Annotated in this window: 65 protein-coding genes and 1 tRNA gene (1 of these 66 cut by a window edge); 10 read left to right on the top strand and 56 right to left on the bottom strand. The window is 60.4% G+C overall.

Annotation, left to right across the window (positions count from 1 at the left end; all coding sequences use genetic code 11):
• The 4 genes from V0U79_RS02175 to V0U79_RS02190 all read right to left on the bottom strand — a co-directional run.
• A protein-coding gene (locus V0U79_RS02175; RefSeq protein WP_330197819.1) for a DUF817 domain-containing protein crosses the window boundary here: on the bottom strand, positions 1-2 show a 2-nt sliver of it. The gene continues 793 nt to the left of window position 1, outside the view; only 2 of the gene's 795 nt are visible here; its start codon straddles the left edge of the window (only 2 of its three bases are visible, at positions 1-2); its stop codon lies off the left edge, out of view.
• Between the two features lie 71 nt (positions 3-73).
• Positions 74-871 carry an enoyl-CoA hydratase-related protein gene (locus V0U79_RS02180; RefSeq protein WP_330197820.1) on the bottom strand — a complete coding sequence of 266 codons (798 nt, stop codon included), beginning with the start codon at positions 869-871 and terminating at the stop codon, positions 74-76.
• Between the two features lie 112 nt (positions 872-983).
• Complete coding sequence (locus tag V0U79_RS02185) at positions 984-1,373, bottom strand: hypothetical protein (RefSeq protein ID WP_330197821.1); 390 nt, start codon at positions 1,371-1,373, stop codon at positions 984-986.
• A 345-nt stretch (positions 1,374-1,718) separates the two neighbouring features.
• Positions 1,719-3,326 carry a carboxyl transferase domain-containing protein gene (locus V0U79_RS02190; protein ID WP_330197822.1) on the bottom strand — a complete coding sequence of 536 codons (1,608 nt, stop codon included), beginning with the start codon at positions 3,324-3,326 and terminating at the stop codon, positions 1,719-1,721.
• A gap of 127 nt (positions 3,327-3,453) precedes the next feature.
• On the opposite strand from V0U79_RS02190, the gene V0U79_RS02195 reads away from it, so the two are divergent.
• From V0U79_RS02195 to V0U79_RS02210, 4 genes are all read left to right on the top strand, one after another.
• A complete protein-coding gene (locus V0U79_RS02195) occupies positions 3,454-4,257 on the top strand; it encodes a DUF5694 domain-containing protein (RefSeq protein ID WP_330197823.1) in 804 nt (267 codons plus the stop codon).
• 69 nt (positions 4,258-4,326) lie between these two features.
• On the top strand, positions 4,327-5,166 hold the full coding sequence (locus tag V0U79_RS02200; protein ID WP_330197824.1) for an enoyl-CoA hydratase-related protein: 840 nt from the start codon (positions 4,327-4,329) through the stop codon (positions 5,164-5,166).
• A complete protein-coding gene (locus V0U79_RS02205) occupies positions 5,163-5,519 on the top strand; it encodes a GFA family protein (RefSeq protein ID WP_444881629.1) in 357 nt (118 codons plus the stop codon). Before V0U79_RS02200 ends, V0U79_RS02205 begins: the two co-directional genes overlap by 4 nt.
• 10 nt (positions 5,520-5,529) lie before the next feature.
• Positions 5,530-7,260 carry a patatin-like phospholipase family protein gene (locus tag V0U79_RS02210; protein WP_330197826.1) on the top strand — a complete coding sequence of 577 codons (1,731 nt, stop codon included), beginning with the start codon at positions 5,530-5,532 and terminating at the stop codon, positions 7,258-7,260.
• Here the strand turns inward: V0U79_RS02210 and V0U79_RS02215 are convergent.
• From V0U79_RS02215 to V0U79_RS02245, 7 genes are all read right to left on the bottom strand, one after another.
• Positions 7,257-7,736, bottom strand: coding sequence for a lysozyme inhibitor LprI family protein (locus V0U79_RS02215; protein WP_330197827.1), 480 nt, complete (start codon positions 7,734-7,736; stop codon positions 7,257-7,259). The genes V0U79_RS02210 and V0U79_RS02215 overlap by 4 nt on opposite strands.
• 15 nt (positions 7,737-7,751) lie before the next feature.
• Positions 7,752-8,132: a VOC family protein gene (locus V0U79_RS02220; RefSeq protein WP_330197828.1), complete on the bottom strand. Its 381-nt coding sequence runs from the start codon at positions 8,130-8,132 to the stop codon at positions 7,752-7,754.
• A gap of 57 nt (positions 8,133-8,189) precedes the next feature.
• Entirely contained in the window at positions 8,190-9,362 is a 1,173-nt protein-coding gene (locus V0U79_RS02225) for an isovaleryl-CoA dehydrogenase (protein ID WP_330197829.1), read from the bottom strand.
• A gap of 49 nt (positions 9,363-9,411) precedes the next feature.
• Positions 9,412-10,704, bottom strand: coding sequence for a lysozyme (locus V0U79_RS02230; protein ID WP_330197830.1), 1,293 nt, complete (start codon positions 10,702-10,704; stop codon positions 9,412-9,414).
• 73 nt (positions 10,705-10,777) lie between these two features.
• Positions 10,778-11,773, bottom strand: coding sequence for a Kelch repeat-containing protein (locus tag V0U79_RS02235; RefSeq protein WP_330197831.1), 996 nt, complete (start codon positions 11,771-11,773; stop codon positions 10,778-10,780).
• 43 nt (positions 11,774-11,816) lie between these two features.
• Complete coding sequence (mgtE, locus tag V0U79_RS02240) at positions 11,817-13,205, bottom strand: magnesium transporter (RefSeq protein WP_330197832.1); 1,389 nt, start codon at positions 13,203-13,205, stop codon at positions 11,817-11,819.
• Positions 13,206-13,326: 121 nt separating this feature from the next.
• A complete protein-coding gene (locus V0U79_RS02245) occupies positions 13,327-14,196 on the bottom strand; it encodes a hypothetical protein (RefSeq protein WP_330197833.1) in 870 nt (289 codons plus the stop codon).
• 72 nt (positions 14,197-14,268) lie between these two features.
• Between V0U79_RS02245 and V0U79_RS02250 the strand changes: the two genes are divergently transcribed.
• Positions 14,269-14,925 carry a Fe2+-dependent dioxygenase gene (locus V0U79_RS02250; RefSeq protein ID WP_330197834.1) on the top strand — a complete coding sequence of 219 codons (657 nt, stop codon included), beginning with the start codon at positions 14,269-14,271 and terminating at the stop codon, positions 14,923-14,925.
• A gap of 16 nt (positions 14,926-14,941) precedes the next feature.
• On the opposite strand, the gene V0U79_RS02255 is transcribed toward V0U79_RS02250, so the two are convergent.
• A tRNA-Leu gene (locus V0U79_RS02255) sits at positions 14,942-15,028 on the bottom strand.
• Between the two features lie 65 nt (positions 15,029-15,093).
• Positions 15,094-15,345, bottom strand: a complete 252-nt coding sequence (locus tag V0U79_RS02260) for a FliM/FliN family flagellar motor switch protein (protein ID WP_330197835.1) — start codon at positions 15,343-15,345, stop codon at positions 15,094-15,096.
• Between the two features lie 89 nt (positions 15,346-15,434).
• On the opposite strand from V0U79_RS02260, the gene lipB reads away from it, so the two are divergent.
• Positions 15,435-16,115: a lipoyl(octanoyl) transferase LipB gene (gene lipB / locus V0U79_RS02265; protein WP_330197836.1), complete on the top strand. Its 681-nt coding sequence runs from the start codon at positions 15,435-15,437 to the stop codon at positions 16,113-16,115.
• 2 nt (positions 16,116-16,117) lie between these two features.
• On the opposite strand, the gene V0U79_RS02270 is transcribed toward lipB, so the two are convergent.
• The 3 genes from V0U79_RS02270 to V0U79_RS02280 all read right to left on the bottom strand — a co-directional run bounded on the left by V0U79_RS02270 (position 16,118) and on the right by V0U79_RS02280 (position 19,255).
• A complete protein-coding gene (locus V0U79_RS02270; protein WP_330197837.1) occupies positions 16,118-16,579 on the bottom strand; it encodes a DUF805 domain-containing protein in 462 nt (153 codons plus the stop codon).
• 117 nt (positions 16,580-16,696) lie between these two features.
• Positions 16,697-18,721, bottom strand: coding sequence for an acetyl-CoA carboxylase biotin carboxylase subunit (locus tag V0U79_RS02275; protein WP_330197838.1), 2,025 nt, complete (start codon positions 18,719-18,721; stop codon positions 16,697-16,699).
• A 78-nt stretch (positions 18,722-18,799) separates the two neighbouring features.
• On the bottom strand, positions 18,800-19,255 hold the full coding sequence (locus V0U79_RS02280; protein WP_330197839.1) for an ion channel: 456 nt from the start codon (positions 19,253-19,255) through the stop codon (positions 18,800-18,802).
• A gap of 70 nt (positions 19,256-19,325) precedes the next feature.
• Between V0U79_RS02280 and V0U79_RS02285 the strand changes: the two genes are divergently transcribed.
• Positions 19,326-20,177 carry a hypothetical protein gene (locus V0U79_RS02285; RefSeq protein WP_330197840.1) on the top strand — a complete coding sequence of 284 codons (852 nt, stop codon included), beginning with the start codon at positions 19,326-19,328 and terminating at the stop codon, positions 20,175-20,177.
• Here V0U79_RS02285 and V0U79_RS02290 read toward each other — a convergent pair.
• Positions 20,174-21,133, bottom strand: a complete 960-nt coding sequence (locus tag V0U79_RS02290; protein ID WP_330197841.1) for a beta-propeller fold lactonase family protein — start codon at positions 21,131-21,133, stop codon at positions 20,174-20,176. The genes V0U79_RS02285 and V0U79_RS02290 overlap by 4 nt on opposite strands.
• A 113-nt stretch (positions 21,134-21,246) precedes the next feature.
• Between V0U79_RS02290 and V0U79_RS02295 the strand changes: the two genes are divergently transcribed.
• The gene (locus V0U79_RS02295; protein WP_330197842.1) at positions 21,247-22,128 is read left to right on the top strand and encodes a fatty acid desaturase family protein; all 882 of its coding nucleotides are present in this window, start codon (positions 21,247-21,249) and stop codon (positions 22,126-22,128) included.
• Here V0U79_RS02295 and V0U79_RS02300 read toward each other — a convergent pair.
• The 9 genes from V0U79_RS02300 to V0U79_RS02340 form a co-directional block, all read right to left on the bottom strand.
• A complete protein-coding gene (locus V0U79_RS02300; RefSeq protein WP_330197843.1) occupies positions 22,125-23,657 on the bottom strand; it encodes an acyl-CoA carboxylase subunit beta in 1,533 nt (510 codons plus the stop codon). The two genes, V0U79_RS02295 and V0U79_RS02300, sit on opposite strands and share 4 nt — an antisense overlap.
• Before the next feature lie 74 nt (positions 23,658-23,731).
• Positions 23,732-24,376, bottom strand: a complete 645-nt coding sequence (locus V0U79_RS02305; protein ID WP_330197844.1) for a 2OG-Fe(II) oxygenase — start codon at positions 24,374-24,376, stop codon at positions 23,732-23,734.
• 51 nt (positions 24,377-24,427) lie between these two features.
• Positions 24,428-25,168 (bottom strand): ATP12 family chaperone protein, encoded by a 741-nt coding sequence (locus V0U79_RS02310; RefSeq protein ID WP_330197845.1) that lies wholly within the window; start codon positions 25,166-25,168, stop codon positions 24,428-24,430.
• Positions 25,165-25,845, bottom strand: a complete 681-nt coding sequence (locus V0U79_RS02315) for an HAD-IA family hydrolase (RefSeq protein WP_330197846.1) — start codon at positions 25,843-25,845, stop codon at positions 25,165-25,167. Before V0U79_RS02315 ends, V0U79_RS02310 begins: the two co-directional genes overlap by 4 nt.
• Positions 25,842-26,825, bottom strand: a complete 984-nt coding sequence (locus V0U79_RS02320) for an RluA family pseudouridine synthase (protein WP_330197847.1) — start codon at positions 26,823-26,825, stop codon at positions 25,842-25,844. The genes V0U79_RS02315 and V0U79_RS02320 overlap by 4 nt, the downstream gene beginning before the upstream one ends.
• On the bottom strand, positions 26,822-27,205 hold the full coding sequence (gene crcB, locus V0U79_RS02325; protein WP_330197848.1) for a fluoride efflux transporter CrcB: 384 nt from the start codon (positions 27,203-27,205) through the stop codon (positions 26,822-26,824). Before crcB ends, V0U79_RS02320 begins: the two co-directional genes overlap by 4 nt.
• 310 nt (positions 27,206-27,515) lie before the next feature.
• Positions 27,516-27,893, bottom strand: a complete 378-nt coding sequence (locus tag V0U79_RS02330) for a hypothetical protein (protein ID WP_330197849.1) — start codon at positions 27,891-27,893, stop codon at positions 27,516-27,518.
• Between the two features lie 61 nt (positions 27,894-27,954).
• Positions 27,955-28,782 carry a PIG-L deacetylase family protein gene (locus tag V0U79_RS02335; protein WP_330197850.1) on the bottom strand — a complete coding sequence of 276 codons (828 nt, stop codon included), beginning with the start codon at positions 28,780-28,782 and terminating at the stop codon, positions 27,955-27,957.
• Positions 28,779-30,089, bottom strand: coding sequence for a replication-associated recombination protein A (locus V0U79_RS02340; protein ID WP_330197851.1), 1,311 nt, complete (start codon positions 30,087-30,089; stop codon positions 28,779-28,781). The genes V0U79_RS02335 and V0U79_RS02340 overlap by 4 nt, the downstream gene beginning before the upstream one ends.
• A 36-nt stretch (positions 30,090-30,125) precedes the next feature.
• Between V0U79_RS02340 and V0U79_RS02345 the strand changes: the two genes are divergently transcribed.
• Entirely contained in the window at positions 30,126-30,533 is a 408-nt protein-coding gene (locus V0U79_RS02345) for a VOC family protein (RefSeq protein WP_330197852.1), read from the top strand.
• Here the strand turns inward: V0U79_RS02345 and V0U79_RS02350 are convergent.
• From V0U79_RS02350 to V0U79_RS02490, 29 genes are all read right to left on the bottom strand, one after another.
• A complete protein-coding gene (locus tag V0U79_RS02350) occupies positions 30,530-31,966 on the bottom strand; it encodes a DegQ family serine endoprotease (RefSeq protein ID WP_330197853.1) in 1,437 nt (478 codons plus the stop codon). The two genes, V0U79_RS02345 and V0U79_RS02350, sit on opposite strands and share 4 nt — an antisense overlap.
• Positions 31,967-32,060: 94 nt before the next feature.
• On the bottom strand, positions 32,061-32,483 hold the full coding sequence (rplQ, locus tag V0U79_RS02355) for a 50S ribosomal protein L17 (RefSeq protein WP_330197854.1): 423 nt from the start codon (positions 32,481-32,483) through the stop codon (positions 32,061-32,063).
• A gap of 50 nt (positions 32,484-32,533) precedes the next feature.
• Positions 32,534-33,553 carry a DNA-directed RNA polymerase subunit alpha gene (locus tag V0U79_RS02360; RefSeq protein WP_330197855.1) on the bottom strand — a complete coding sequence of 340 codons (1,020 nt, stop codon included), beginning with the start codon at positions 33,551-33,553 and terminating at the stop codon, positions 32,534-32,536.
• Positions 33,554-33,643: 90 nt separating this feature from the next.
• Positions 33,644-34,033, bottom strand: coding sequence for a 30S ribosomal protein S11 (rpsK, locus tag V0U79_RS02365; protein ID WP_330197856.1), 390 nt, complete (start codon positions 34,031-34,033; stop codon positions 33,644-33,646).
• A 13-nt stretch (positions 34,034-34,046) separates the two neighbouring features.
• A complete protein-coding gene (rpsM, locus tag V0U79_RS02370) occupies positions 34,047-34,415 on the bottom strand; it encodes a 30S ribosomal protein S13 (RefSeq protein WP_330197857.1) in 369 nt (122 codons plus the stop codon).
• Between the two features lie 149 nt (positions 34,416-34,564).
• Positions 34,565-35,128: an adenylate kinase gene (locus tag V0U79_RS02375; protein WP_330197858.1), complete on the bottom strand. Its 564-nt coding sequence runs from the start codon at positions 35,126-35,128 to the stop codon at positions 34,565-34,567.
• Positions 35,125-36,477, bottom strand: a complete 1,353-nt coding sequence (secY, locus tag V0U79_RS02380; RefSeq protein ID WP_330197859.1) for a preprotein translocase subunit SecY — start codon at positions 36,475-36,477, stop codon at positions 35,125-35,127. The genes V0U79_RS02375 and secY overlap by 4 nt, the downstream gene beginning before the upstream one ends.
• Before the next feature lie 24 nt (positions 36,478-36,501).
• Positions 36,502-36,993: a 50S ribosomal protein L15 gene (rplO, locus tag V0U79_RS02385; RefSeq protein WP_330197860.1), complete on the bottom strand. Its 492-nt coding sequence runs from the start codon at positions 36,991-36,993 to the stop codon at positions 36,502-36,504.
• 33 nt (positions 36,994-37,026) lie between these two features.
• Positions 37,027-37,215: a 50S ribosomal protein L30 gene (gene rpmD, locus V0U79_RS02390; protein ID WP_330197861.1), complete on the bottom strand. Its 189-nt coding sequence runs from the start codon at positions 37,213-37,215 to the stop codon at positions 37,027-37,029.
• A 2-nt stretch (positions 37,216-37,217) separates the two neighbouring features.
• Positions 37,218-37,802 carry a 30S ribosomal protein S5 gene (gene rpsE / locus V0U79_RS02395; protein ID WP_330197862.1) on the bottom strand — a complete coding sequence of 195 codons (585 nt, stop codon included), beginning with the start codon at positions 37,800-37,802 and terminating at the stop codon, positions 37,218-37,220.
• 11 nt (positions 37,803-37,813) lie between these two features.
• Positions 37,814-38,170, bottom strand: a complete 357-nt coding sequence (rplR, locus tag V0U79_RS02400; protein ID WP_373696426.1) for a 50S ribosomal protein L18 — start codon at positions 38,168-38,170, stop codon at positions 37,814-37,816.
• An 8-nt stretch (positions 38,171-38,178) separates the two neighbouring features.
• Complete coding sequence (gene rplF / locus V0U79_RS02405) at positions 38,179-38,712, bottom strand: 50S ribosomal protein L6 (RefSeq protein WP_330197864.1); 534 nt, start codon at positions 38,710-38,712, stop codon at positions 38,179-38,181.
• A 12-nt stretch (positions 38,713-38,724) separates the two neighbouring features.
• Positions 38,725-39,123: a 30S ribosomal protein S8 gene (gene rpsH, locus V0U79_RS02410; protein WP_330197865.1), complete on the bottom strand. Its 399-nt coding sequence runs from the start codon at positions 39,121-39,123 to the stop codon at positions 38,725-38,727.
• 17 nt (positions 39,124-39,140) lie between these two features.
• A complete protein-coding gene (rpsN, locus tag V0U79_RS02415; protein ID WP_330197866.1) occupies positions 39,141-39,446 on the bottom strand; it encodes a 30S ribosomal protein S14 in 306 nt (101 codons plus the stop codon).
• Between the two features lie 49 nt (positions 39,447-39,495).
• Positions 39,496-40,056, bottom strand: a complete 561-nt coding sequence (gene rplE / locus V0U79_RS02420) for a 50S ribosomal protein L5 (protein WP_330197867.1) — start codon at positions 40,054-40,056, stop codon at positions 39,496-39,498.
• Positions 40,049-40,363: a 50S ribosomal protein L24 gene (gene rplX / locus V0U79_RS02425; RefSeq protein WP_330197868.1), complete on the bottom strand. Its 315-nt coding sequence runs from the start codon at positions 40,361-40,363 to the stop codon at positions 40,049-40,051. Before rplX ends, rplE begins: the two co-directional genes overlap by 8 nt.
• Positions 40,364-40,365: 2 nt before the next feature.
• Positions 40,366-40,734 (bottom strand): 50S ribosomal protein L14, encoded by a 369-nt coding sequence (gene rplN / locus V0U79_RS02430; RefSeq protein ID WP_330197869.1) that lies wholly within the window; start codon positions 40,732-40,734, stop codon positions 40,366-40,368.
• A 33-nt stretch (positions 40,735-40,767) separates the two neighbouring features.
• A complete protein-coding gene (gene rpsQ, locus V0U79_RS02435) occupies positions 40,768-41,004 on the bottom strand; it encodes a 30S ribosomal protein S17 (RefSeq protein WP_330197870.1) in 237 nt (78 codons plus the stop codon).
• 3 nt (positions 41,005-41,007) lie between these two features.
• Positions 41,008-41,214 (bottom strand): 50S ribosomal protein L29, encoded by a 207-nt coding sequence (gene rpmC / locus V0U79_RS02440; RefSeq protein ID WP_330197871.1) that lies wholly within the window; start codon positions 41,212-41,214, stop codon positions 41,008-41,010.
• Positions 41,215-41,225: 11 nt separating this feature from the next.
• Positions 41,226-41,639 (bottom strand): 50S ribosomal protein L16, encoded by a 414-nt coding sequence (rplP, locus tag V0U79_RS02445; RefSeq protein ID WP_187167625.1) that lies wholly within the window; start codon positions 41,637-41,639, stop codon positions 41,226-41,228.
• A gap of 27 nt (positions 41,640-41,666) precedes the next feature.
• Positions 41,667-42,377 (bottom strand): 30S ribosomal protein S3, encoded by a 711-nt coding sequence (gene rpsC / locus V0U79_RS02450; protein ID WP_330197872.1) that lies wholly within the window; start codon positions 42,375-42,377, stop codon positions 41,667-41,669.
• Entirely contained in the window at positions 42,377-42,778 is a 402-nt protein-coding gene (gene rplV / locus V0U79_RS02455) for a 50S ribosomal protein L22 (RefSeq protein ID WP_330197873.1), read from the bottom strand. The genes rpsC and rplV overlap by 1 nt, the downstream gene beginning before the upstream one ends.
• Before the next feature lie 2 nt (positions 42,779-42,780).
• Entirely contained in the window at positions 42,781-43,059 is a 279-nt protein-coding gene (gene rpsS, locus V0U79_RS02460) for a 30S ribosomal protein S19 (RefSeq protein WP_330197874.1), read from the bottom strand.
• 15 nt (positions 43,060-43,074) lie between these two features.
• Positions 43,075-43,914 carry a 50S ribosomal protein L2 gene (gene rplB, locus V0U79_RS02465; protein WP_330197875.1) on the bottom strand — a complete coding sequence of 280 codons (840 nt, stop codon included), beginning with the start codon at positions 43,912-43,914 and terminating at the stop codon, positions 43,075-43,077.
• 4 nt (positions 43,915-43,918) lie between these two features.
• Positions 43,919-44,224, bottom strand: coding sequence for a 50S ribosomal protein L23 (locus tag V0U79_RS02470; protein WP_330197876.1), 306 nt, complete (start codon positions 44,222-44,224; stop codon positions 43,919-43,921).
• Entirely contained in the window at positions 44,224-44,862 is a 639-nt protein-coding gene (rplD, locus tag V0U79_RS02475) for a 50S ribosomal protein L4 (protein ID WP_330197877.1), read from the bottom strand. The genes V0U79_RS02470 and rplD overlap by 1 nt, the downstream gene beginning before the upstream one ends.
• On the bottom strand, positions 44,859-45,659 hold the full coding sequence (gene rplC, locus V0U79_RS02480) for a 50S ribosomal protein L3 (RefSeq protein ID WP_373696420.1): 801 nt from the start codon (positions 45,657-45,659) through the stop codon (positions 44,859-44,861). Before rplC ends, rplD begins: the two co-directional genes overlap by 4 nt.
• Positions 45,660-45,662: 3 nt before the next feature.
• Positions 45,663-45,977 carry a 30S ribosomal protein S10 gene (gene rpsJ, locus V0U79_RS02485; RefSeq protein ID WP_109260630.1) on the bottom strand — a complete coding sequence of 105 codons (315 nt, stop codon included), beginning with the start codon at positions 45,975-45,977 and terminating at the stop codon, positions 45,663-45,665.
• Between the two features lie 265 nt (positions 45,978-46,242).
• The gene (locus tag V0U79_RS02490) at positions 46,243-46,848 is read right to left on the bottom strand and encodes a TetR/AcrR family transcriptional regulator (RefSeq protein WP_330197878.1); all 606 of its coding nucleotides are present in this window, start codon (positions 46,846-46,848) and stop codon (positions 46,243-46,245) included.
• Positions 46,849-46,941: 93 nt separating this feature from the next.
• Between V0U79_RS02490 and V0U79_RS02495 the strand changes: the two genes are divergently transcribed.
• Positions 46,942-47,580 (top strand): hypothetical protein, encoded by a 639-nt coding sequence (locus V0U79_RS02495; RefSeq protein WP_330197879.1) that lies wholly within the window; start codon positions 46,942-46,944, stop codon positions 47,578-47,580.
• A 76-nt stretch (positions 47,581-47,656) separates the two neighbouring features.
• Here V0U79_RS02495 and V0U79_RS02500 read toward each other — a convergent pair.
• Positions 47,657-47,752 (bottom strand): EF-Tu C-terminal domain-related protein (locus tag V0U79_RS02500; RefSeq protein WP_330197884.1); only part of this gene is annotated, 96 nt, incomplete at its 5' end.

A 47,752-nucleotide genomic window follows, 5' to 3' on the forward strand; every position in this document is an offset into this window, starting at 1 on the left:
ACATAGGCTGCCCGCCAGGCTTCGCGGCGGGCGTGCAGAAAGGCGCGTGGGTCGCGGAACAGCTCCAGTCCCGTTACTCCAGCCAGCTCGGCTTGCGTTTTTCGAGAAAGGCCGTCAGCCCCTCCTGCCCTTCCTCGCTGGCGCGGCGATTGGCGATCCGCTTGGCGAGGTCGCCCATCAGGCCATGATTGATGTCGTGCCCGGCAACGTCATCGACCAGCTTCTTGGCATCGGCGATCGCGCCGGGCGCCGCACCAAAGCCAAGACGGGCCACATGTTCAGCCATATCATCCAGCTCGTTGGCATCCCCGACCACGTACTGGACGAGGCCGATCATGTGCGCGAACTGGGCGTCAAACCCTTCCGCCGTGGCGAACAGCGCCCGGGCCCATTTCGGGCCGATGGCGCGGATCACGAAAGGCGAGATCGTCGCCGGCGTCAGGCCCAGCCGAACTTCGGAAAACCGGAACTGGGTGTCCTTCTGGGCAATCGCCACATCGCAGGCAGCGACGAGACCTGATCCCCCGCCCATGGCGGCGCCCTGCACCAGGGCAATGGTCAGTTGCGGGAGGTGGAAGAGCTTGTAGAGCATGCCGGCCAGCGCCTCTGCATCCTCGATATTCTGTTCACGGGTATAGCCGGCCGCATCCTTCATCCAGCTGATATCGCCGCCCGCACAGAAGATTTCACCGGTGCCACGCAGCATCACGACGCGCACCTCGTCGGTGTTTTTGGACAGGAGATCGAATGTCTCGCTGAGCCGGTTGATCGTGTCCCGGTCGAACGCGTTCTTCTTTTCAGGCCGGTTGATCGTCACCACGGCCATCTTGCCGGGCGATACATCAAGAAGAACGGGATTGTCATCGGACATGGCGGGCAACTCCTCCTGCTTTCCTCCGGGATACAAAAAGCCGGGCATGGCCGCAAAGAAAAAGGGCCGCTGGCGCACCGCCAACGGCCCTGATTTCCGGTCTACAGCGAAACTAGTCGCGGAAGATCATGCCCTTGATCATGCCAAGGACGAGAATACCCAGGAAATAGCCCACAGCCAGGGCACCCAGATATTTCAGATAGGTCACATCGGTGAAATTCCCGGCAAACGCGCCGAAATCGAATCCGTCCATTCCGCCCCCACGGATCATTGGCATCACGACATCCACAATCACGTGAATGATCACGCCAACGATGGTGAAGATCAGGATGGCACCGGCCGAACGCAGCAGCAGGGCCAGGACGAGAGCAATGACGCCGAACTGGATCGCCAGCGGCATCCAGTTCACCGCTTCACCATTGCCTGCATACATCAGCAGGCCCGGTTCGAAGAACGCATAAGCCTGGTCGAGCCAGCCCCGCGCTGTATCCAAAAATTCCATTACGAGTTACCCCTCAATTACGCCCACGCGCAAAAACACTACCCCGGAAAGCGCGTCTTGTTAAAACATTCTTAGCAAATCGAGCCGCTTGCAAGCCTACTCGCGTGACAGGGGAGAATTGTGACAGCCTGTTCATCTAACGCGTTCAGAGTCACATCAGAAAATGAGCAAATGCCTGCAATAGAGGGATTTCCGGCCGATAGCTCCGACCGCAGCAATGCGACTAAAAAGTGTGAAAGCATCGGCATTTAGCGCATATTGCCCGGCGCTAATGGTCCAAATGAGCATAAGACTGAAGGTTTTCCCTACCCGGTGTCAGGAAAATATCACACAGGGCGGGTCGGCCTACATCCTGAATACGCCGAACTTCGTATCCCCGAACGGCGCATTCATGGCGGCAGACAGGGACAACGCCAGCACCCGGCGCGTATCTGACGGCGCGATAATGCCATCATCCCAGAGCCGCGCCGTGGAATAATAGGGTGAGCCCTCTTTCTCATAGAGGTCGCGGATCGGTTGCTTGAAGCTTTCCTCGTCCTCGGCGGACCAGTCTTCGCCGCGGACCTCCATCCCGTCCCGCTTGACGGTGGCCAGCACGCTGGCAGCCTGCTCTCCGCCCATCACGGATATCCGCGAATTCGGCCACATGAACAGGAAACGCGGGGAATAGGCCCGGCCGCACATGCCGTAATTGCCGGCACCGTACGAGCCGCCGATGATCACCGTGATCTTCGGGCCTGCAAAGCAGGACACTGCCGTCACCAGCTTGGCACCATCCTTGGCAATGCCGCCGGCTTCGTATTTCGAACCGACCATGAAGCCGGTGATATTCTGCAGGAAGACCAGCGGAATTTTCCGCTGCGCGCACAGCTCGATGAAGTGCGCACCCTTCTGGGCACTTTCGGAAAACAGGATGCCATTATTGGCGATGATTCCGACCGGCATTCCATGCAGGCGGGCAAACCCGCAGACCAGGGTTTCCCCGAACAGTTTCTTGAATTCGTCGAACTCCGATCCGTCGACGATGCGGGCAATCACCTCGCGCACGTCATAGGGCGTGCGCAGATCCACCGGCACAATGCCATTCAACTCGTCCGGATCGTAGTCCGGCTCGCGCGGTTCAGCGATATCCAGACCATGCGACTTGGTCGTGTTCAGGGTTCCGACAATGCGCCGGGCAATGAACAGGGCGTGCTCGTCATTCGTTGCATAATGATCGGCAACGCCCGACTGGCGGGCATGAACATCCGCCCCGCCCAGATCTTCAGCGGAAATCACCTCTCCCGTTGCTGCTTTCACCAGAGGCGGACCGCCCAGGAAGATGGTGCCCTGCTTGCGCACAATGATGGTCTCATCCGACATCGCCGGCACATAAGCACCGCCCGCCGTACACGATCCCATGACCGAGGCGATCTGCGGAATACCCATCGAGGACATTTGCGCCTGATTGTAGAAGATCCGGCCGAAATGCTCGCGGTCCGGAAAGACCTCGGCCTGGTGAGGCAGATTGGCGCCGCCGCTATCGACCAGATACACACAGGGCAGACGGTTCTGCATGGCGATTTCCTGCGCCCGCAAATGCTTCTTCACCGTCATCGGATAGTAGGCACCGCCCTTGATGGTCGGGTCATTGCAGACCACCATCACTTCGCGGCCTGACACTCGGCCGATGCCGGCGATCATGCCTGCCCCGTGGACATTGCCCTCATACATGCCATTGGCGGCCAGGGCACCGATCTCCAGGAAGGGCGAGCCCGGATCCAGCAGGCGTTCGACCCGGTCGCGCGGCAACAGCTTTCCACGCGACAGATGGCGTTCGCGCGAGCTCTCCGAACCACCCAACGCAGCTTCGGCTGTCTTCGCCTGCAATTCGTCGATCAGGCCCAGCATGGCCTCTCGATTGGATTTGAAGCTCTCCGACTGCGTGTCGGCGGCTGACGTCAATCGGCTCATGTCCGGCATTTCCCTGCAAGCTTTGGCCGCCAATTAAGCCGTGTGGGCGCGCCGGCGCAATGCCCGGCTTGCATCCAATCAGCCCCCTGCCAGCATCCTTGAGGGGACAACACACAGGGGATCACTCATGAAAACGCTGTTTGCGGCCATTTTCCTCGCCGCCCTCCTCCCGTTTGCCGGCTTCGCTCAGGACAACCGCCCGCAGGTTATGGTGCTGGGGACATTCCACTTCACCGGTGGCGGTTCGGACTATGTGAATTCCGAGGTCGACAATTATTTTTCGGATCAGCGTCAGGCCGAAATCGCGGCGCTTGTCGACATGCTCGCCGAATTCCAGCCGACGCGAATCGTCGTCGAGTTGCGGCCAGAAGGCGAAGACCGTTTTAATGAGACCTACCGTCAGTATCTGGCCGGCGAGCATCAGCTGACCGTGAATGAGCGCCAGCAAATCGGCATGCGCCTGGCCGCGCAGCTCGGTCACCCACGCCTCTATGCGGCGGACTATGCCTCGGGGATGGACTTCGATGCCATGATGGCGGCGGCTGGCGAAAACGGTCAGACCCATCTGACCGATCGCCTGCCTGTTCTGATGGGCGAAATCCAGGCCATGGACGCCCGCCTGAATGCTCCCGACGTTTCTGTTGCCCAGCGTATCCGCGCCTACAACACGCCGGAATTACTGGCCGATCACAATGTCTATCTGACGCTGGCGCAGATGGGATCGGTGGACAATCCGGCCGGCGCCAACGAAATGACGAACTGGTGGGGCCGTAATCTGCATATCTTCGCTCAGATCGCCCAGATCACGCAGCCGGGCGACCGGGTTCTGGTGATCTATGGTTCAGGCCACAAATTCCTGCTCGACCAGTTCTTTCAGGACGCCGCCGAATTCGAATGGATCGACGCGCTGGACTATCTTCCGGAAGGCTGACCGCGATTTCGTCTTGCGTCTTCTTCAGGGACGCGGAAGGCTCTCCGCAACAGCCGGGGAGCCTTCTGTATGACCTATACCAGCTTCAACCTCACGAATGACGGCCCGATCGCACGCATCACGCTGAACCGGCCCGACAAGCGCAACACCATGACGCCCACCTTCTGGGCGGAGCTGCCCGGCGCGGTCGGACAGCTTTCCGATGATGGTGCCACGCGCGTCCTGATCCTTGAGGCAGAAGGGCCGGTTTTCACGGCCGGCATGGACATTTCGGTCTTTACCGACCCGAATGCGCTGGGCACAGCCGACGCAGCTCTGCGCGAAAGCTTCATGACTGCGGCAACAGCATTGCAGGACAGCTTCACGGCATTCGAGCGCGCCCGTTTCCCCGTCATTGCCTCCATTCAGGGACCGTGCGTCGGTGGCGGCGTCGACATGATTTGCGCCTGCGATATGCGGTTTGGAACGCGCGATGCCTGGTTGCGCATCGAGGAGACGAATATCGGCATGTTCGCCGATGTCGGCACACTGCAGCGCCTGCCGAAACTGGTCCCGGAAGGAATTGCCCGGGAGCTGGCCTATACCGGTGAAACCCTGTCGCCGGAGCGCGCGGAAACCATCGGACTGTACAATGGTGTGCTGGAAGACACCGAAGCGCTCAGAGCTCATGTTGGCCGCATAGCCGAACAAATCGCGTCCAAGGCCCCGCTGGCAATATCTGGCACCAAAAGGTCCTTCCTCTATGCCCGCGATCATGGCGTGGATGACAGCCTGTCTCATGCCATGACGCTACAGGCAGCGCTTTGGTCCACCGACGACATCATGGAGGCCATCACCGCCCGGGGCGAAAAACGCGAGGGCAATTTCAGACCGCTCGCTCCCGTTCGCCGGATGGGCCGCAATAAATGATCACAGGCCGCTGTCATTGCGGAAGTGTGCGTTGGGCCGTTCCGGATTGGCCGGATTGGGTAACACAATGCAATTGCAGTTTTTGCCGGAAAGCCGGCGCACTGTGGGGCGAAGTGGATCCACAAACCGCCGAGCTGACAGCCCTGGTACCACAGAAAACCTATATGCATGGCGACAGGACGTTGGTATTCCACCGCTGTTCGCAATGCGGAATCACGACCCACTGGTCAGGCGTGGATCCGGCCATACCGAACCGCATGAAAATCAACTTCACGACAGCCGACGAGGCATTCCCCGCAAATCTGCCTGTGCGCCATTTTGACGGCGCTGACAGCTGGGAATATCTGGATTAAGACAACGCGCATGGCGCTCAACCTTTCTTTTCTCAGCTTTTTTGACGATGTCGGCAAAGCCGCCCTGAAAGCCGTCGAGCATGAAGTCGAATGGTTCTGCCTGCCGGCCGGGCATCTGCTGTTTGCCGAGGGTGAGCCGAGCGACGCGCTATACCTGTTGCGGTCCGGCGCGCTGGCGGCGTTCCGCGACGGCGCCATGGGCCGCCCCAACCTTCTGGGATACATCCGCGCTGGCGAACCGGTTGGCGAAATGTCGATGCTTGAGGAGCGCGCGCACTCGGCCAGCGTTTATGCCATGCGCGACAGCGAGATCGTGCGTTTGCCAACGGCCTCCTTCGAAAGGCTGGCCGACAAGCATCCCTCCCTGATGCGGGAATTGTCCAAGATGATGCTGCGGCGGCTTCGCTCCGGACCGCAGCGCGATGGCTCCGAACCGAAGGTTTTTGCACTCGTATCATGCTCTCCGACCATTGATGTCGAATACCGCGCCCAGGAACTCCAAAGTGCGCTCGCGCGCATCGGTGTGACCTCGGCCATCATCGGAGAAGAAGCCGCTGACTGGCCCGGACCGAAGCTGGACGCCTATGAACAGGATCATCAGATCGTTCTGCTCATGGCCAGGCTGGGAGATACCAACTGGGCACGTCGCGCCATGGGTCGGGCTGACCGAGTCTGGCTTCTGGCGCGCGGTGACGCCAAGCCATCCACGCCTCTATTGCCCGAGGACCCGACGCCGGCTGCACGGCTGAAATTGCTGGATGTGCTTCTGGTCCATGATGGTGGCAGCCGTCCCGCCTCGCGCCCAAGGGAATGGGCGGAAGCAGCGGAAGCTGCGCGGGTCTTTCACTGGCGGCAGGAACGGCCGGATGATTTACGGCGCCTCGCCCGGACGCTGGCCGGCCAATCGGTCGGGCTGGTCCTGTCCGGTGGCGGCGCGCGCGCCTACGCGCACATCGGGGCCATCGACGCATTTCGCAAAGCCGGCATGGAGTTCGATTTCATCGGCGGCGCATCCATGGGCGCCATCATCGCCGCCGGCCTCGCGCTTGAATGGACCCAGGAAGAGCTTGTCGAGCGTGTCTATGAAGCCTTCGTTGCTTCCAATCCACTCGGCGACTGGCGCCTGCCAGTGATTTCACTCGCACGCGGTCATCGTGTGGATGAACGGCTGGAAAAGCATTTCGGCGATGTCGACATCTCCGACCTTGCGCGTCCCTATTTTTGTGTCTCGTCCAACCTGTCCAACGGCCGGCCTTTCATTCATCGAAGCGGGACGTTGCGGAATGCCCTGAGGGCTTCCATTGCCATTCCCGGCATTCTGCCGCCCGTTATCGAGGGTGAGAATGTTCTGGTGGATGGGGCTGTATTCACCAATTTTCCGTCCGAGCAGATGAAGGCGTTTCACCGTGGCTGCAGCGCAGGCTGCGATGTCACCCGTGCAAAGGGCGTCAATCCCGCGGATTTTCAGGACGCGCCAGGTTTCTTCGGCTGGGTTCGACAACACGGGCTGAACGAATTGCCGCCGATCGCCTCTCTGCTGATGCGTTCTGCAACCGCGGGGGTCATGGTCGGCAAGCACCAGGCCTATCGCGAAGCGGTCGACCTGCTTGTTCTGCCGGACACCGACACCGATCTCAGACAATGGAAACGGTTCGAGGAAACGATTGATGCAGGACGACGGGCAGCCGAGTTCGCCTTGTCAGAGCTCAGCCGCGACGAAGCCGCTGCATTCGGACTCTAGCCCTCGACGAACTGGTTTCCCAGCCAGATGGCGCGCTGCGCCGTGTGAGTTTTCAGGCAATCAATTGCAACCATGCGGGCAAGCGATCCGCCTTCAAACATGCCTTGCTCGAAAACACAGTCGGCATCTCTGGAAATGATCCAGGCCCGTTGAGCGTCCCGCAAGCGCTCACGCTGGGTGGCAAGATATTCGGTATCTTCATCCTGCCGGTACTGAGCCATCAGATCGCGATAGCGCTCGTTCAGCACTTCATCCCAAAGTTCATATTCCCGCGCAGCACAGTCCACCATTTCCAGAGTGGTGTAGGCGCCCTGATCCAGACAGGGCTGCATCACAACACCGCGGCATTGCTCATCCGGTCCGGATTCCAGACAATTCCGGAAGGTCTCACGTTCTTCGGCCGAATATGAGGGCGTATCCTGGGCTGCCGCCAATCCGGCGAACACGAAAAGGCTCATGACCAAGGGAAATTTCATAGCAGGCTCTCCTTTTCAACCGGCCTGATCCGGAGCAGCCACTTGCTGCCACAACTCCAGCTTCACACCGTCGCAATCGATAATCCAGGCAAACTTGCCATAGCCTTCATCGGAATAGCCAAGAATTTCGAGGCCCTTTGCCTTTAGCGTCTCGATAAACGCATCAAGATCATCGACCCGGAAATTGATCATGAAGGGCTTCTCGCTGGGTGCGAGATATTTGGCTTCAGTGAAATGACTGACCAGGCTGTAGGGTTGATCACCGGTCTCCTCCGACCAGCGCAGCATGGGACCGTATTCACCATCCAGTCCGAGATATTCCTTATACCAGGCGCGCGTTGCGGCCGGGTCCTTTACAACATGAAATATCCCGCCCAGCCCTGTGATTTTCGCCATCATGCTCTCCCGTGCTGTTGGAACGATAGCAGGGAAAGTGCAGGGAAAAAGGCCTGATCAGACGGTTTCTTCGAACAGTTCGCGGCCGATAAGCCAGCGGCGAATCTCGCTTGTGCCGGCGCCAATCTCGTAAAGTTTGGCATCGCGCAGCAGGCGTCCGGTCGGATATTCGTTGATATAGCCGTTCCCACCCAGCAGCTGGATGGCGTCCAGTGCGGTCTGCGTCGCTGCTTCAGCAGCAAAGAGGATCGCGCCTGCGGCATCCTTGCGCGCCTTCTCGCCCCGGTCGCAAATCTTCGCGACTTCATAGACATAGGCCCGCGCCGCATTCATCCGGACATACATGTCCGCCAGCTTGCCCTGAACCAGCTGGAAGGAACCGATTTCACGATCAAACTGCTTGCGCTCGTGGATGTAGGGCAGGACCGTATCCATGCAGGCCTGCATGATACCGATCGGACCCGCGGCCAGAACGGCGCGCTCATAATCAAGACCGCTCATCAGGACGGTCACACCCTCATTGAGCGGGCCCATGATATTTTCTTCGGGAACTTCGCAATCCTCGAAGACCAGCTCACCGGTTTCCGAGCCGCGCATGCCCAGCTTGTCCAGCTTCTGCGCGATCGAAAAACCCTTCATCCCCTTCTCGATCAGAAAGGCCGTGATGCCTCGCGAGCGGGCAGCCGGATCTGTCTTTGCATAGACGACAACGACATCAGCCGACGGCCCGTTGGTGATCCACATCTTCGATCCGTTGAGGATGTAGCGATCGCCCTTCTTTTCCGCCTTCAAACGCATGGAGACAACATCCGACCCGGCCCCCGGTTCGGACATGGCCAACGCGCCGACATGTTCGCCGGAGATCAGCTTGGGCAGATAGCGTGCCTTCTGCTCGTCATTGGCCCAGCGCCGCACCTGGTTCACACACAGATTGGAGTGCGCACCATAGGACAGGCCGACAGACCCTGAAGCCCGGGAGATTTCCTCCATGGCAATGCAGTGCTCGACATAGCCCAGCCCTGTGCCGCCCCACTCTTCCTCAACCGTGATGCCCAACAGGCCGAGATCGCCCATCTTCCGCCAGACATCCGCCGGGAAAGTATCGGTCGCATCGATTTCGGCGGCACGTGGCGCCAGCTCGTCAGAGGCAAAGCTGCGGACGGTATCGCGGATCATTTCGGCCGTGTCGCCAAGGTCGAAATTCATGGAAGGATATTGGTTCGGGATCATGCCCGGGATTTGGCGCAAACACCGGTTGAGGTCAAGCAGATCAGCGCCGCTACTTCCGGCGCCCGCCCAGCAACCAGATCGTCGCCCCGGCCGCCAGGATGAACCCTGCGACCAAAGCAGCCAGCCCAAAGAAGAGGCTCGGCTGTTCGGCTCCCGAATTGAACCGGGTAAACATGTCCCAGCCACCACCACCCAGCAGCGCCAATCCCAGAATCAGGACGATAACCTCGCCCAGATGGCCCCCATTCCGGCCCGGCGCCGGCTTGGAATCGCCGTTTGCCCAGCTGTCCTGCTCGGCATCTTCGGCGCTCTCGGCAAATTCAGCATCGATTTCAGACGGCTCTGGCAGATCATCATGAGCGTCCTGATCGTCGGCATCATCCGGATCAGCCGCGTCGCCGGCACCCGATACTTCGCCGGCAGCGCCGTCGGCGTTCACCGCACCCGCTCCGACAATCGGTGGCAGACCTTCGGGCTCCTCGCTGGTCTCAGGTTCTTCATCGTCAATGTCCGAGGACTGCGTGAAGGTGAAACCGAGCGAACTCATCGTGGTTTCCGGTGTCGATAAGGAATCCGGACCGGGTTGCGCCTCGGGTTCAACCGGTTCGGGTTCGGCGTAACCGGTCTGCCGGATCGGGCCAGACAGTTGTGCACGCATACGCATGATAACCTGCTCTGCCAGAGCAGAGCGTTGCGGCCCGGCCCTTGTGATTGCCGGCATTTCGGCAGGCTCGGCCTCAGGCTCAGGCTCAGGCTCGGGTTCAGGCTCGGCCTCAGGCTCGGGTTCAGGTTCAGATTCAGGTTCAGGCTCGGCGCCTGCAATTTCGGATTCGACGTCGACCGGCAGAATATCAGCTTCCGGTTCATCATCCGGATGATCGAACTCGATCACCAGCTCGACCGGGGACCGGTTGGCTTCTTCCGGCAGGTCTTTCAGGAACAAATTGCGCTCTGCCTGATGCCGCGCGGATTCTCCGCCATTCCAGGCAGCAATCGCATCGGCAGCCTCCAGCCAGCGTTTCTTCCGGATCAGACGAACGACGGCACTACTGCGGAAAGCCGGCAAACCGATACCCAGAGCAAACGAGACCAGCGCATCGCGTTGTGGACTTCCAAGGTCCCCGCCAAGAGATTCATCAATAGCCTGTTCCGCGCGCAGCACATCATAGACCAGAAGCAGCTCGGCTTCTTCCTGGCCGACCGTAACGCCGGACTTGGCGGCCGCACGGTGTCCATACCCAACCGTCCACCCGTCATTGTCCTGACGGGCAGTGGAAATGAAAGGCTCATGGGCCTTTATCAGCTCGCGCGCGGCGGGCGTGGACTTCAAACGCGGCTTCATCGCTGTTCCATTTCAAGACGGTCCGCTAGCTACTCAGCGACCCCCCTGCAAATGTGACGCCGGTCGGGTTGGCTTATTCCGGCGTAAAGACGTCAGTGGCGCCAATCGCTGTGAATGGCGCAAAGAAACCGCCACCGGCTCCACCACCGATCACCATCAGTTCGCCATTGATGCTGACAGCCGCAGCATCGGTGCGGGGCGCCTGAAGCGCGGTCTCATCCACCCAGTTTCCGGTCGCGGGATCCAGGCGCAAATGGCTGTCCAGCGTCGAGGTCAAGGCCTCGCTACGACCACCCAGGACGTGGATTTCACCGTCCAGCACGGCAGCGGCATGCCCGGCCCGGGGGGCGGGAAGCGCCGGACCGATCGTCCAGTTGCCATTTTCCGGATCGAAAATATCGACGCGGCCGGTCGCCGCGCCGTCGTCCACGCCACCGATCAGATAGATATGTCCATCAAGTGCCACGGCGGCCGCACCGCGCCGGGCGACCTCTCCCGGTGCCGGCAAAATATCCCAGCTGCGGCTTTCCGGATCAAACACGAAGACGCCCTCGACTCCGTCCTCTCCGCCGACCGCATAGAGCCGGCCATTCAACGCCACAAGCTGGAAGGATGCCTTCGGGCCCGGCATGGAAGATTCCCGTTGCCAAATGCCTTCGGCCGGATTCAGGGACCACATTTCATTACTGGGGCTGAGCGGCTCGAATTCAGGACGGCGATATTCTCCGAAATCGCTGTCGCCAATGCGGCCCTCGGATCTTCCCGCATATCCGCCAGCCGCATAGATACGGCCATTCAACGCAGCGAAGCCGAAACGCTCGAGCCCGCGCGGCAGGGCTGTGTGATCACGCCATTGAAGTGTCGAAGGATCATAGACCTCGACCGTATTGTTGGGTTCGGTCAGGCCCGAACCACCGGCCGCATAGACCCGGCCGTCGAGCTCGACTGCCGCCAGACCCGCGCGGGGGTCCGGCAGTTCACCGACCTGCCGCCAGTAACCATCGGCCAACGCAGCCGCCGAAACCATCAGACTCAGGGAAAGCCCGCTGAAGGCACGCAAAATCATCATATCACCCTTGCTCCTTCCCCCGCGAAACTCTTCTGCATCAGATTTATAGCAGGATGATGGCAGCCAATCCGAGAAACGCAAAGAAGCCGATCACATCGGTTACAGTCGTAACAAATACAGACGAGGACACGGCAGGGTCCGCTCCGAAGCGGCGGAGCGCCAGAGGGACCGCGATCCCCGCCAGGCCTGCAAAGGCCAGATTGATGACCATGGCAAGCCCGATCACTCCCGCCAGCGTCCAGTTCTGGAACCAGAGCGCCGCTACCAGCGCCATGACCACCGCGAAAATGACACCATTGACCAGTCCTGTCAGAATTTCGCGGATGATCACCCGGCGTGCATTGGCAGACGTCAAATCGCGGGAGGCGATGGCCCGCACCGCGACGGCCAGCGACTGGGTGCCTGCATTCCCGCCCATGGACGCAACGATCGGCATCAGGACGGCCAGCGCCACGACTGCTGCCAGTGCGTCCTCGAAAATCGCGATAACACCGGAAGCCAGGATCGCCGTCGCCAGGTTGACCAGCAGCCATGGCGCACGCGAGCGCACGGAATCGATCACCGAGTCCGACAGGCCCGCGTCGTTCACGCCGGCCAGCGCCAGCATGTCTTCCTTGTTCTCCTCCTGGATAACGTCGACCATGTCATCGATGGTCAGCATGCCGGTCAGCCGTCCCGCTTCGTCGATCACGGGCGCAGAGAACAAATGGTATTTCTCGAAAAGATAGGCGGCCTCTTCCTGGTCGACATCCGGCTCTATAGTGACCCGTAAATCACTCATCAGATCCGACAGCCGGGCATCCCGCTTTGACCGCATCAGCTGGCTGACAGCGACCGCCCCCATCGGCGCGAAAGCCGCATTGACGACATAGATATCGAAAAAGACGTCGGGCAAATCCTCGCCCGCGGCGCGCATGTGGTCGATCGTATCGCCCACAGTCCAGTGTTCAGGGGCTGCCACGAAGTCGCGCTGCATGAGGCGGCCCGCGGTCTCTTCCTCATGCTCGAAATGGGATTCGAGCAGGGTCCGGTCCTCATCGGACACTTCCGACAGAACCGCCTCGCGGACATCATCGTCCAGCTCTTCGAGAACCAGGGCCGCATCATCCGAATCCAGATCGCGGATGGCTTCCGCAATCTGCTGGGGCTCGAGCACTTCGGTGATGTCGTCGCGCAAATCCCATTGCAGCTCGGACAGTAATTCACCGGTAAAGGCCTCGGGGGCCAGCTTTGCGGCCTGAGAAACCTGTTCCTTCGAAAGCTGTTCGAGAATGTCAGCCGCATCCGCCGGGTGGCATTCATCCAGCAAGCCGCGGATCGCCAGCCCGTCGCGGTCGGCAATGGCTGCGGCCAACCGGCCGACAGCAGCAATATCGGTTTCCGCGGCGCTGGCGGTTTCCTCGATCTCGATTTCCGGAGCAATTTCGGACATGGCAGGCCTCGTGGACTGGGCCTGCGAGATTAATCACACCCGCGTCAGGATTTCACCTGCATGATCAGCGGTAAATCGAAATCTTTTGCAGGAAAACCGGACTATCTGTGGAGTGACAGGCCTATTTAACCGCGTCGGTCGCCGCCCTCGCCAGACTGATCAGGCGTTGGCTGTCAGCCGACATAGGCGACGGTGCCGTCACCGTCGCATAGGCCTCGGACTGAGCCAGCAGCGCCGCTCCCAGCGCCTCGGCAACGCCGCCTTCCATATCCGCAATCGCATCACGATGGCGATCGAAAATGGTCTGGGCGGACATGTAATAGCCATAACCGTCGAGATAGGGACCATTGGGACTGTCAGAGCCCTGAGCAAAGGCATATTGCAACGCACCGCGCTCCAGCATGTTAGCAATGACGCGGGACTGGACCTGCGCCGCGGATTGTTCGCTTTGCGGTGTGAATTGCTCGGCTGTGTCGATGGCGTCGAGGACGGTATCGACCGAAGCCCTCACAGCGTCATCGCTGGAGCCATCGTAAGGCGATTGGGAGGCCGTCAGCAGGCTGTCATAGAAATCCGGGGCGCCCAGATCAGCGATAACCGGTTCCAGATCGACATAGATCTCGGAGATCGGATGGCTGAACATTTCCGCGCCGACAGCGCGCCGGCCTTCATCGAAGGCCGCCAGTCCCGCCAGATAGTGCGCCCGCATGACTTCCAGAGCGGTCAGATAAACGACCGGATCGGCCCGGGCCATATCGGGGTCGATACCGAATTCGCCGCCCCCGGCACCGCCGCCTTCATCGCCTTCACCGTCGGAGCCGCCTTCGCCCTCGCCTTCATCCATATGACCGGCGCTCTGCGCAGCATGACGGGTGGATGCACCCTCGCCTTCACCTTCCCCCTCACCGGCCGGTGAGCACGCCGCGAGGCCCAGAACCAGAGCCGCAACGCCGGCCTGTCCCAGAAGTTTCTTCCGCTCGATTCCCATCACGCACCTTTTCAATGCAGCGAATTTGAGGAGAATACTTATTGAAGATGAGAACCACTCGCAAGCACTCTTGATATGATCCAGCTGGAAAAAGTCTGTTCCCCTGCCGATATCTCCGCCCTGATCGGCCTGGCCGGTCATGGCGAATTCCGCGATGGCAAGACGACGGCGGGCCGTGCAGCCAGGCAGGTGAAGGACAACACGCAGCTGGCACCGGGTGCTGTAAGAGAGACCGTCAGCAAGATGGTCCAGAAAAGCCTGGAACAGCATCCCCTGTTTAAGGCTTACGCCCAGCCCAAGAAATTCATCCGCACCATGTTGTCGCGCTACACCGAGGGCATGGAATATGGCGCTCACACCGACGAGCCCCTGATGAGTGGCTTGCGCGTGGATCTTTCCTTCACCCTCTTCCTGGCCGAGCCGGATACTTATGAAGGCGGAGAACTGGTCTTGCTGGGCGCTTCTGACCAGACCGAGATCAAGCTGGCAGCGGGCGACGCCGTTCTGTATCCAACGCAGGCCCTGCACCGGGTCAATCCGGTGATCAGCGGCGAACGCCTTGCGGCTGTCGGCTGGGTCCGCAGCTATATCCGCGATCCCCTGCAGCGCGAGACCCTGTTCGAGCTGGATATCGCCTTGCGGTCAGTCTTCGAAAAGGATGGCAAGACGCCACTCTACGACACGCTGTCGAAGACACGGGCGAATCTGTTCCGGATGTGGGCGGACGATTAGAACATCCATCCAGGGATGGTGCGGCCGAGAAGACTCGAACTTCCACGGGTTTTACCCCACAGCGACCTCAACGCTGCGCGTCTACCAGTTCCGCCACGGCCGCATCCCTGGAAGGCGCGCGGGATAGCAGTCCCCGATGGAAAAGTGAAGCCGCCTTGTGCGTGAAAATCAGGCTGCGTGTGCGACGAAGTCGTTGACGTCCGCCGGACCGAGAATGGCGACGGTCACGCGATCGCCCTGGATTACGATTTCACCGCGCGCAATCGGATGCCCATTGGCCAGAATCCAGACCGGTTCCTCTTCCTCGCAATGCAAAGGAATGACAGCACCACGGCCCATGCGCAGGAATTGCGCAATCGGCATCGCGGACTGCCCCAGCACCACCGAAAGTTCGACCTTTACCGACCCCAACTGACTCAAGGCTTTACTCCTGTTCGCGCTTGAAACATCCAAGCCCGGCGCCGATGTTGAGTCATGTGCCTTTCCGGCAAGTTAAGGACCGCGAAAAGATGAGCAGAATTCGCACAGAATGGGCCGTTTCAACGGAATTTGTGCCGTATCCGGAAGCGGTTGCCTTCATGGAGGCCCGCGCAGCAGCAATTGCGGCCGGCGAAGCCGACGAACTGGTCTGGATGCTCGAACACGCTCCGCTCTATACAGCCGGTACCAGTGCAAAGATCGAGGATCTGAAAGACCCGGAACGGTTTCCGGTGTTCGATGCCGGCCGTGGCGGCGAATACACCTATCACGGCCCCGGCCAGCGGGTCGGCTATGTGATGCTGGACCTGACCAAGCGCGGGCGGGATGCCCGGAAATTCGTCCAGGGCCTTGAGGACTGGATCATTGGCGCCCTCGCCGAGTTCGGCATTGAAGGCGGCCGCCGGTGCGGGCGGGTCGGCGTCTGGGTCGATCGCCCGGATAAAGGCGATGGCTATGAGGACAAGATCGCCGCAATCGGCGTTCGCCTGCGCCGCTGGGTGTCTTTCCACGGCATCGCCTTCAATGTCGCGCCGGATCTGACGCATTTTGACGGCATTACACCCTGCGGCATCGCGGATCCCCGCTATGGCGTAACCAGCCTCGCGGATCTCGGCATGGAAAAAAGCCTGGCCGAAACCGACCAGGCTTTCCTCAGATCATTCGAAAAGGTCTTTGGTCCGGTCGAACCGACAGAGCCCCCGGAATTCTGATCCTATTGGCTGGGCAGCCTGAACATGTAAAAGCCCAGCGCGCCGTTCACGATGATCGTGGACAGGATATTCTTGAAGACCATTCCGGCTCCCATCGTCTGCATCGAAGCCAAGCTGGACATATCGACACCGAATATCGGGTTCAGAACCAGATTGAGTATGATCGAGATCACGATGGCTGCACCGATGGCGGCCAGCGTCATCCAGCCCGATTTCCCGGCATCATGGAAGCGCTTGGAAAAGATGCAGACCCAAGCGTAGATCGATGCCAGAGCAACCAGAAGCCCCAATAAACCGAAGATCATTCCCAAGCCGGGCACAAGCACCAGAATACTGAAAACGATGTTTACAGCGACGATCGCCAAAAGCCCGCGCGCAAAATCGACCGGCCCGAGCTTGCCGCTGGAACCGATCAGAACGCGCTGTGCATCGCCCATCGGCAGAATGAAATCTTGAACGTTCATGGAATTGGCCTCCCCTGCCAGGTTAGGATTCTTAACCTGAAAGGGGAGCCCCCATCCTGTCAATCGCTTTACAAGAGAATTCCGTGGGTTGTTTTGAAATGCCCCGGCGCCGGACGATCATTCGAACTCGATCAGCAACTCATCCGCGGACACCGATTGCCCCGCCTCGACCGATATGGATTTGATGACGCCATCCATTTCCGCGCGGATGACATTTTCCATTTTCATGGCTTCTACCACCAGCAGCGGTTCACCCGCCTTCACGTCCTGGCCTTCCGAGGCTTCCACGGTGACAACAAGCCCCGGCATCGGGCTTGTCACCTGCTTCGCGGAAGCGCTGGTGTCCTTCTCCGGCAACAAGGCATGCAAGTCCGCCGACCGGTGTGTGGCGACAATCGCCGTGGTCGTATAGCCCCTGTGGCGCAGGCGATATCCTTCGGTGAGATTCTTGAACTCGACGGCAAAATGTTCGCCGTCCAGGACGCCTTCAAACACATGCTCGCCCGGATGCCACGGGCTCTCGAATTCGACAGCCTTTCCATCCAGCTCCGGCATCCAGACCTTTGCGGGCGTTCCGCCGCCGATCGCATCATCCGGCAGTTCCATCTCGATCGCGATACGCTGACCGTCCATGAGCACATCCCATTCTTCCGAATGGACACGGGGCGCAGGCGTCATCCGCCCTCCGGTCCGCGCAGCCCGGCGTGTGAAGACCGTATGAATGAACGCGGCGGTGCTGGCGATAATTCGGGTTTGCTGCTCTGTCGGCTCGGTACCCGAGAAACCCTCGGGGAATTTCTCCGCTATGTAGCCGGTATGGATATCCCCGCTGCGGAAATCGTCTTCCTCGAGGCAAGCCGCCAGGAAGGGCGTGTTTGGCTGCAGGCCTTCCACATGATAGCGGTCCAACCCTTCCAGAAGCGTGTCGATCGCGGCTTCGCGGGTTTTGCCATGGGCCACGACCTTGGCAATCATCGGATCATAGAAGAGCGATATCTCGTCGCCTTCCCGCACCCCGGAATCAATGCGCAACGTGCCTTCGCCCAGCGGCCCCTCCGCCGGCTCGGCATAGCGCTTTAAGCGGCCAATGGATGGCAGGAAGCCGCGATAAGGGTCCTCGGCATAAAGCCGGGCCTCGACCGCCCACCCATTGATCTTGATATCCTTCTGGCGCAGCTCCAGCTTTTCGCCAGCCGCAACGCGGATCATCTGCTCGACCAGGTCGATGCCGTGGGTCAGCTCGGTCACCGGATGCTCCACCTGGAGGCGGGTATTCATCTCCAGGAAGTAGAAATTCTTGTCCTTGTCGACGATGAACTCGACCGTGCCGGCGCTGTCATAGTCGACCGCCTTGGCCAGGGCGACGGCCTGGGCGCCCATGGCTTCGCGGGTCGCCTTGTCGAGGAAGGGTGATGGCGCTTCTTCCAGAACCTTCTGATTCCGGCGTTGAACCGAACATTCACGCTCATTCAGATGCACGACATTGCCATGCCGGTCGCCCAGAACCTGGATCTCGATATGCCGCGGGCGCTCGACGAATTTCTCGATGAAAATCCGCTCATCGCCAAAAGACGACCGCGCTTCATTGCGTGCCGACTGGAACCCGTCGCGGGCTTCCGCATCGGAATAGGCGATGCGCATACCCTTGCCGCCGCCGCCGGCCGAGGCCTTGATCATCACGGGATAGCCGATTTCTGACGAAATCTTCACCGCCTCGTCGGCATCCTCGATCAGCCCCATATGGCCAGGCACAGTGCTGACATCCGCCTCGGCAGCAAACTTCTTGGACGTGATCTTGTCGCCCATCGCCTCGATGGCGTGAACATTCGGGCCAATCCACTCGATTCCCGCTTCCTTCAGCGCGATCGGGAATTTCGGATTTTCCGACAGGAAACCGAATCCGGGATGTATGGCCTCGGCGCCGGTCTGTTTGGCCACTGCAATGATCTTCTCGATCTGCAGATAGCTTTCACCGGGCGCTGGCGGGCCGATAAACACAGCCTCATCCGCCATGTCCACGGCCTTCGATCCCGCGTCCGCCTCGGAATAGACAGCCACTGTCTGGATGCCCAGCCTCTGGCAGGTCTTGATTACGCGCACGGCAATCTCGCCGCGATTGGCGATCAGTATCTTCTCGAACATGAGAGCCCTTTTCCTCGCCCCTTATGAAGGGTTTTGCCCCGTTTACCGCGCTTGTCACACGGCGGGCAAGTCACCGGGTTAGTCGATGCCTTCGCGCAAACGGTCCAGCCAGTCCATTTCCATGGAACGCATCCGTCCGATCACTGCCACAAGGAAGGCGGTAGACCAGCCGATCAACAGGAAACCGTTGAAGCTTTCCAAGGCTCCGACAATCCGCCAGTCGCTTTCGATGTTCACATCACCAAAGCCCACCGTGGTGAATGTGGAAATCGAATAATAGAGCGACTCGCCCATATCGGGGAAAATCCCCATCGCCGTATAGAAGACGGTGTAAATCCAGATCTCGATGGCGTGAATCACGACCAGGCCAAGCATGATCGTCACGATGAAAATGCCTTGCCGCACCGGCGATTCAAATGGCCGGAGCCGGCGCGACCGTGCCTGCAGGAATCCCATCAGCAGTATCAGGCCGACCATGTGAATGATCACCGTCAGCGTCATCAGCACTGCAGAAACAAGAAGCGGCATAATCATGGATCGCAGCTTAGACCGCTTCCCATCTCATCCGATAGGGATAAGTTGGCGCGCAAATCAGGAAATCATGATGAGCCATCGCATCCACAAATTCTCCTCGCTCTCGCGTCCGCTGGAACCGCAATATCCGACCAATCTGGCGGTAATCATTCTATTGCCAGCCATCGCCATTGGCCTTTTTGCCTGGCTGGCGATCGGCGGTGCCGGTATGGCGGCTGCCGCCTCGTCGGCAATCCTGGGGATGCTGGCCGCCTTTGTCGGCTGGGCACTGGGCCGCGAGATGGACCCCGATCACAACGCCACGGCCTTCATCGCCATGGCGCTGACCGTGCTGGCCGCAGGACTTGGCTATGACTTCGACGTGCTGAGCGCTGCAGCGCTGCTGTTCGCAGTGCGAATCGTCAACCGCACGGTCGGGCCGCAAGCCCGCACCGGCGACATCGTCATGCTTTTCCTGTTCAATCTCGGCGCTCTTTTTATAGACGGCGCCTGGTGGATGCCCTTCATTTCCGCGGCCGCTCTGGCCATCGACGAGGTTTTCGAGCGCAGCAATTTGCCCCAGCGCATAACAATGCTGATGCTTGTGCTGATTGGCGCGCAAGCGCTGCTGGTCGGCGAACAGGCTGACCTGTCAGCGCACGAAACGCTGATCCGCGGCTGGATCGTGACGGTGGTGGTGATCACCATTCTGGTCGCGGCCAATATCCCGGGAACCACAGAAATCCGGGCCAGAATGGATGCTGTGGACGCGCCCTGTCAGGCACGCCGCGTGCAGGCCGGCATGGCAATCCTTCTGGCTGGCGGGCTGGCCAGCCTGCTGGGCGGTCAGCAAGGACTGACGGAAGCCGTGGCGGTCTGGGCCGTTCTGGCTGCCAGCCTTGTCGGACGCAATATCAGCCTGGAAAAATCGGACGAAGCCTAGCGGTCCGCCCAGGCCAGACCATCCGGTTCGTCACCGGTCGGAATCTGAGCCGATACCGTGCGGGTTTCCGTATCGATCACGGTGACAAAGTCATCTTGCGTATTGGCAATGAAGGCCCGGTCACCATCGGGTGAAATCAGAATGCCGATCGGCACCGCGCCGACATCGATCGTGGCCAGCAATTCACGGCTTTCCGCATGGAAGACCGCTACCTGGTTGGACGTACCGTTCGAGATGTAGACTTCTTCACCGTTGGGCGTGAAACGCGCGCGGATCGGCAGTGTCCCGCCCGAAGAGAAGGTCTCCAGAACCGTGTCGGTCGCCACATCGATCACCGAAATCGTATTGTCGGCACGATTGGTCACCCAGACTTCGGTGCCATCCGGCGACACATCAATCCCTTCAGCCCCTGCCCCTGTCGGCACCGTCATCACGTCATTGGACAGGCGATCAATCACCGTGACCGAACCGGATCCGATATTGGCGATATACAGCTTTGAGCCATCCGGCGTCGGCACCAGCTGGTGAGAAACGCGCTGGCCGGTCTCCCAGACATTGGTGATCTCGCCCGTCGTGGCTGAAAGTTCGATGACCGTTCCGCTGGTCTCCGTGGTCGCCCAGACATGGTGGCCATCAGCAGACACCCAGATGCCGTGCGGGCCACGATTGCCCTGCAACTCCCACACATCGGTGCGCGTGGCGCTGTCCAGATCGACGACCGAGATCGTCGTACCCTGTGCGCTGCCATAGTCCGAGACATAGGCGGTGGCACCGTCCGGGGAGACGTAGACTTCGTGCGGGTTGACCCCGACCGACACATCGCCGGCGCTCTCATAGGACGCCGCATCCAGGATCGAGATCGTGTCATCGCCCTTGTTGACGATAATGATCTGATCATCCGCCAGCGCACCGGTGGCGCTGATGATCGCGGCAAGGCCTGCATAGGTCAGTTTCATGTCGGTACTCCCCGTCTCGTGTTGCGGCAGACTTGTGGTCGCACAAGGCCGGATTCAAGAGGCGGCAGATCACGGCTTTGCGAACTGGCCGGACAGCGTGTATTTTCCGCCACATGACGGCCATCTCGCTCTCCGATGCCCTGACCCGCGAGGAATTGCGGGACATGTCGCGCACCGCCAACTGGCGCGGCGCGCTGATGCTGGGCGGGGATTTCGTCCTGCTGATTGCGGCGTTTGCACTGGCGATCTGGTCACCATGGCTTTCGCCGGTTTCGGTGCTGATCATTGCCGGGCGCCAGCTGGCATTTGCCATCGTCATGCATGATTGCGCGCACCGCTCGCTGTTCCGGACGAAATGGCTGAACGAGTTTACCGGTAAATGGATTGGCGGCGCCTCTATCGATGCGCCCTTCCTCGCCTATCGCGACTATCATCTGAACCATCACAAATATGCCGGCACACCCGATGACCCTGACCACGTGCTGGTCGAAGGCTATCCCGTGACGAAGGACAGTCTGCGCCGAAAGTTCATCCGCGATTTCACGGGTCAGACCTTCGTGAAGGAGCTGGTCTTTTCCTGGAAGGACGCGACTTTCACGGGAAAGCTGCCCTTTCTGGTGTTCCAGGCTGTGATGATCGGCGCGCTATGGCTCGCCGGCGCCGTCTGGGCGATCACCCTGTGGTGGGCGGCCCGGATCTTCGTCTTCCCGGCCATCATGCGCCTGCGCAATATTGGCGAGCACGGCGTCGCGCTGGACCGCTATGATCCGGAGCCCCGGCGCAATACGCATACGACGCGGGCGAGCTGGCTCGAGCGGCTGACCGTGGCGCCCAACCACGTCCACTATCATCTCGAACATCACATGTTCGCTGCGGTCCCGCCCTATCATCTGCCGCGCCTGCACCGCACCCTGTCCGAGCGCGGCTATTTCGAGGGCTTCGACTGCGTCAGTCCGGGCTATGGCACGGTTTTGAGGAAAGCGGTACGGGCCTAAAGCGGAATATTATCGTGCTTCTTCCAGGGATTTTCGCACTTCTTGTTGGCCAGTGTCCGTAGCGCCTTGATCAACCTTATGCGCGTATTGCGCGGCTGGATGACGTCATCAATATAGCCACGGCCCGCGGCCACGAACGGGTTGGCGAAGCGGTCCTCATATTCCTTGACGTGTTCGGCCATCTTCGCCTCATCGCCCAGATCCGCGCGATGAATGATCTCGGCGGCGCCCTTGGCGCCCATCACTGCGATCTCGGCGGTCGGCCAGGCATAGTTCACATCGCCGCGCAGATGCTTCGAACTCATCACGTCATAGGCCCCGCCATAGGCCTTGCGGGTGATGACGGTCAGCTTGGGCACGGTGGCCTCGGCATAGGCGAACAGCAGTTTCGCGCCATGCTTGATGAGGCCGCCATATTCCTGCTTGGTGCCGGGCAGGAAGCCGGGCACGTCCACGAAGGTGACGATCGGAATGTTGAAGGCATCGCAGAAACGCACAAAGCGGGCGCCCTTGCGGCTAGCATCAATGTCCAGCACGCCGGCGAGGCTCATCGGCTGGTTGGCCACAAAGCCCACAGGCTGACCATCCAGGCGGCCGAAACCGACCACGATATTCTTGCCATAGTCCGGCGCGATCTCGAAGAAATCGCCCTCGTCCGCCGTCTTCTCGATCAGCTCGACAATGTCATAGGGCTTGTTCGGGTTCGGTGGCACCAGCGAATCCAGGCTGGGCTCTGACCGGTTCGGACTGTCATAACTCGGGCGCACGGGCGGCTTTTCCCGGTTCGACAGGGGCAGGAAATCGACCAGCCGGCGCATCTGCACCAGCGCTTCCAGATCATTGTTGAACGCGCCATCGGCGACGCCGGATTTCTTGGCATGGACGGAGGCGCCACCCAGATCCTCGTGACTGACCTCCTCATTGGTGACGGTCTTCACCACGTCCGGCCCGGTCACATACATGTAGGAGGTGTCTTTCACCATGAAGATAAAGTCGGTAATTGCCGGGGAATAGACATCCCCGCCCGCGCACGGGCCCATGATGACGGAGATTTGCGGCACCACGCCGGACGCCAAAGTGTTCTGCAGGAAGATGTCGGCATAGCCGGCGAGCGAGGCAACGCCTTCCTGGATACGCGCACCGCCGGCGTCGAAAATGCCGATCACCGGTGCGCCGTTCTGGATCGCCGCCTTCTGGATCTTCACGATCTTCTGGGCATGGGTCTCCGATAGCGAACCGCCGAACACGGTGAAATCCTTGGAGAAGAGATAGACCAGGCGGCCATTGATTGTGCCATGGCCGGTAACAACGCCATCGCCGGGGATCTTTTTGTTCGCCATGCCGAAATCGGTACAGCGGTGCTCGACGAACATGTCCCATTCCTCGAACGAGCCTTCGTCCAGCAACAGCTCGATACGCTCGCGCGCGGACAATTTGCCCTTCTCGTGCTGTTTCTCGATCCGTGCCGCACCGCCACCCTGACGCGCGCGTTCGCGCCGGTTTTCCAGCTCTTCAAGGATGTCCTGCATGAATGCCCCTCTTGGCGTCTTCACTTTGCGGCTCAGTTAGCACTGTCCGCATACGAAGGGCAATTTCCGTCCTGCTACTGGAAGGGGTTCAGCTTTTTCAGGAAATACTGCAGCCCGCCGCGATTTTCCTTGCGGTCGAGCTCTTCCTGCGAGGTCAGGAATGTGGTCTGAACCACATAGCGCTCACCCTCGAACGGCAGATGACCATGCCAACTGTCATCGGAACGCAGGAAGGCAAAGACATAGCCCTCCAGCGGCGGCACTTCTTCGGTGTAATCCTCGAAATCCTCCTTGCCGTTGAGGACGCGGATACAGCCCGCGCCCGTCCCGTCCCAATCGGGATTGAGATAGGTCAGCATGGTCAGGATTTTGGATTTTGAATCATTGTGGATCGGCCCGTCGGACTTCTGCGACAGGCGGCGCACGGTGATCATGCGCGGCTTGTCGGTGAAATCGACGCCAAATTTCTCGGTCAGTACTTCGGCCAGTTCCGGAGAGTTCAGATCCTCCATCAGGCGCTGAAAGGCGCCCGACGATTCCAGCTTGGACAGGGGCAGATAGCCGGGCTTATCGATGGCCGGATAATCCTTGCGGACCTCGGCCGATTCCTCGGACGAGAGCGCATCCTTCGCGATGAAATAGCTGTAGGGCGAGGTCTTCACCTCGGCTGACCGAAGCACATCAAAATCGAAAATTCCGCCCGGACCCGACTTGGCCATCGCGATGACTCCCAAAGCTGTCCGACCTAGATACCGCTCAAAAGCCGGAAATCAAAGTGCGGCAAGAAGCTGCCCGATGGCCAGGCATTCGCCTTCCAGACGTTCGGCGCGCTTTGACGCCTCGGCATCCTCGCCCCAACGCTCGATCTGGTAATCCTCATCCACCCGGCTGGCCTTGAAAATATCGGCAGACGTGGCCCGTCCTTCGACCAGGGCCAGCCCCAATACGGCCGATGTGGTCAGCGCCGTCGCCTGTCCCAGCGCCGTCAGCCGCCAGCTGTCATAGGCGCCAGCGCGGGTTTCCAGCGCCGCCAACGCCTCAGGCATGGTCTCCGCCGGCATGATCCCTGACACCGCTGGCAGCCGTGCGCCCAGCTCGGCTTCGGCCCAGTCGAGATAGGGGTCCCAGCATTCCCGCTGGCGGGCGGCGAGCTCGGCTTCCTCCGCGCGGTGACGCAAGAGATCGGTACCGGCATATTTCAGAACTTCAGCGATCACTGCATCGCGATTGGCCGCAGCGCTATCGATGGCGCCATGCGCCAGCCGGGTCACCGGCATGGTGAAAGGATCAATCCGCTCACCCTGGGCCTCCCATTCCGCCGCCATGATCTCGGCCAGCGCCCTGGTTGGCGCAATCAGCCCGTTTTTCATTGGCGTCTTGATACCGCGCCCGTCCAGCAGAACGGTCCAGCCGCCCTCAGCCTCACCAATGCTCACCGCCTTGTAGAAACGCTTGGGCAGGCTGTCCTCGCGGCTGGGGAGCTTTACGCCCTCTTTCATCTTGTCACTCATGCGGCCATCTCACCGAAAGCGGCCAGCCCTCGTTCCAGACACGCGAAATCTTCGTGTACCGAATGCGCGCCGGCGGCGTCCAATTCCTCTGCCGTATGGAAGCCCCAGGCGACGCCAGCCGCCCGCACCTTCGCATTCCGCGCCATCTGGATGTCATGCGAGGAATCGCCGATGACGATCGTTTGATGGGCCTCCGCGCCGGTTTCATTCATGGCTTCAAGCACCATGCGCGGATTGGGCTTGCCCGGCCCGGTGCAGCTGGTGTTCAGCGTCACAAACAATCCGTGCAGATCATGGGTATCCAGCACATGGTTCAGTCCCCGCCGCGGCTTGCCGGTGGTCACGCCGAGCAGCCAGCCATCCCGGTCCAGCCTGTCCAGCAAGTCGCGCGCACCGGGATAAAGCCCCTCGGTATGAGTGCCGTCTGCCCGGTTACGCACAAAGATTTCCCGGAAGGTGTTGGCGACCTTCACGGCGCCTTCCGGCGGATAATCCTCCGGCAACAGCATCGGAATGGCCTCGAACAATTCAATGCCGACAATCTGGCGGACCTGATCATAGGAACAGCCCGGCAATCCGTTGACCCGGAAGGCCTCGTCCATGGACTCGGCAATCAGCGCCCGGGAATCGACCAGCGTTCCGTCCAGATCAAACAGGGCCAGCTTCAGCCCGCTCATGACAGCAGCTCCGCGATTTCGCCTTCATCGACATGGCCCAGTTCAAAGCCCAGCGCCCTGAAGCTCTTTTCCATGTGCGGCGGCAGCGGCGCTTCCAGCACCAACGGCTTCTTGCCCAGCGGCAGCACCTGCCGCCGCGCATGCAGATGCAGCTTGCCGGACAGGTTTTCCGGCGCCTCGCGATGGCTGGTATATTTGCCATCGCCGACGATCGAGTGGCCGATCAGCGAAGCATGAACCCGCAACTGGTGTGTCCGGCCGGTAATCGGCCGCATGGCGATCCAGCTGGCTTTCTGCCCGGCCTCGGCGACCACGGTATAGCGTGTCAGCGCATGCTGGGCGCCGGGCTCGCCATGTTCGGCGGGCATCATCTGCTCGCGCCCGTGCGCACCGCCCGTATCCTTTTTCAGGAAGCCCTTGATCTCGCCCGTCTTGGGTTTGGGTACTCCTGCGACGATCGCCCAATAGGTTTTCTCGGATTCGCGCGCGGCAAAGGCTTTGGCCAGCTTGGCCGCGGCAGCCGGCGTTTTTGCCGTCACCAGAACGCCGGATGTGTCCCGGTCCAGCCGGTGCACCAGTTTCGGCTTCTGTTCGCCCTTGCCGAAAGCCGCCAGCAGCCCGTCGACATGCCGCACAGTCCCGGAACCGCCCTGCACCGCCAGCCCGGCCGGCTTGTTGAAGGCGATGATGTCATTGTCCTGATAGATCACCAGTGACCGGATGAACTCCGCGTCCTCCCGGCTGATGCCGGGTTCGGGCTTTTTCTCTTCCGGTTCAGGCAGCGGTGGAATGCGGATGGACTGGCCAGCCTCGACCTTGGTGTCAGCCTTCGCCCGCCCGCCATCGATGCGGATCTCGCCCTTGCGCAGGGCTTTCTGCAAGCGTCCGTTAGGCACATGCGGAAACTTGCGCTTGAACCATTTGTCCAGCCGCGCCCCGGCTTCGCCCGGCTCGACAATCAGGGTCTGGACGCCGCTCATGCGAACAGTCTCCGTGCAATCATGAGGCCTGCAAACAAAGCCAGAATGGAAAGGATCACTGATGCCAGCACATAGCCGATGGCATCGCCATAGGCGCGCCGTTCGATCATCACCACCACATCCAGTGAAAACGCCGAAAACGTCGTGAACCCGCCCAGAATGCCAACAGCAAAGAAAGCCCGCAGCTCATTGGCATCGGCACGTCCGGCTTGCGCCAGCCAGCCGATGAAACCGCCCATCACAAGGCCGCCAATCACATTCACGGCGAATGTGCCATAGGGCCAGTCCGGCCCCACCGCTCGCAGAAAGGCCTGCCCGGTCAGATGCCGGCTGACGGCACCGATGGCGCCACCTGCTGCGATCAGAAGAAGATTGGTCATCGTTGCGGGAGATATTGGAGTTACGCGCGGGGTGCAAGCGCACGTCATCCATGCATTTTTGCATAGCCGACATGGCGTAACGTCGATTGTGCATCCAAATGAGCGGCTTAAGTCATCTCATATCTGTCGGCACCAATGACCGGCACCATAACAAGGATAAAGATAATGGATCGATTGAGCGCAACTCTCGCAGCTGTCCTGCAATTCGGACTGGTCGTCGCCGTTTTTGGCGGCATGGCCGTCGCCGTTCTGCCGACGCTGGCATAAGAGTTAAAACGGGGAGCCAACGCTCCCCGTTTTCATATCCGGATCAGTCTGCCGGTTTGGCCAGGAAGGCCAGAACCAGCATCAATACGGTCGCGACGATCACAATCATCGCCCCGATCCCGGCCATCATGCCGAACTGGTCCGTCGGATTTCCACCGTAGAGGTGGAACAAGGCATAGATAATCACCGCAGTTCCCGCCTGGTGCAGGCCCAGCTGGATCCAGGCCAGAAGCCCGGAGCCGATCGACCAGACGCGATTGATAATCCCCCACAAGACAGACAAGACGCCACCCACCAGCATGATATGCGCATGGGTCGGCATCTGGCCGTGATCCTGGCTGCGGCCCATATGCTCGCCGAGCAGCATGCCGCCGATCAGCCAGAGCAATCCTGCAATCAGGTAAATTCGATCAACTTTCATGGAAATCTCCCCTATTCCCGGCATCGGGATAGGGCAGTTCGCTGCGGTCATAAAGCGGAATCTAGGGTTCGATCGTCCGGACCGCGTAATACTCCTGGTTCCACATCAGATAGAGCAGCCAGGCCGGCACGCCGGTCGTCTCGCGCAGATAATCCGCCTGCGAGGCATGAATCCGCCAGGCGCGGGTCTTGAGTGAAGCATCCACATCCAGCGCGAAACCCGGATCCGGTTGAAGGTCGGCCACCCGGGCATAACGTTCGCCACCAAAGCGGCGCGATCCCGGCCGCGAATTGAGCGTATAGGCCAGTGTCACGGCTTCTCCCCGCCGGCTGGCATAGCGTTCGGTTGCCGCCAGTGCTGCCCTTCCCATAGCCATATGATCAGGGTGCAGCGAAACACCACTCGGCGGATGAAAGGTCACCACAGCATCGGGCTCAAGCCGTTCGAGTTCTTCCAGAACACGGGCCGCCAGCTGCGCATCGCTCATCGCCTCGGGTACACCGCCATCAGGCAGCCCCAGAACCACCTGCTCGTCCAGTCCCAGCGCAAATCCGTGCCGGCGCAGCTCTCCTTCGCGAACCACGCCCAGATGAGCCTGATCGACAATCTCCGGAAATTGCGTGCCCGCTTCGCCGCGCGTCGCTGTGATCGTGGCCACGAATGCGCCCTCTTCCACCGCGCGGCTGATCAGCTCGGTCGCGGTGATTTCGTCATCAGGGTGGGCGAATACCAGCACGATCCGCTGTGCATCCAGCGCTTCGGTAACGCTGGAGACCACGTCAACATCCGGCTCCTCGAACAGGGACCGGCCATACCAGAGCGCCGCCTGTGACCCGACCAGCAGGACAATGGCCAGAACGATGGCCGAGAATATGAGCCCTCTGATCATTTTCTCCTCCGCTGCTCACGCAATTTCCGCCAGTTCGCCAGCCGTTCACCGATCGCCGCCTCGCGGCCCCGGTCGGTAGGTTCATAGAAGACCGGCCGGTCTTTCATAGTGTCGGGGAAATAGTCCTGTCCGGAAATCCCGCCCTCGACATTGTGATCATATTCATAGCCGTCGCCATAGCCCTCATCGCGCATCAGACGCGTGGGAGCGTTCAGGATGTGTTTGGGCGGCGCGAGGCTGCCGGTTTCGCTCGCGGCCTTTCTGGCGGCCTTGTAGGCCGAATAAACGGCATTCGACTTCGGCGCGCAGGCGAGATGCACCACGGCCTGCGCAAGCGCCAGCTCGCCTTCCGGCGAACCCAGAAAGTCGTAGGTCTCCTTGGCCGCCAGAGCGGCATGGATCGCGGTCGGGTCCGCCAGGCCGATATCTTCGTTCGCCATACGCACGATACGCCGCGCGAGGAAAAGCGGATCCTCGCCGCCCTCCAGCATGCGTGCCAGCCAGTAGAGCGCCGCATCCGGATCCGAGCCACGCACCGATTTGTGCAGGGCGGATATCAGATTGTAGTGCTCGTCGCGGTCGCGGTCATAAACCGGCGCGCGCCGCTGAAGGTAGGTGGACAAATCCGCTGGCGTCAGCGGTTCGTCGCGATCGAGCGCGAACAGCTCCTCCACCAGATTGAGCAGATAGCGGCCATCACCATTGGCTAGTTCGAGCAGAGCAGTCCGCGCATCGGATGTGGCTGGCAGTTCGCGGCCTAACTCCGCCTCCGCGCGCTGAACCAGCAATTCCAGCCTGTCGGCTTCCAGCCGCTTCAGAACCAGAACCTGCGCACGGGACAACAGGGCCGCATTCAGTTCAAAGCTGGGATTTTCTGTTGTCGCCCCGACCAGCGTGATCACGCCTTCCTCCACCACGGGAAGGAATCCGTCCTGCTGGGCGCGGTTGAAACGATGGATCTCGTCCACGAAGAGCAACGTCCCCCGGCCAGCCTGCCGGCGGGCACGTGCGCGCTCGAAGGCTTTCTTCAGATCCGCCACACCGGAGAACACGGCTGACATCGGCTCGAATTCAAGTCCCGACTCGTCAGCCAATAGCCGTGCGATTGTGGTCTTCCCGACCCCCGGCGGGCCCCAGAGCACGATGGAGGCAAACCGCTTCTGCTTGCGCATCCGCGCAATCGGCCCTTCCCCCTTCAGAAGATGATCCTGACCGACCACCTCGTCGAGGCTCCGCGGACGCAACCGGTCCGCCAGCGGACGCGGTGCTTCATTTTCCAGACCGGCAGCTTCGAAAAGTGAGCTCATGGGTGTAGTCTAGGCGTGATCCGGGAGGGACGCACCATGAAGAAAGCGGTTGCGCCATATCTGAGCGTCCGTGACGGCGCCGCGGCCATCGAATTCTACAAGCTGGCTTTCGCCGCCGAGGAACTCGAACGCTTCGATCATGAAGGCAAGGTCGGACATGCCACCCTGCGCATCAACGAACATGTCCTGATGCTGGCTGACGAGTTTCCCGACATGGAGGAACTGATCGGCAATGTCGCGCCGCCAACGCTGGGCAACCGCACGACCTTCACCATCAATCTGACGGTCGATGACGCGCAGACATGGTTTGATCGGGCCGTTGAGGCCGGAGCCGAAGTGATCCGCCCGCTGACAGAAGAATTCTTCGGCCGGCACGGAAAGCTGCGCGATCCGTTTGGCCATGTCTGGAGTGTGGTTCAGCTGAACCCGGACCGCAGCGCCTAAAGCTGTAATGTCCGCTCCAGCAAGCGGCCCCGGCGCTCGATCGCGACGGGCCAGGATTTCAGATCATCCTGCCCTTCAATCAGGCTTTCGACATCGTCGATTTCCTCGATTCGCGTGCCCAACAACTCGATCACTCGGTCACCCGGCCGGAAGCCGAAATAATCCGCCGCCGAGCCACGCTGGACGTTCAGAACGACCACGCCGCGCGCAAACGGATCAAAGCCAACCGCTTCGTTGAAGGCCGGAGAGAGTTCAACCAGTTCCACACCGGCCAGCGGGTTGCGGCCTTCAATAGCCTGCCGCAAGGGCTCGGTCGATCCCGGCGCTTCCTCGACCGGCACTGAAATCGTACGCTCACGGCCGTCCCGCAGGACGGTGAAGTCCGATTCACTGCCCACGGCGTTGATCGCATAGCGGAAGCGTGCGCCGGGCTCGTCATTCACATCCACATCATCAATCGCCAGAATGATATCACCCTGCTGCAGACCGGCTTCATCAGCGGCTGCGCCCGGATAGATATCCGCCACAAGCGCTCCGCGCGGGCGATCGAGACCCAGGGAATTGGCGATATCGCCGGTTACCGTCTGCAGACGGGCGCCCAACCAGGGCTGGACCAGCTCGCCTTCGGTCAGAGCCGCATCAACAACGCGGCGGACCATTTCAACCGGAATGGCAAAGCCGATCCCGTTGGAACCACCCGAGCGCGAATAGATCGCCGAATTCACGCCGATCAGATCGCCATCCATATTCACCAGCGCGCCACCGGAATTGCCCGGATTGATGGCCGCATCGGTCTGGATGAAAAAGGCAAAATCGGTAACACCAACCTCGGTCCGCGCCAGCGCTGATACGATACCGGAGGTCACGGTCTGACCGACGCCGAACGGATTGCCGATCGCCAGCACCAGATCACCGACCTCCGCATTGCCCGGCTGGGCCAGCATCAATGTCGGCAAGGGTTCATCGGTTTCGATCCGCAACACGGCCAGGTCCGTGCGCTCGTCCGCCAGCAGGACTTCCGCGTCGAACTCGCGGCGATCGTGCAGGACGACCCGCAATTCATCGGCGCCTTCGACAACGTGGTTATTGGTAACGATGACACCCGTGGAATCGACAATCACGCCGGACCCCAGTGCGCTTTGCTGCTGGGGGCCGCGGCGGCCCAGGAAACGCTCGAAGAAAGGGTCCATCTGCCGCTGCACCGTACGGGTCGTGAAGACATTCACAACGGCCGGCGCGGCATCACGGACAATCGGCGCGAAAGAGAGCTGCATCTCGGCCTGGCTGGCCGGCACTTCGCGGAAGCTCTCATCGGCCAGTGTTTCCGCCTGTACAGCTGCCTCCTCTTCCAGGGCGACAACCTCGTCCTGTGCATGACAGGCAGTGGCGAGGAATGCGGCTGAAGTCAGAAGCGTCAGTGCAAAGCGTGTCATCTCATCCTCCCGGATTGTCCCTGGACCCTAGATAGGAAAAAGGCGGCCTCTCGAAAAGAAGCCGCCCTGTCCTGAATTCGCAATGAATTGAAGATTACTCTTCAGCAAACTCGTCCATTTCGGCCACACGGGCCCGATCGGCAGCACCACGTGCTTCCGGATCGCGATCGACCAGTTCGATCACGGCCAGCGGCGCATTGTCGCCATGGCGGAAGCCGGCCTTGAGAACGCGCGTATAGCCGCCATTCCGCTCGGAATAGCGCGGGCCGAGCGTTTCAAACAGCTTGCCGACCTGTTCGACATTGCGGACTTTCGAGATCGCCTGACGGCGAGCGTGCAGATCGCCGCGCTTGGCCAGCGTGATTAGCTTGTCCATGAACGGCTTCAGCTCTTTCGCCTTGGGCAGGGTCGTAACGATCTGCTCGTGTTCGATGAGCGAAGCGGCCATGTTGGCAAACATGGCTTTGCGGTGCGAAGTGGTGCGACCGAGCTTGCGGTGTGCGATGCCGTGGCGCATGGCGGTATCTCCAAATGGTCTGGATCAGAGGGGCTTCACAGCCGCCCGGATCAGACGTTTTCCTCGTATTTCTTGGCGAGATCCTCGATGTTCTCCGGCGGCCAGTTCGGCGCTTCCATGCCCAGGTGCAGACCCATCTGAGCGAGAACTTCCTTGATCTCGTTGAGCGATTTGCGGCCGAAATTCGGCGTCCGCAGCATTTCTGCCTCGGACTTCTGAATCAGGTCGCCGATATAGACGATATTGTCGTTCTTCAGGCAGTTGGCCGAACGGACCGACAGCTCCAGCTCGTCGACTTTCTTGAGCAGCGCCGGGTTGAAGTCCAGCTCCGGACGATCATCCTCGGCCGGACGGGCCTCAACGGCTTCCTCGAAGTTGATGAAGATCTGGAACTGGTCCTGCAAGATCCGCGCGGCAAACGCCACAGCGTCTTCCGGCGTGACCGTGCCATCGGTTTCGATGTCCAGGATCAGCTTGTCATAGTCGAGAACCTGGCCTTCGCGGGTGTTCTCCACGCGGTAGGCCACGCGCTTCACCGGGCTGTAGAGCGAGTCGATGGCAATCAGGCCGATCGGTGCATCTTCCGGACGGTTGCGCTCGGCCGGGACATAGCCCTTGCCACTGTCGACGGTCAGCGTGAAGCGGATCTCGGCGCCCTCATCGAGCGTGCAGATCACATGGTCCTTGTTGACCACTTCCACATCGGCCGTTTCCTCGATGTCACCAGCGGTAACCTCGCCCGGACCGGACTTGCGAAGAACGACGCGCTTTTCACCTTCGGAGTGAACGCGCAGCGCCACGCCCTTCAGGTTCAGCACGATATCGGTGACGTCTTCGCGCACACCCGGGATGGACGAGAACTCGTGCACCACGCCATCAATCTGGAGCGAGGTGATCGCGGCGCCCTGCAGAGAGGACAGCAGCACACGGCGCAGGGCATTGCCCAGCGTCATGCCGAAGCCGCGTTCCAGCGGTTCCGCGATGATTGCCGCGCTGCGCTCCGGGTCATGGCCCGGCTTCACTTCGGGTTTCATCGGACGGATGAGTTCTTGCCAGTTCTTCTCGATCACGGGTTAGACCCCTTTTCCTCGCGCGCCCAGACGGACAGCCGCCGGCGCGAATTCAAATGTGTTCCAATTCACCCCTCAGATGAGGAGCAATTAGACCCGGCGGCGTTTCGGCGGCCGGCAACCATTGTGCGGGATCGGCGTGACGTCACGAATGGACGTGATCGTCAGACCGGCCGCTTGCAGAGCCCGAAGCGCCGACTCACGGCCGGAACCCGGACCGGAAACGTTCACTTCCAGCGTCTTCATACCGTGATCCATCGCCTTCTTGGCAGCTTCCTCGGCAGCAATCTGCGCCGCGTACGGCGTGGATTTGCGCGAGCCCTTGAAGCCGTTCGCGCCAGCCGTCGACCAGGAGATCGTGTTGCCTTGCGCGTCGGTAATGGTGACTTGCGTGTTGTTGAAAGACGCATTCACGTGCGCAACACCGGACGTGATGTTCTTGCGCTCGCGGCGCTTCATGCGCTCAGGTGCTTTAGCCATCGTCTAACCCGCCTTATTTCTTCTTGCCGGCAATCGGCTTGGCCGGGCCTTTGCGGGTCCGGGCGTTGGTGTGAGTGCGCTGACCGCGAACCGGCAGACCACGGCGGTGACGCAGACCGCGATAGTTGCCCAGATCCATCAGGCGCTTGATGTTGACAGCGACTTCACGGCGAAGGTCACCTTCCACCATGTAATCACGGTCGATCGTTTCGCGGATCTGGATGACTTCCGCGTCCGAGAGTTCGTTGACACGCCGCTCAGAGGCAATGCCGACTTTCTCGCAAATCTCTTTTGCCTTCGCGGGACCGATCCCGTGAATGTAGCGAAGCGCGATTTCCACGCGCTTGTTCGTCGGAATGTTGACGCCGGCAATACGGGCCACAATGCTCTCCTTACCTCAATTCGCGCCAAACGCGGACGGTGAACCCCTCCCCGGCTTTCGCCGGACAAGAAATCGCCGCCCTTTTCGCGAAGGGCGCTATCTATATTGTCCGCCTACCCCCCGTCAACCGGGCAGTTTGCGGGATTTCATTAGCCGTCGAGGGCTGTGGCAATCGAAGCGGCAACCGCTTCGACGCTTCCCATCCCGTCGACTTCAACGACCTTGCCCTGGCCCGTGTAGTAAGGGATCAGCGGCGCGGTCTGATTTTCGTAGACATCAAAGCGGTTGTTGAAGACCTCGACCGTATCATCGGCGCGGCCCTGTTCGGCGGCGCGCTTCTCTACCCGCTTGGTCAATTCTGCACGGTCCACAATCAGGCGAACCACTTTCTCGATCTTCGAATCGCGCCCGGCCAGCAGCTTGTCCAGCGCTTCAGCCTGGGCGACGGTGCGCGGAAATCCGTCAAAGATCGCTCCGCCCGCAGCCTCGGCTTCCGGCAGACGCTCCTCGATCAGCTCGATCACGATCTCGTCTGAGACCAGCTCTCCGGCATCCATGATCGCCTGGACACGTTTGCCCAGGTCGGAACCGGCAGCGATCGCAGAACGCAGCATGTCACCCGTCGACAGCTGTACCCAGCCGCGGGTTTCAACCAGCAGCTTGGCTTGCGTGCCCTTGCCGGCATTCGGCGGTCCGAACAGGATAATGTTCATCGGTTCCGGCCCCGAAGACGCTGCTTCTTGATCAGCCCCTCATATTGGTGAGCCAGAAGGTGCGACTGGATTTGCGTCACCGTATCCATGGCAACGGACACCACGATCAGGATCGAGGTCCCGCCCAGGGCAAACGTCACCACGCCCGCCGCGCCACCGGTCAGGACTTCCGGTATCAGGCAGACGATCGCCAGATACAGGGCCCCGACCACCGTCAGGCGGGTCAGAACATAATCGAGATATTCAGCCGTCCGCTTGCCCGGACGGATGCCCGGCAGGAAGCCGCCATACTTGCGCAAATTCTCGGACACTTCTTCCGGATTGAACACGATCGACGTGTAGAAGAAGGCAAAGAAGATTACCATGCCGCCATAGAGCGCGATGAAGAGCGGCTGGCCGCGGCCCAGCTGCGCTGCAATCAGCTGCAGCCATTCAGGACCGGTCGATGCCCACATATTGGCAACCGTTGTCGGCAACAGCAGAAGCGACGTCGCGAAAATCGCCGGAATAACACCCGCCGTGTTCAGCTTCAGCGGCAGGAAGGACGTGTCGCCGCCTACCATGCGCTGGCCCTGCTGGCGCTTGGGATACTGGACCAGCAAACGGCGCTGTGAGCGCTCCATGAAAACGACGAATACGAAAGTTGCCAGCATCAGCGCCAGGATACCCAGCAGCGATCCGCCGGAAATCTGACCCTGACGGGTCTGTTCAAACAAACCGTAGAGCATGCCCGGGATAACCGTCACGATACCGGTGAAAATGATCAGCGAGATACCGTTACCCACGCCACGCGAGGTAATCTGCTCACCCATCCACATCAGCAGCATGGTCCCGCCGACAAAAGTCAGCGTGGTGGTCACAAGGAAGAACATGCCCGGATTCAAGGCAATCGTGGCGCCGCCGGAACCCGGCTGCATCATCGACAGGGCAATCGCCCCGCCCTGCACCGTTGCCAGCAGCACGGTGAGGTAACGCGAATACTGGTTGATCTGCTTGCGGCCCTGTTCGCCACCTTCCTTCTTCATCTTCTCCAGCGACGGAACCGTCGCGGCCATCAGCTGCATGATGATGGACGCCGAAATATACGGCATCACATTCAGCGCAAAGATGGCCATCCGCTCGACGGCACCGCCGGCGAACATGTTGAAGATGGAAAGAATGCCGCCCGATTGCTGCTGGAACACCGACGCATACTGGACCGGGTCGATACCCGGAACCGGAATGTAGGTTCCCAGACGATAGGCAACGAGAACGGCCAGCGTGAAGAAGATCCGCTGCTGCAGCTCCTTGGCCTTCGCGAAAGACGCGAAGTTGATATTCGAAGCAAGCTGTTCAGCAGCAGAAGCCATGTTTTGTCCTCGCGAAGCTGCGGATTATTCCGCTGCGGCGTCAGATTTCGCGGCCTTCGGTGCAACAACCGTGACTTTGCCACCTGCTTTTTCAACAGCGGCAATCGCGGCTTTGGTCGCACCGGCGACCGTGATCTCTACTTTGGACTTGAGGGCGCCTTTCGCAAGGAGGCGCACACCATCCTTTGCACGGCGGATCACGCCGGCAGCAATCAGAGCCTCGGCATCGATCGGCTTCTTGGCGTCGATCTTCTTGTCCGCAATCGCAGCTTCCAGACGGCCGATATTCACTTCGGCGAAAGCCAGGCGGTTCGGCTTGTTGAAGCCGCGCTTCGGCAGACGCATGTGAAGCGGCATCTGACCGCCTTCAAAGCCCTTGATAGCCACGCCCGAGCGCGACTTCTGACCCTTGACGCCACGGCCACCGGTCTTGCCCTTGCCGGAACCGATACCACGGCCGACGCGGGTGCGGGACTTCGTGGCCCCTGCGTTATCGCGCAAATCATTCAGACGCATGTCTCATTCTCCTTCGATGGAGCGGCCCGCGGCCTACTCCTCGACGATTTCCACCATGTGCGACACCTTGCGGATCATTCCGCGGATCGCCGGCGTATCTTCAAGTTCACGCGTCCGGCCAACCTTGTTCAGGCCCAAGCCTTTCAGCGTGTCGTGCTGTTCCTTCGGACGGCGAATAGGGCTTCCCGTCTGACGGACCTTCAGGGTCTTCTTCGCAGCCATGATCAGCTCTCCAGCGCTTCCGGAGCCGAAGCACCGTCATTCCGGCGGTTGACCAGGTCAGCCACTTTCATGCCGCGCTTGGCAGCGATCGCACGCGGGCTTTTCTGATGCTTGAGAGCATCAAACGTCGCGCGGATCATGTTGTACGGGTTAGAGGTGCCGGTGGACTTGGCCACGACGTCCTGCACACCCAGGGTTTCCAGAACCGCGCGCATCGGACCGCCGGCGATAACACCGGTCCCCGGAGGCGCAGCGCGGAGCACGACCTTGCCGGCGCCGTGACGGCCCGGAGAATCGTGGTGCAGCGTGCGGCCTTCGCGAAGCGGAACACGAACCATGTTCTTCTTGGCTTCCTCGGTCGCCTTGCGGATGGCTTCCGGCACTTCGCGTGCCTTGCCCTGACCGAACCCGACACGGCCCTTCTGGTCGCCAGCGACAACGAGCGCGGCAAACTGGAAGTTCCGGCCACCTTTCACCGTCTTGGCGACGCGGTTGATGTGAACCAGCTTGTCGACGATTTCGTCCTGCTGATCCTCATCCCGGTCACGACGCCGTCCACGGCCGCGGTTTTCTTCATTACGAGCCATAAACCGCTCCCTTAAAAGTTCAGACCACCTTCACGCGCCGCATCGGCCAGAGCCTTGATGCGACCGTGAAAGATGTAACCGCCGCGATCGAAGACAACGTCCTTGACCCCGGCCTTGGTGGCGCGTTCCGCCAGGCGCTTGCCGACACCGGCAGCTGCGTCGACATTCGCACCGGACCCCTTGGTGTCCTTCTCGGCCGTGGAGGCCGAAGCGATGGTGACGCCCTGCTTGTCGTCGATCAGCTGCGCATAGATGTGCTTCGACGAGCGGAAGACCGACAGCCGAGGACGGCCGCTGGCTACCTTGCGGAGCTTGATCCGGTTGCGCTGCGCCCGGCGCTGCATTTTTTCGCGTGAGCTTTTCATGATCGTCGCGCCTACTTCTTCTTGCCTTCCTTGCGGCGGATATACTCGCCCTGATACCGCACGCCCTTGCCCTTGTAGGGTTCCGGCTGACGGTAACGGCGGATTTCCGCGGCAACCTGGCCAACTTGCTGCTTGTCTGCACCCGTGACGACGATTTCCGTCGGCTTGGGAGCCTGGATCTGGATACCTTGCGGCGGCTCGTAAACCACATCGTGGCTGAAACCGAGCGACAGCTTCAGGTTCGAACCCTGCATCTGCGCACGATAACCAACACCCTCGAGCTCCAGCGTCTTGCTGAAACCGTCGGATACGCCGGTCATCATGTTGGCGATCAGCGCACGGGTCATGCCCCACATGGCACGGGCCCGCTTGCTGTCATTCGCCGGCTTGACCTCGATACCGTCATCGCCTTGCGACAGGGTAACGTCTTCAACCACGGTCAGGCTCAGCTCGCCCTTCGAACCCTTCAGGGTGAGGTCGCGGCCATTGAGGCGGACTTCAACACCGGAAGAGACAGGAACCGGGAGTTTTCCGATACGTGACATGGATCGTGCTCCCTAGCTGACCTGACAAAGGATTTCGCCACCGACATTCTGCTCGCGAGCGGCAGCATCGGACATCACACCCATCGGGGTAGAGACGATCGCGATACCCAGGCCGTTCGAGATCAGCGGCAGGTCCTTCACCTTTGAATAAACACGGCGCCCCGGCGTCGAGACCCGGCGGATCTCGGCGATGACGGGTTCGCCTTCGAAATACTTCAGCTCGATTTCGAACTCGCGCTTGCCATCGGCATGCTCGACTTCGGAATAACCGCGAATGAAGCCTTCATCCTGGAGCACATCCAGAACGCGCTTGCGCAGATTCGAGGCCGGTGTCGTGACAGAGGTCCGGTTACGCATCAGCGCATTCCGGATCCGGGTCAGCATATCACCGAGAGGATCATTCATAGACATTTCTCAATCTCTCCCGATCACCAGCTCGACTTGACCATGCCCGGGATAAATCCGGACGAGGCCAGTTCGCGCAGTGCAATCCGCGACATCTTCAGCTTGCGGTAGAAACCCCGCGGACGGCCCGTCACTTCGCAACGATTGCGGATACGGGTCGGTGCGGAATTCCGCGGCAGCTGGGCCAGCTTCAGCTGAGCAGCAAAACGCTCCTCAACCGGCTTGGACTGATCGCGCGCGATCGTCTTCAGCTCGGCCCGCTTGGCCGCATACCGCTCGGCCATTTTCTGACGCTTGCGGTTGCGCTCGACAGCACTTGTCTTCGCCATTTACTTCCTCCTGCGTGCGGAACCACCTCGGTTCCGCCCTCCTGTTGCGTCAGTTCGAAAACGGGAAATCGAACTCTGCCAACAGGGCTTTCGCCTCTTCATTGGTTTTCGCGGTCGTGCAGACCACAATGTCCATCCCCCGGATCTTCTCGACCTTGTCGTAGTCGATCTCGGGAAACACGATGTGCTCTTTCAGGCCCATGGCGTAGTTGCCACGGCCGTCAAAGCTCTTGCCGTTCAGACCACGGAAGTCGCGAACGCGCGGCAGCGCAATCGTGACCAGGCGGTCCAGAAATTCATACATGCGGTCCTGGCGCAGCGTGACTTTCACGCCGACATTCTGGCCGTCACGAAGCTTGAAACCGGCAATCGAGTTGCGCGACTTCGTCTTCACCGGCTTCTGACCAGCGATCAGCATCAGATCTTCGTAGGCACCGTTGATCTTCTTGGAGTCCTGGGCAGCTTCACCCACACCCATATTGATCACGACCTTGTCGATCTTCGGGATCTCCATCGGGTTCGCATAACCGAACTTTTCCTTCAGGCGATTCCGGATCTCTTCGCGGTACTTGGCGCGCAGACGCGGTTCGTATTCTTTTACATCAGCCATCGATGACCTCACCGGATTTCTTGGCCACGCGGACCTTGCGGTCGCCTTCCATCTTGAAACCCACGCGCGTCGCTTCGCCGGTCTTCGGATCGGCAAGCGCCACGTTCGAAACGTGGATGGGCGCTTCTTTGGTCTCGATGCCGCCAGCAGACGTCTGGGTCGGGCGCTGATGGCGCTTCACCATGTTGACGCCGCGGACGATGACGCGGTTTTCGGACGGGATCGACTTGACGACTTCGCCAGTCTTGCCCTTGTCGCGGCCCGTCAGGACAACGACGTTGTCGCCCTTTTTGATCTTGGCAGCCATGACTACAGAACCTCCGGAGCCAGCGACACGATCTTCATGTGGTTCTTGGCGCGAAGTTCGCGCGGAACCGGTCCGAAGATACGGGTGCCGATCGGCTCTTGATTGTTATTCACCAGGACAGCCGCGTTGGAGTCGAAGCGGATCACCGATCCGTCCTTACGCTTGATGTCCTTGGCAACGCGCACCACGACGGCGCGGCGCACTTCACCTTTTTTGACGCGGCCACGCGGGATCGCTTCCTTGACCGACACTACGATGATGTCGCCCACATGAGCGTACCGGCGCTTGGCACCGCCGAGAACCTTGATGCACTGCACACGGCGGGCACCGGAATTATCGGCGACGTCCAGATTGGATTGCATCTGGATCATATCGATCCTCCTTCAAAAGGCTGACCCCGGCGCTTACGCGTCGGCGGTGACAACCTCCCACCGTTTGGTTTTCGACTTGGGCGCACATTCCTGAATAAAGGTCTGGTCACCCACTTTGAGGACATTGCCCTCATCATGCGCGTGATAGCGCTTGGAGCGGCGAACCGTCTTGCGGAGCAGCGGATGAAGAAATGTCCGCTCCACCTTCACGACGACGGTCTTGTCGCCCTTGTCGCTCACCACGACGCCTTGCAATACGCGTTTAGGCATCGCCTAGCTCCCTTGTACCGCTTGCGCTGCACGTTCGGCCTGGACCGTCTGGATGCGCGCGATCGTGCGGCGCACCTTCCGGAATTCGGACGTCTTCTCCAGCTGGCCCGAGGCCTGCTGGAAGCGCAGATTGAATTGTTCTTTTTTCAGCTTCAGGAGCTCGTCCTTCAGCTGATCGTCGCTCATCGCGCGGACATCAACAGCATCCATGACACTCACTCCTATTCGCCGATCCGGGCGACGATCTTCGTCTTCACCGGCAGCTTGGCTGCGCCCAGAGACAGCGCTTCACGCGCCACATTCTCGGGAACACCGTCAATCTCGAACATGATCCGGCCGGGCTTGACCTTGGCGGCCCAGAATTCTGGCGAACCCTTACCCTTACCCATCCGGACTTCCGTCGGTTTCTTCGACACCGGCACATCCGGGAAAATCCGGATCCAGACCCGGCCGGCCCGCTTCATGTGGCGAGTGATCGCCCGGCGAGTGGCTTCGATCTGGCGTGCGGTGACGCGCTCGGGCTCCATGGCCTTCAGGCCATAGGAACCGAAATTCAGCGAGAAGCCGCCCTTGGCTGCACCTTTGATGCGGCCCTTGTGCGCCTTCCGGAACTTGGTGCGTTTCGGTTGAAGCATTGTTTTTCGCTCCGTCGTCCCTGACCGTTATGCCGCGCGGTTGCCGCCGCCCTGACGGGCGCGCTGCTCACCGGACTCCTGCAGGCGACGTTCTTGCGCCATCGGATCATGCTCGAGGATCTCACCTTTGTAGATCCAGACCTTGATGCCGATGATGCCCATCGCCGTGGAAGCTTCCGCGGTTCCGTAATCGATATCGGCGCGCAGCGTGTGCAGCGGCACCGAACCCTCTTGATATTGCTCGACGCGAGCGATCTCGGCGCCGCCGAGGCGACCACCGCAAACCACCTTGCAGCCCTTGGCACCCATACGCATCGCCGTTTGCAGCGAGCGCTTCATGGCGCGGCGGAAAGCCACGCGGCGCTCGAGTTGCTGTGCGATGGATTCGGCGACCAGGGTCGCATCGATTTCCGGCTTGCGAACTTCGACCAGGTTGAGGAAGACCTCCCCCTTCACGATCTTTTGCAGCTCGCGGCGCAGAACCTCGATATCAGCGCCCTTCTTGCCGATCACGACACCCGGGCGAGCGGTGTAAACCGTCACCGTGCACTTCTTGTGCGGGCGCTCGATCACGATCTTCGAGACACTGGCATTTTTCAGCCGCTTGCGCAGCATATCGCGGATTTTCAGATCCTCGTGCAGGAGATCGGCATACTCACCGGTATTCGCGTACCAACGCGATTCCCAGGTGCGGTTTACGCCGAGCCGCAGCCCGATCGGATTGACCTTCTGACCCATCAGGCGGCCTCCTCAACTTCGCGAACGACAATCGTAAGCTCGGAAAACGGCTTCATCACTTTCGCTGCGCGGCCACGGGCACGCGCACGGAAACGCTTCATCACCAGGTTCTTGCCGACATAGGCTTCCGACACGACAAGGCTGTCGATGTCGAGGCCATGATTGTTCTCGGCATTCGCGATCGCGCTGTCGAGAACCTTCAGAACATCTTTCGAGATCCGCTTGCGCGAGAATTCCAGCGTGGCGCGAGCCGATTCGACCTTTTTGCCGCGGATGGATTGCGCAACCAGGTTCAGCTTCTGAGGGCTGATCCGGATCATGGTCTGCTTGGCGCGCGCTTCATTATCAGCAACGCGGCGGACATTCTTGCCGGACTCGTCTCTTTGGCGGGTCTGGGTCATCATTAGCCCCTCTTCGCCTTCTTGTCCGCCGCATGACCGTAATAGGTCCGGGACGGAGCGAATTCACCAAGCTTGTGGCCAACCATGTCTTCGGTCACCAGCACCGGGATGAACTTGTTGCCGTTATGCACCTGAAAGGTCAGGCCCACGAATTGCGGCATGATCGTCGAACGGCGCGACCAGGTCTTGATCGGCTTCTTGCGGCCGTCAGCGTGAGACGCTTCGGCTTTCTTGAGGAGGTATCCGTCTACGAACGGACCTTTCCAGACTGAACGCGGCATAGCTAACGCGCTCCCTTAGCGTGACTTGCGCTGATGGCGCGAGCGGAGGATGAACTTGTCGGTCGCCTTGTTCTTGCGGGTCTTGCGGCCCTTCGTGGGCTTACCCCAAGGCGTCACCGGGTGACGGCCGCCGGACGTACGGCCTTCGCCGCCGCCATGCGGGTGATCGATCGGGTTCATGGCGACGCCACGAACCGCCGGACGCTTGCCCATATAGCGCTTGCGGCCGGCCTTACCGAGATTCTGGTTCATGTGATCCGGGTTGGAAACAGCGCCAACCGTGGCGACGCACATTTCCGGGATCGCACGAAGTTCGCCGGAATTCAGGCGAACCTGAGCATAACCACCGTCGCGGCCAACGAGCTGAGCGTATCCCCCAGCCGAGCGGGCGATCTGACCGCCCTTGCCCGGCTTCATCTCCACATTGTGGACGATGGTGCCGACCGGCATGGACTTCAGCGGCATGCAATTGCCCGGCTTCACGTCTACGCCCGTCGTGCCGGAAATGACCTTGTCACCCTCGGCCAGCCGTTGCGGCGCCAGGATGTAGGACTTCTCGCCATCAGCGTATTCGATCAGCGCGATGAACGCGGTCCGGTTCGGATCGTATTCGAGACGGATCACCGTGGCTTCGACGTCATGCTTGTTACGCTTGAAGTCGACCTTGCGGTAAAGCGTCTTGGCACCACCGCCCTGACGGCGAGCGGTAATCCGGCCGGTATTGTTGCGGCCACCCTTCTTGGTCTTGCCTTCAACAAGGCTTTTCTCCGGACGGCCCTTGTGGAGGCCTTCGCGGTCGACCAGCACCAGGCCGCGGCGGCCCGGAGAGGTGGGGTTATATGTCTTCAGCGCCATGGTTCTACAGTCCCGTGGTCACGTCGATCGCATCGCCCTCGGCGAGCGTCACGATCGCTTTTTTCATATCCGAGCGCTGGCCGATCTGGCCGCGGAAGCGCTTGGTCTTGCCTTTCAGGCGCAGCGTGTTCACCGCCGTCACCTTCACCTTGAACAGGGTTTCCACTGCCTCGGCGATTTCCGTCTTGGTCGCAGTCAGCGGCACACGGAAAACAACCTTGCCATCTTCCGACAGCAGCGTTGCCTTCTCGGTGATCACCGGACCCAGGATCGCGTCATAGTGGCGGGCTTCAGCCTTTACCTTGGCCATTACGCGGTCTCCTTCGCAGCAAAGCGCTCGTGGATCTTCTCCACAGCGGCCTTGGTCAGGACCAGCTGGTCGTGACGCAGCACGTCGTAAACATTCAGGCCCTGCGCCGGCAGCACGTCGATGTGCGGAATATTGCTGGCAGCCTTGGCGAAGTTCTCGTTCACGGTGTCGCCATCAATGATCAGCGCATTGCTGAGCTTCAGCTTGGCGAATGCATCGCGGGCGGCCTTCGTCTTGGCATCCTTCAGCACCGCCTCATCAACAATGATGAGCGATTCGGAACCGGCCTTCGACGACAGGGCGTGCTTCAGCGCCAGCGTCCGGACCTTCTTGGGAAGATCGTGCGCATGGCTGCGGACACGCGGACCGTGAGCCTTGCCACCACCAACGAAGATCGGCGCACGGCGGTTACCGTGACGGGCACCACCGCCACCCTTCTGGCGGCCATATTTCTTGCCAGTGCGCGCAATCTCGTTGCGCTCCTTGGCTTTGTGCGTGCCAGCCTGGCGGCGAGCCAGCTGCCACTTCACCACGCGTTGCAGGAGGTCGGCACGAACCTCGCCAATGCCGAATACGGCATCATCGAGATCCAGCGCGCCCGCATCCTTCGCGGCGAGGGTTTTTACCTCGACCTTCATGATTTGGACTCCTCGTCGCCCGCAGCATCAGCTGCCGGGGCCGCATCTTCTGCCGGAGCACCCTCAGCCGTCATCTCGGCTTCCGGGGTCGCCGGCTCTTCATTCGCCGGAGCTTCTTCACCGGCCTTGCGGATCGCACCCGGCAACGGCAGCTCGGCATCGCCAGCGCCCTTCACCGCGTCACGAATCTCGACCCAGGAGCCAGCAGCGCCCGGAACCGAACCGCGAACCAGGATATAACCGTCTTCCGCATCAACGCGGACGACTTCCAGATTTTGCAGGGTGATGCGCGCGTCACCATAGTGACCGGCCATCTTCTTGCCCTTGAACACCTTGCCCGGGTCCTGACACTGACCGGTCGAACCATGCGAGCGGTGAGAGATCGACACGCCGTGCGTGGCGCGCAGACCACCGAAGTTCCAGCGCTTCATGGCACCGGCAAAACCCTTACCGATGCTCTTGCCGGCAACATCGACCTTCTGGCCCGGCACGAAGTGCTCGGCCGTCAGCTCGGAACCCGGCTCGATCAGATTGTCTTCGGAAACGCGGAACTCCACGACGCGCTTCTTCGGCTCGACCTGCGCCTTGGCAAAGTGGCCGCGCATCGCCTTGGAGGTGCGCTTGGCTTTCGCCTTGCCCGCACCGAGCTGAAGAGCAACATAGCCGTCACGGTCAGCAGTACGCTGAGCGACGACCTGGCAGTTGTCGAGTTGGAGGACAGTCACCGGGATGTGTGCGCCGTCTTCGGCGAACACGCGGGTCATCCCGACCTTTTTGGCAATCAGGCCCGTGCGCATGACTTAGGCTCCCAGCTTGATCTCGACGTCCACACCGGCCGACAGATCGAGCTTCATCAGAGCATCAACCGTTTGCGGGGTGGGATCGACGATGTCGAGAAGGCGCTTGTGAGTCCGGATCTCGAACTGCTCGCGCGATTTCTTGTCAATGTGAGGACCACGAAGAACCGTAAAACGTTCCATCCGGGTCGGCAGCGGGATAGGCCCGCGCACATTGGCGCCCGTGCGCTTCGCCGTCGATACGATCTCGCGAGCGGAAGTGTCCAGCACGCGGTGATCGAACGCTTTGAGGCGAATGCGAATATTCTGCTGTGCCATCGTAGTTCGTCCACACAATTAAAGGCGCACAGACAGGTGGACTCTTCCGGCCACCGATCGGCGCGCTTGAAACCAGTTTGTTCGCTTCATGGAGCTGCGTTTGCCGAAGGGCACAGTCAGCTCATTCACGAGGGGCGTCGTCTACCGGTATGAGTCGCCGCCGTCAACACCCAGAATCCGTTTTAGGAAGCGATTTTTTGCATATCGGCAAGAATGCCCGATCCGATTGCGTCACGGCCTGATATTCAGAATGGCCGGATATCGCTCAGCCAGTCCTCAGGCTCCGGCGCTCTAAGGCCTGAACATCAGCTCTTCCCGATCGGGCACCGGGTCCAATTTCGGCCGGCGCTTTGAGAAACCGGACGATGTCATCCGGCCCGGCATACGCTTCTGCATCGATCCAGCCCTTGAAGACCGCCAGGCAGCTTTCTGCCAGCTGTAGCGCAACAAGCCGTACAGGTAGATCGAAAGCATAGGCCTGGCTCTGCAACCGCTCCTCCACCAGATCCGCAAGAAGCACGGCCACTTTTTCGCGGAAGTCGGGAAAATTTTCACGGATGCGCCGGCGGTGGGCCCACGCATCCGCGAGAATCAACTCCCCCTGTAGCCCGTCTCCGGCACCGACAATCAGATCGGCAAAAATCTCAAGCCGGGACCTCAACGCACTCAGGCAAACCTCATCCCTGTTCGTAAAATGCTGATAGAAGGTGGATCGCCCCACATCCGCCTCGTTAATGATATCAGCGACGCGAATATGGCGGCCGGGCTTCTCATGCCAAAGCTTGATGACCGCATTCACTATAGAGGCACGCGTTTTTCGACTTCTTCGATCTAGCAACATATTTTTCTCCGAAACTGACTTTTTCGGCATTTTGTTCAGTATCCAACAATCAACCGTGATTGATTGTTTTAATCCTTACTTCTTCCCCTAAAGACAACTCACAACAATGGAAGAGAGGATCACATGTCTGTAATCAAACAACTTTTAAGTGAAGAAAGAGCGCTTCTGATACCTGGGACCGCCCTCGTGCTTGCGTCGCTGATTTCAATTCTGGTGATGCAGGGCCACCCGACCGGCGGTGAAGGGCACCACGGCGAGATCGCCTCCGAGAGTCTCAGCATGCATGCCCAGATGCTGACCCTGCGGGCACTCATGGTTTTCGGCCTGTTCGCTTATGCGGCTCATCGCGGCATTCAAAGGCCACTTGTCCTGGCAGGCTCGGTTGCGCTGATCGTCAGCACAATCTGTTTTGTCGGTGCAACGACTATCGATGGCTATGTCATGCCATTCCTGACCAACCCCGACCACCAGATACCGCGCTACAGCCAAATTGCCTGGGCGCAATTGGTCACCGGCTTTGGCTTTACCGGCATGTTCGCTACCGCCACGGTCTACGCTTTGTTGTCACTGGATATGATGACGGACATGAAGACACGCCCCTTGGCAATCGGCATGTCGGGCCTGGCCATCGCCAGTTTCGTCATCTTTCTGGTCGTAACCAATAACGGGATGAACCTGCCCCTCGCCTTCAAGATAATCAGCTCGATTGGCATCTGGGGAATGATTCTCGGCCTGCACATGGTCTTCACCCGGAAGGCCTGACCGGTTTTCCCAGCCTCGCAGCCAACAAAAAAGGGGCGCCAATGGCGCCCCTTTTCCATTTCGAGAGAGGATAATCCTACTCGATGATTTTCGAGACGACGCCGGCACCGACGGTGCGGCCGCCTTCACGGATAGCGAAGCGCAGGCCCTGGTCCATCGCGATCGGCGTGAT

The organism is Hyphobacterium lacteum, from assembly GCF_036330345.1.
In the GTDB taxonomy this organism is placed as follows: domain Bacteria; phylum Pseudomonadota; class Alphaproteobacteria; order Caulobacterales; family Maricaulaceae; genus Hyphobacterium; species Hyphobacterium lacteum.

Excerpts from the sequence above, each read along its gene's own strand:
- rpsS (WP_330197874.1), bottom strand. The coding sequence starts at position 43,059 with ATGCCGCGTTCAGTCTGGAAAGGTCCGTTCGTAGACGGATACCTCCTC.
- V0U79_RS02335 (WP_330197850.1), bottom strand. The coding sequence starts at position 28,782 with ATGATCAGAGGGCTCATATTCTCGGCCATCGTTCTGGCCATTGTCCTG.
- V0U79_RS02300 (WP_330197843.1), bottom strand. The coding sequence starts at position 23,657 with ATGCAGGACATCCTTGAAGAGCTGGAAAACCGGCGCGAACGCGCGCGT.
- rplX (WP_330197868.1), bottom strand. The coding sequence starts at position 40,363 with ATGGCTGCCAAGATCAAAAAGGGCGACAACGTCGTTGTCCTGACGGGC.
- V0U79_RS02280 (WP_330197839.1), bottom strand. The coding sequence starts at position 19,255 with ATGATTATGCCGCTTCTTGTTTCTGCAGTGCTGATGACGCTGACGGTG.
- V0U79_RS02215 (WP_330197827.1), bottom strand. The coding sequence starts at position 7,736 with ATGAAATTTCCCTTGGTCATGAGCCTTTTCGTGTTCGCCGGATTGGCG.
- rpsK (WP_330197856.1), bottom strand. The coding sequence starts at position 34,033 with ATGGCTAAAGCACCTGAGCGCATGAAGCGCCGCGAGCGCAAGAACATC.
- V0U79_RS02495 (WP_330197879.1), top strand. The coding sequence starts at position 46,942 with ATGTCTGTAATCAAACAACTTTTAAGTGAAGAAAGAGCGCTTCTGATA.
- V0U79_RS02225 (WP_330197829.1), bottom strand. The coding sequence starts at position 9,362 with ATGATCCCGAACCAATATCCTTCCATGAATTTCGACCTTGGCGACACG.
- rplC (WP_373696420.1), bottom strand. The coding sequence starts at position 45,659 with ATGCGCACGGGCCTGATTGCCAAAAAGGTCGGGATGACCCGCGTGTTC.
- V0U79_RS02285 (WP_330197840.1), top strand. The coding sequence starts at position 19,326 with ATGAGCCATCGCATCCACAAATTCTCCTCGCTCTCGCGTCCGCTGGAA.
- V0U79_RS02270 (WP_330197837.1), bottom strand. The coding sequence starts at position 16,579 with ATGAACGTTCAAGATTTCATTCTGCCGATGGGCGATGCACAGCGCGTT.
- V0U79_RS02180 (WP_330197820.1), bottom strand. The coding sequence starts at position 871 with ATGTCCGATGACAATCCCGTTCTTCTTGATGTATCGCCCGGCAAGATG.
- V0U79_RS02345 (WP_330197852.1), top strand. The coding sequence starts at position 30,126 with ATGAAGAAAGCGGTTGCGCCATATCTGAGCGTCCGTGACGGCGCCGCG.
- rplQ (WP_330197854.1), bottom strand. The coding sequence starts at position 32,483 with ATGCGCCACGGCATCGCACACCGCAAGCTCGGTCGCACCACTTCGCAC.
- V0U79_RS02375 (WP_330197858.1), bottom strand. The coding sequence starts at position 35,128 with ATGAACATTATCCTGTTCGGACCGCCGAATGCCGGCAAGGGCACGCAA.
- V0U79_RS02310 (WP_330197845.1), bottom strand. The coding sequence starts at position 25,168 with ATGAGTGACAAGATGAAAGAGGGCGTAAAGCTCCCCAGCCGCGAGGAC.
- rplE (WP_330197867.1), bottom strand. The coding sequence starts at position 40,056 with ATGGCTGATGTAAAAGAATACGAACCGCGTCTGCGCGCCAAGTACCGC.
- V0U79_RS02230 (WP_330197830.1), bottom strand. The coding sequence starts at position 10,704 with ATGAAGCCGCGTTTGAAGTCCACGCCCGCCGCGCGCGAGCTGATAAAG.
- rpsJ (WP_109260630.1), bottom strand. The coding sequence starts at position 45,977 with ATGGCACAGCAGAATATTCGCATTCGCCTCAAAGCGTTCGATCACCGC.
- lipB (WP_330197836.1), top strand. The coding sequence starts at position 15,435 with ATGAGCAGAATTCGCACAGAATGGGCCGTTTCAACGGAATTTGTGCCG.
- rpmC (WP_330197871.1), bottom strand. The coding sequence starts at position 41,214 with ATGGATGCTGTTGATGTCCGCGCGATGAGCGACGATCAGCTGAAGGAC.
- V0U79_RS02185 (WP_330197821.1), bottom strand. The coding sequence starts at position 1,373 with ATGGAATTTTTGGATACAGCGCGGGGCTGGCTCGACCAGGCTTATGCG.
- secY (WP_330197859.1), bottom strand. The coding sequence starts at position 36,477 with ATGGCTTCTGCTGCTGAACAGCTTGCTTCGAATATCAACTTCGCGTCT.
- rpsC (WP_330197872.1), bottom strand. The coding sequence starts at position 42,377 with ATGGGTCAGAAGGTCAATCCGATCGGGCTGCGGCTCGGCGTAAACCGC.
- rplO (WP_330197860.1), bottom strand. The coding sequence starts at position 36,993 with ATGCGTCTGAATGATTTGCGCGATAACGCAGGGGCCACGAAGTCCCGC.
- mgtE (WP_330197832.1), bottom strand. The coding sequence starts at position 13,205 with ATGTCCGAAATTGCTCCGGAAATCGAGATCGAGGAAACCGCCAGCGCC.
- rpsQ (WP_330197870.1), bottom strand. The coding sequence starts at position 41,004 with ATGCCTAAACGCGTATTGCAAGGCGTCGTGGTGAGCGACAAGGGCGAC.
- rplP (WP_187167625.1), bottom strand. The coding sequence starts at position 41,639 with ATGCTTCAACCGAAACGCACCAAGTTCCGGAAGGCGCACAAGGGCCGC.
- rpsN (WP_330197866.1), bottom strand. The coding sequence starts at position 39,446 with ATGGCGAAGACAAGTGCTGTCGAGCGCAACCGCAAGCGTCAGAAAATG.
- V0U79_RS02190 (WP_330197822.1), bottom strand. The coding sequence starts at position 3,326 with ATGAGCCGATTGACGTCAGCCGCCGACACGCAGTCGGAGAGCTTCAAA.
- V0U79_RS02295 (WP_330197842.1), top strand. The coding sequence starts at position 21,247 with ATGACGGCCATCTCGCTCTCCGATGCCCTGACCCGCGAGGAATTGCGG.
- rplV (WP_330197873.1), bottom strand. The coding sequence starts at position 42,778 with ATGACCCAGACCCGCCAAAGAGACGAGTCCGGCAAGAATGTCCGCCGC.
- V0U79_RS02195 (WP_330197823.1), top strand. The coding sequence starts at position 3,454 with ATGAAAACGCTGTTTGCGGCCATTTTCCTCGCCGCCCTCCTCCCGTTT.
- V0U79_RS02250 (WP_330197834.1), top strand. The coding sequence starts at position 14,269 with ATGATCCAGCTGGAAAAAGTCTGTTCCCCTGCCGATATCTCCGCCCTG.
- rpsE (WP_330197862.1), bottom strand. The coding sequence starts at position 37,802 with ATGGCTCGTAATGAAGAAAACCGCGGCCGTGGACGGCGTCGTGACCGG.
- rplF (WP_330197864.1), bottom strand. The coding sequence starts at position 38,712 with ATGTCACGTATCGGAAAACTCCCGGTTCCTGTCTCTTCCGGTGTTGAA.
- rplD (WP_330197877.1), bottom strand. The coding sequence starts at position 44,862 with ATGAAGGTCGAGGTAAAAACCCTCGCCGCGAAGGATGCGGGCGCGCTG.
- V0U79_RS02205 (WP_444881629.1), top strand. The coding sequence starts at position 5,163 with ATGATCACAGGCCGCTGTCATTGCGGAAGTGTGCGTTGGGCCGTTCCG.
- V0U79_RS02305 (WP_330197844.1), bottom strand. The coding sequence starts at position 24,376 with ATGGCCAAGTCGGGTCCGGGCGGAATTTTCGATTTTGATGTGCTTCGG.
- V0U79_RS02490 (WP_330197878.1), bottom strand. The coding sequence starts at position 46,848 with ATGCCGAAAAAGTCAGTTTCGGAGAAAAATATGTTGCTAGATCGAAGA.
- crcB (WP_330197848.1), bottom strand. The coding sequence starts at position 27,205 with ATGACCAATCTTCTTCTGATCGCAGCAGGTGGCGCCATCGGTGCCGTC.
- V0U79_RS02290 (WP_330197841.1), bottom strand. The coding sequence starts at position 21,133 with ATGAAACTGACCTATGCAGGCCTTGCCGCGATCATCAGCGCCACCGGT.
- V0U79_RS02210 (WP_330197826.1), top strand. The coding sequence starts at position 5,530 with ATGGCGCTCAACCTTTCTTTTCTCAGCTTTTTTGACGATGTCGGCAAA.
- V0U79_RS02275 (WP_330197838.1), bottom strand. The coding sequence starts at position 18,721 with ATGTTCGAGAAGATACTGATCGCCAATCGCGGCGAGATTGCCGTGCGC.
- rplB (WP_330197875.1), bottom strand. The coding sequence starts at position 43,914 with ATGGCGCTGAAGACATATAACCCCACCTCTCCGGGCCGCCGCGGCCTG.
- V0U79_RS02220 (WP_330197828.1), bottom strand. The coding sequence starts at position 8,132 with ATGGCGAAAATCACAGGGCTGGGCGGGATATTTCATGTTGTAAAGGAC.
- V0U79_RS02200 (WP_330197824.1), top strand. The coding sequence starts at position 4,327 with ATGACCTATACCAGCTTCAACCTCACGAATGACGGCCCGATCGCACGC.
- V0U79_RS02315 (WP_330197846.1), bottom strand. The coding sequence starts at position 25,845 with ATGAGCGGGCTGAAGCTGGCCCTGTTTGATCTGGACGGAACGCTGGTC.
- V0U79_RS02470 (WP_330197876.1), bottom strand. The coding sequence starts at position 44,224 with ATGGCCAAGGTAAAGGCTGAAGCCCGCCACTATGACGCGATCCTGGGT.
- V0U79_RS02320 (WP_330197847.1), bottom strand. The coding sequence starts at position 26,825 with ATGAGCGGCGTCCAGACCCTGATTGTCGAGCCGGGCGAAGCCGGGGCG.
- V0U79_RS02235 (WP_330197831.1), bottom strand. The coding sequence starts at position 11,773 with ATGATGATTTTGCGTGCCTTCAGCGGGCTTTCCCTGAGTCTGATGGTT.
- V0U79_RS02350 (WP_330197853.1), bottom strand. The coding sequence starts at position 31,966 with ATGACACGCTTTGCACTGACGCTTCTGACTTCAGCCGCATTCCTCGCC.
- V0U79_RS02340 (WP_330197851.1), bottom strand. The coding sequence starts at position 30,089 with ATGAGCTCACTTTTCGAAGCTGCCGGTCTGGAAAATGAAGCACCGCGT.
- V0U79_RS02330 (WP_330197849.1), bottom strand. The coding sequence starts at position 27,893 with ATGAAAGTTGATCGAATTTACCTGATTGCAGGATTGCTCTGGCTGATC.
- rpmD (WP_330197861.1), bottom strand. The coding sequence starts at position 37,215 with ATGGCTGCGAAGAAGACCCTGAAGGTCCGTCAGACGGGAAGCCCTATT.
- rplN (WP_330197869.1), bottom strand. The coding sequence starts at position 40,734 with ATGATCCAGATGCAATCCAATCTGGACGTCGCCGATAATTCCGGTGCC.
- rpsH (WP_330197865.1), bottom strand. The coding sequence starts at position 39,123 with ATGTCTATGAATGATCCTCTCGGTGATATGCTGACCCGGATCCGGAAT.